Below are 55,338 nucleotides of genomic sequence, written 5' to 3' on the forward strand. Positions count from 1 at the left end.
CGCAAGCTTATTTCTCTGTATCACGAACAATTAAGCTATGGAGCAGAAATTGTTGAGTTAACAGAGTTGTTCTTTAAGGAGCAAATTGAGTATAATCAAGAGGCAAAGGAAGTTTTAGCAGAGGAGCAAGTACCAGAAGTCATGGCATCTTTTGCTGGTCAGCTTGAACGGCTTGAGTCTTTCACACCTGATGAAATCAAGACTGCTATTAAAGCGGTACAAAAAGAAACAGGGCATAAAGGCAAGAAACTATTCATGCCAATTCGTGTGGCTGTCACAGGACAAACGCATGGCCCAGAACTTCCGCAAAGTATTGAACTACTAGGTAAAGAAACGGTATTAAACCGCATTAAGCAAATATAAGGAAATCGTTGCGAGGGAGAAGTACAATGTTTTCGTCCATCACAGAAAGAGTCTTCACCGGCTGAAAGAGACTTATGGGCAGACGTTGGAAATGCACCCTCAAGACCCTTGAGGAACACGTGTACGTTAGTATGCAAGGGCGGTACCCTCCGTTATGGGATTAAGTTGAGAAGGCTGCAAAATGAGGGCTTTCTAAACAGAGTGGAACCGCGTTTTCAAAACGTCTCTGTCATTTGGCAGAGGCGTTTTTTATTTGTCCAAAAAAGAGAGCAAGTCCTAAGAGAGATTGATGGGGAAGAACGGGGGGAGCATGTGTTTTTCAAAATGCTGAAAGAAGATATTGATACTGTGTTTGATCAAGATCCTGCTGCTAGAAGCTATATTGAAGTAGTGCTAACCTATTCAGGGCTTCATGCGATTTGGGCTCATCGTATCGCGCACGCATTTTATAAGCGTAAGCTGTACTTTCTTGCGCGGATCATTTCTCAGGTCAGCCGGTTTTTCACAGGGGTGGAAATTCACCCTGCGGCAACCATTGGCAGGCGCTTCTTCATTGACCACGGCATGGGAGTGGTGATTGGGGAAACATGTGAAATTGGAGACAACGTCACTGTTTTCCAAGGCGTGACACTAGGGGGAACAGGGAAAGAAAAGGGAAAGCGGCACCCGACCATTTTAGACGATGCCCTCATTGCGACAGGTGCAAAGGTGCTTGGTTCCATTACAGTCGGAAAAGGGGCCAAGATTGGTGCGGGGTCAGTTGTGTTAAAGGACGTACCAGACCATTCCACCGTTGTCGGTATACCTGGGCGAGTCGTCGTTCAAAATGGGAAGAAAATCAATCGTGATCTCAATCATCAAGATTTGCCAGATCCGATTTCCGATCGTTTCAAAGAATTGGAACGAGAAATGGAAAAGCTAAAAGGTGAGCTGGCTTCATTGAGCAGAAAGGAAGAACAATCATGACAATCAATATTTATAATACATTGACACGTAAGAAAGAAGAATTTGTCCCGCTTGAACCAGGAAAGGTCAAGATGTATGTGTGCGGACCAACCGTTTATAACTACATTCATATCGGGAATGCCAGACCTGCTATTGTTTATGACACTGTACGTAAGTATTTAGAATACAGCGGCTATGATGTGAACTTTGTATCAAACTTTACAGATGTGGATGATAAACTCATCAAAGCAGCCAATGAACTCGGAGAAGATGTTCCGACGATTGCTGACCGCTTTATCCAAGCCTACTTTGAAGACGTTAGTGCACTAGGCTGCAAAAAAGCTGACCTTCACCCGCGAGTGACGGAAAATATGGATGATATCATTGCATTTATTGCGACATTGATTGAAAAAGGCTACGCCTATGAAGCGGATGGCGACGTGTATTACAGCACACGCTCATTTGAAGGCTACGGAAAGCTTTCTCACCAGTCGATTGATGAACTGAAGACAGGTGCTCGTATTCGTGTAGGTGAGAAGAAACGAGATGCACTGGACTTTGCTTTATGGAAGGCTGCAAAGGATCAAGAAATCTCATGGGATAGCCCGTGGGGCGAAGGACGCCCAGGCTGGCACATCGAATGCTCGGCCATGGTTAAAAAATATTTAGGGGATACGATCGACATTCATGCTGGCGGACAGGATTTAACCTTCCCTCACCATGAAAATGAAATCGCTCAATCCGAGGCTTTGACAGGGAAACCTTTTGCGAAGTATTGGATGCATAACGGATATATTAATATTGAGAATGAAAAAATGTCAAAATCACTTGGAAACTTTGTGCTCGTGCATGACATTGTGAAAGAACAAGATCCTGATGTGCTACGCTTCTTTATGTTGTCGGTTCACTACCGTCATCCAATTAACTACTCAATGGATTTACTAGAGAGTACAAAGAGTGCGTTTAACCGACTCAAAACGTCGTATGCTAATTTACATCATCGCCTCGAGAGCAGCACGAATATCACAGAAGACAATGCTGAATGGCTGGCGAAGGTTGAGGAGCAGCGTGCGACATTTATTTCTGAAATGAATGATGACTTTAATACGGCAAATGCAATTTCTGTTTTATTCGAACTTGCGAAACAGGCGAATTATTATATGGAAAATGATCATACTTCGGAGGAAGTGATCAAGGCATTTATCGGCTTATTCCAAGAAATCACGTCTGTTCTTGGCTTCTCATTAGAAGAAAAGCACACGCTTGACGAAGAAGTAGAAGCGTTAATTGAAAAACGCAATGAGGCTAGAAGAAATCGTGACTTTGCGCTATCTGATCAAATTCGTGACCAGTTAAAGAGCATGAATATTGTATTGGAGGACACTCCTCAAGGTACTCGCTGGAAAAGAGGAGAATAGGTCATGTTGAATTTTGAAAAGCTGAAAGACGGTAAACAGTTGAACGGACTTGCGCTTGCTTATATGGGTGATGCCATTTTTGAAGTCTATGTGAGGCATCACCTCCTCCAAACGGGGGCGACAAAACCAAATGAGCTGCACAAACGAGCAAGCAAGATTGTTTCAGCTAAATCTCAGGCAGCTATTTTATTTACGCTTCAGCAACAAGGCTTTTTCACTGAAGCAGAAGAAGCAGTGCTGAAAAGAGGAAGAAATGCAAAATCAGGCACAGTGCCTAAAAACACAGACGTTCAAACGTATCGTTATAGTACGGCGCTTGAAGCGCTCATGGGTTATTTATTTATTGAAAAGCAGGACGAACGCTTAGAAGAGCTGATTAGTCAGGCGATTGAAATCGGAACGTCAGGGAGGAAGACAAATGAGTCAGCAACATGATTATGTGATTGGGAAAAATGCAGTGATTGAAACACTGAAGTCAGATCGGGAGTTATACAAGCTCTGGATGGCAGAAAACACTGTAAAAGGACAAGCCCAGCAGGTCATTGAACTCGCTAAAAAACAAAATATCACCATTCAGTATGTTCCGAGGAAAAAGCTTGATCAAATGGTAACAGGTCAGCACCAGGGAATCGTTGCACAAGTAGCAGCATATGAATATGCGGAATTGGACGATCTGTATCAAATCGCCGAAAAGCGGAATGAACAGCCGTTTTTTCTTATCTTAGATGAAATTGAAGACCCGCATAATTTAGGATCCATTATGCGTACAGCAGATGCTGTAGGTGCACACGGGATTGTCATTCCGAAAAGGAGAGCGGTCGGCTTAACGACAACCGTTGCCAAAGCATCTACTGGGGCGATTGAACATATTCCTGTTGCCAAGGTCACCAATCTTTCAAGAGCTCTTGATGAGATGAAAGAAAGAGGAATCTGGGTCGCGGGAACAGATGCGTCTGCCAAACAGGATTACAGACAATTTGATGGTACGATGCCGCTTGCTCTTGTGATTGGCAGTGAAGGAAAAGGGATTGGCCGATTGATCAAGGAAAAGTGTGATTTTCTGATTAAGCTGCCTATGGCCGGGAAGGTCACTTCGTTAAACGCATCAGTTGCCGCTAGTCTATTGATGTATGAAGTGTATCGAAAACGTTATCCGTTAGGAGAATAGAGATGGACATCCTCTTAGTCGATGGATACAACATGATAGGTGCATGGCCTCGGCTGCAGCACTTAAAGGAAAACAGCTTTGAAGAAGCCAGAGACGTGCTGATTCAAAATTTAGCAGAATATCAAGCATACACAGGGTATCGAGTCATTGTCGTATTCGATGCCCATATGGTCAAAGGAATCGAAAAAAAGCGGATCAACCACCGAGTAGAGGTCATCTTTACGAGAGAGAATGAAACAGCTGATGAGCGGATTGAAAAGCTGGCCCAGGATTTGAATAATGTTCGGACGCAAATTCATGTGGCGACCTCAGACTTCACAGAACAATGGGCAATTTTTGGACAAGGAGCTCTTCGGAAGTCGGCTCGAGAGCTTTTGAGAGAGATTGAAGTGATCGAACGAAAGATAGAGACGAGAGTCAAAAAGATTACTTCTGATAAACCAGTATCCAAGATTGAATTGTCAGAAGATGTATTGAAAACGTTTGAAAAATGGCGGCGTGGGAATCTGGAATAGCTTGACGATATTTCAACCATTAATGTATAATATTTCTATCTAGGTGCGGTCGGGGGGATCGAAGTGAATCTAAACAACAGCAAGGATAAATCCATCAGAGAGCAATTTTGCCAGTTGGAAGATGAACAAGTCATTGAAAGGGTTCATGTCGGAGATAGTGATGCGCTAGATTACTTAATAACGAAATACCGCAATTTTGTACGTGCAAAAGCAAGATCTTATTTCTTGATTGGAGCGGATCGAGAGGACATTGTCCAAGAGGGGATGATCGGACTTTATAAGTCTATCCGCGATTTCAGAGAGGACAAGCTTACTTCATTTAAGGCTTTTGCAGAATTATGTATTACCCGCCAAATTATCACCGCAATTAAAACAGCTACTCGCCAAAAACATATCCCGTTAAATTCCTATGTATCATTAGACAAGCCAATATATGATGAAGAATCAGACAGAACATTGTTGGACGTCATTTCCGGTGCTAAAGCGCTTAACCCAGAAGATTTAATCATTAGCAAAGAAGAATTTGATGATATTGAAATGAAAATGGGGGAACTACTAAGTGAGCTGGAAAGAAAGGTACTTGTGCTTTACCTTGATGGCAGATCCTATCAAGAGATTTCTGAAGATTTAAACCGTCATGTGAAATCAATTGATAACGCACTCCAAAGAGTAAAGAGAAAATTAGAGAAATATTTAGAGCTTCGCGAGATTAGTCTCTAATCAAACCTATATTGACAGCTTTTTCGACACTGTGATAAGGTACTAAGGAAATGATGTCGAGAAAATAGGTGTAAATATGAGGAAAAAGATTACTCTAGCCTGTAAAGACTGCGGAAGCCGCAATTATACGACAATGAAAAGTGATGCTTCAGCAGCTGAAAGATTAGAAGTTAAGAAATATTGCAAGACTTGTAATTCACATAAAACACATTTAGAAACGAAGTAAGATTTGCGTTCTTTAATCTGTGGAGGTCTTTTACATGCGTATTATCAGTTTCTTAAAAAGTGTCGGGAAAGAAATGAAAAAGGTCAGCTGGCCAAAGAAAAACGAAATGATTCGCTACACAATCACGGTTATTTTAACAGTCGTATTCTTTGCAATCTTTTTCTCTTTTCTTGATATAGGAATCTCACAATTAATCGAATTAATTCATTAATACTTGAATAATGGTCTGCTGAACGTGCTATAATAGATCATAATATGACTTGCCAAAAAACCCGTTTTACGGGTTTTTTCAATTGCTTGAAAATATTTACCGGTACTCGAGATTCGTCAAATAGACATTACGAAATGTGGGGAGGGAAGGACTGAATAGTCCTGAACGAAATGGAAAAGAATTGGTATGTTGTGCATACGTACTCTGGCTATGAAAACAAAGTAAAAGCAAACTTGGAAAAGCGTGTTGAATCAATGGGCATGCAGGATAAAATCTTCCGCGTTGTCGTACCAGAAGAAGAAGAAACAGATATTAAAAATGGTAAGAAAAAAGTCGTCAAAAAGAAAGTATTCCCTGGCTATGTCCTAGTGGAAATCGTGATGACTGACGACTCTTGGTATGTTGTTCGTAATACACCAGGTGTCACAGGATTCGTTGGATCAGCTGGATCAGGCTCAAAGCCGACAGCGCTGCTGCCAGGCGAAGCCGAAACCATTCTGAAGAGAATGGGTCTTGAAGAACGCAAAACAGAAATCGACTTTGAATTGAAAGAAACAGTCAAGGTAATCGACGGACCATTTGCTAACTTCACAGGCTCTATCGAAGAGATTGATTACGATAAAAGCAAAGTCAAAGTATTCGTTAATATGTTTGGTAGAGAAACACCCGTGGAACTTGAGTTCACGCAGATCGATAAATTGTAATTCAAAAGAGCTTGAAATGAGTGTATAGAAGTGGTAATATAGCAAAGGTACGTCTTGAGTTCGCTCAAGATCGCTAGCTAGTTATTTCGTCATTCATATAAAGAATGAAGTTGTTGAGTGGGAGGGGGATTCCCCTATTACCACATCACGGACTTTAAGGAGGTGTGTCTCGTGGCTAAAAAAGTAGTTAAAGTTGTTAAATTGCAAATTCCTGCTGGAAAAGCTAACCCAGCTCCACCAGTTGGACCTGCACTAGGTCAAGCCGGTGTTAATATCATGGGATTCTGTAAGGAGTTTAATGCTCGTACAGCTGACCAAGCTGGTCTTATCATTCCTGTTGAAATTTCGGTTTTTGAAGACCGTTCATTTACATTTATTACTAAAACTCCACCTGCTGCAGTTTTACTTAAAAAAGCAGCTGGTATTGAGTCTGGTTCTGGTGAACCTAACCGTAATAAAGTGGCAACTGTTAAGCGTGATAAAGTACGCGAAATCGCGGAAACAAAAATGCCTGACTTAAACGCTGCTAGCGTTGAATCAGCTATGCGCATGGTTGAAGGTACTGCACGCAGTATGGGTATTGTCATCGAAGATTAATTTATTGTCTTGTTGGGTTGCGAGTTTGGTTTTGACAAGTTCGCAACCCTTATTCGTGGGAGGTTATTCCGCTAAAACCACATAAGGAGGATTTTTATAATGGCTAAAAAAGGTAAAAAGTATGTAGAAGCTGCTAAGCTGATCGAACGTACTAAAGCGTATGATGTAGCTGAAGCTGTTTCTCTTACAAAAAAAGCAAATACAGCGAAATTTGATGCGACTGTAGAAGTTGCTTTTCGTTTGGGCGTAGACCCTCGTAAAAACGATCAACAAATCCGCGGTGCAGTTGTACTTCCTAACGGAACTGGTAAAACTCAACGCGTTCTTGTGTTCGCTAAAGGCGAAAAAGCAAAAGAAGCAGAAGCTGCTGGAGCAGACTACGTTGGAGATTCTGATTACATCACTAAAATCCAACAAGGCTGGTTCGAATTCGATGTAATCGTTGCAACACCTGACATGATGGGTGAAGTTGGTAAGATCGGTCGTGTACTTGGACCAAAAGGTCTTATGCCAAACCCTAAAACAGGAACTGTTACATTCGAAGTAGAAAAAGCAATCAATGAAATCAAAGCTGGTAAAGTAGAATACCGCGTTGATAAAGCTGGTAACATCCACGCGCCAATCGGAAAGGTTTCTTTCGAGGACGAAAAGCTTGTTGAGAACTTTGCAACAATCTATGATACAATCCTTAAAGCAAAACCTGCAGCGGCTAAAGGTGTATACGTGAAAAACGTTTCTGTTACAACTACTATGGGCCCTGGCGTGAAAGTGGATCCATCTTCTTTCTCTGCAAAATAAATCTTGACTTATCACAATCGTTTTGATAATATCAAAATGTTGTAAAATAGAATATGTCCATTTATACCGTAGACAGCAGGGGCCTTATGGCTTAATTAACCCGCCGAGGTGTATATGTCACAGTCTTACGTTAACGTATGCTTGTATATACAGCCTCCATGTCTTAATGGAGGCTTTTTATATGGAGAACCGTTCGTTAGGAACGTGATGGCCTGATCGGTATAAGTGTTACACAAAGAATGTACAGGAGGTGTAACCATGAGCAATGCAATCGATACTAAAAAAGTTGTCGTTGATGAAATTACTTCTAAATTTAAAGACAGTATGTCTACTGTAATTGTAGATTACCGTGGTCTTTCAGTTTCTGAAGTGACTGAACTTCGTAAACAGCTTCGTGATGCTGGCGTAGAATTCAAAGTTTACAAAAATACTTTGACTCGCCGTGCAGTTGAACAAGTTGAACTAACGGGTTTAAACGATTTCTTAACAGGTCCAAACGCTATCGCATTCAGTAACGAAGATGTTATCGCACCTGCGAAAATCATCAACGAATTTGCGAAAAGCCACGAAGCTTTAGAAATCAAAGCTGGTGTCATCGAAGGAAACGTAGCGACTGTAGAAGAAGTGAAGGCTCTTGCGGAACTTCCGTCTCGCGAAGGCTTACTTTCTATGTTGCTTAGCGTTCTTCAAGCTCCAGTTCGTAACCTTGCTCTTGCTACTAAAGCAGTTGCAGAACAAAAAGAAGAACAAGGCGCTTAATGCGTACTTAACGTAAAAAACTTAAAATGGAGGAATTACAAATGGCTTTAAATATCGAAGAAATCATTGCTTCAGTTAAAGAAGCAACTGTACTTGAGTTAAACGACTTAGTAAAAGCAATCGAAGAAGAATTTGGCGTAACTGCTGCTGCTCCTGTAGCTGTAGCTGCAGCTGGTGGTGCCGCTGCTGAAGAGAAAACTGATTTTGATCTAGTACTTGCTGGTGCTGGAGACCAAAAAATCAAAGTTATCAAAGTGGTTCGTGAAATCACTGGTCTTGGCTTGAAAGAAGCTAAAGAACTTGTTGACAACACTCCAAAACCACTTAAAGAAGGTATTGCTAAAGAAGAAGCTGAAGAACTTAAAGCTAAGCTTGAAGAAGTTGGCGCTTCTGTAGAAGTTAAGTAATCTTCGCCTAATCTTTTGGGAAAGCTCGCTTTTACTGGCGGGCTTTTTCTTTTCTATTCTCCTGAAACGATTGAATCCAGAGGAGGTCCATTCATCATGAGTGACCACTATTATACGGAAAAGCCATCAGTGAAAAGCAATAAACAGACATGGGACTTCACCTTGAGAAACCGTACCTTTACTTTTACAAGTGACAGTGGAGTGTTTTCTAAGAAAGAAGTCGACTTTGGTTCAAGGCTTTTAATTGAAGCTTTTGAAGAACCTGACGTGGATGGCGATGTCTTAGATGTCGGTTGCGGTTATGGACCGATTGGCTTATCGTTAGCAAACGAAATGACGAGCCGCACCATTCATATGATTGATGTGAACGAAAGAGCAGTCGAACTTTCAAAGGAAAACGCTAAACATAATCGCATTGATAATGTCCGCATCTATCAAAGTGATTTGTTCTCGAATGTTCATTCATCAGCTGCTTTTGCCTCTATACTGACCAATCCCCCAATACGGGCAGGGAAGAAAGTTGTACATGCGATCTTTGAAAAAAGTGCTGATCATTTATTGCCGGAAGGTGAGTTGTGGGTGGTTATTCAGAAAAAGCAGGGCGGACCATCTGCGATTGAAAAATTAGAACAGCTCTTTGGAGAAGTCGAGGTTGTATTGAAAAAAAAGGGCTACTATATTATCAAAGCTAAAAAAGTTTGACGCAGTTTCCTAGCTGTGTTAACATTATAAAATGCCAATGTGTATATTTTGCTTGATAGGCTTAAAAAACAACTATTTTGTATAAATTATGCATACTTGGGAAAACTAATAAAATCGGTATTTGTTTTTGGATGTGGTTTTCTTATTTTAGAAACCCTTTTTTCTTTTGTCTTGTAAAAGTATTTCTTTACTGACATTTGAAAGGCTGAAATACTTTTTACACATATAATACGCATGATTTGAGGGGTGAATCAGTTGACAGGTCAACTAGTTCAGTATGGACGACACCGCCAGCGCAGAAGCTACGCACGCATAAGCGAAGTGTTAGAATTACCAAATCTCATTGAAATTCAAACCTCTTCTTATCAGTGGTTTCTTGATGAGGGTCTTAGAGAGATGTTTCAAGATATATCCCCAATTGAGGATTTTACTGGTAACCTTTCTCTTGAATTCATTGATTACAGCCTAGGGGATCCTAAGTATCCTGTAGCAGAATCAAAAGAACGTGATGTAACTTACTCTGCTCCACTAAGAGTAAAAGTTCGTTTAATTAACAAAGAAACTGGAGAAGTAAAAGACCAAGATGTGTTCATGGGTGATTTCCCAATCATGACAGACACAGGTACTTTTATCATTAACGGTGCGGAACGTGTAATCGTTTCTCAGTTAGTGCGTTCTCCAAGTGTATATTTCAGTGGTAAAGTAGACAAAAACGGTAAAAAAGGTTTTACTGCGACTGTCATTCCAAACCGTGGCGCATGGTTAGAATACGAAACTGATGCGAAGGATGTAGTCTATGTACGCATCGATCGCACACGTAAGTTGCCGGTTACGGTTCTTTTGCGTGCTCTCGGCTTCAGCTCTGATCAAGAGATTCTTGACCTCATTGGCGAGAATGAATACTTACGCAACACGCTGGAAAAAGACAATACAGAGAATGCGGATAAAGCACTTCTCGAAATCTACGAGCGCCTCCGTCCTGGAGAGCCGCCAACTGTTGAAAATGCGAAAAGCCTGCTAGACTCTCGCTTCTTCGATCCGAAGAGATATGACCTAGCTAATGTTGGACGCTACAAGATTAATAAAAAGCTTCATATTAAAAATAGACTGTTCAATCAAAAATTGGCTGAAACGTTAGTTGACCCTGAAACAGGTGAAATTCTAGCAGAAAAAGGTCAAATTTTAGACAGAAGAGTTCTTGATAAAGTTCTTCCATACTTAGAAAACGGCATCGGATTTAGAAAGCTTTATCCAAATGGTGGCGTAGTAGAAGATGAAGTAGAACTTCAATCTATTAAGATTTATGCACCGTCTGATCAAGAAGGCGAGCAAGTGATCAACGTGATCGGGAATGCATACGTAGAGGAAGCTGTGAAAAACATCACGCCTTCTGACATCATTGCATCGATCAGTTACTTCTTCAACCTTCTTCATGGTGTAGGTGACACAGATGATATCGATCACCTTGGTAACCGTCGCCTGCGTTCTGTAGGTGAGCTTCTGCAAAACCAATTCCGTATTGGTTTAAGCAGAATGGAGCGTGTTGTTCGTGAAAGAATGTCGATCCAAGACACAAACACGATCACACCTCAGCAACTGATCAACATCCGTCCTGTGATCGCTTCTATCAAAGAGTTCTTTGGTAGCTCTCAGCTTTCTCAGTTCATGGATCAAACAAACCCGCTTGCTGAATTGACGCACAAACGTCGTCTGTCGGCGCTTGGACCGGGTGGTTTGACACGTGAGCGTGCAGGAATGGAAGTTCGTGACGTTCACTACTCTCACTATGGCCGTATGTGTCCGATTGAAACACCAGAGGGTCCAAACATCGGTTTGATCAACTCTCTATCTTCATTTGCAAAAGTGAATCGCTTCGGCTTTATTGAAACACCTTACCGCCGGGTTGACCCTGAAACAGGTAAAGTGACACCGAGAATCGATTACTTAACTGCTGATGAAGAGGATAACTACGTTGTAGCACAAGCGAATGCTATATTAGGTGAAGATGGTTCGTTTATCGATGATAATATCATTGCTCGTTTCAGAGGGGAAAACACAGTTGTTCCTCGAAACCGCGTTGACTACATGGACGTTTCGCCAAAGCAGGTTGTTTCTGCAGCGACAGCATGTATCCCATTCTTAGAAAACGATGACTCTAACCGTGCTCTAATGGGAGCGAACATGCAACGTCAGGCTGTGCCTTTGATGCAGCCGGAATCACCGATTGTTGGTACAGGTATGGAGTATGTATCAGGGAAAGACTCTGGTGCTGCTGTTATCTGCCGCTACCCTGGTGTTGTAGAACGTGTTGAAGCGAAAAATATTTGGGTTCGTCGCTATGAAGACGTTGACGGACAACAAGTCAAAGGAAATCTAGACAAATACAGCTTGCTGAAATTTGTCCGCTCTAACCAAGGGACTTGCTACAACCAGCGTCCAATCGTAAGTGTTGGAGATGAAGTCGTAAAAGGAGAAATCCTTGCAGACGGTCCTTCAATGGAAAAAGGTGAATTGGCTCTAGGACGTAACGTCATGGTCGGCTTCATGACTTGGGACGGTTATAACTACGAGGATGCGATCATCATGAGTGAGCGCCTTGTAAAAGATGACGTCTACACGTCTATTCATATTGAAGAATATGAATCAGAAGCTCGTGATACAAAGCTTGGACCGGAAGAAATCACTCGTGATATTCCAAACGTTGGGGAAGATGCTTTACGCAACCTTGACGAGCGCGGAATCATCCGTATTGGTGCAGAAGTAAAAGACGGAGACCTTCTTGTAGGGAAAGTAACGCCTAAAGGTGTAACAGAACTAACAGCTGAAGAACGTCTATTACATGCAATCTTCGGTGAAAAGGCTCGTGAAGTGCGTGATACGTCTCTACGTGTTCCACACGGCGGCGGCGGAATTATCCACGACGTCAAAGTCTTTAACCGTGAAGATGGAGATGAATTACCTCCAGGTGTAAACCAGTTAGTCCGCGTATACATCGTTCAGAAGCGTAAAATTTCTGAAGGTGACAAAATGGCCGGACGACATGGTAACAAAGGGGTTATCTCTAAAATCCTTCCAGAAGAAGATATGCCGTATCTTCCAGATGGAACACCGATTGATATCATGTTAAACCCTCTAGGGGTACCATCTCGTATGAACATCGGTCAGGTACTTGAGCTTCATATGGGTATGGCTGCACGTTACCTTGGCATCCACATTGCGTCACCAGTATTTGATGGTGCGCGCGAGGAAGATGTTTGGGAAACGCTTGAAGAAGCAGGTATGTCCCGTGATGCAAAAACAGTCCTTTATGACGGTCGAACTGGTGAACCATTCGATAACCGTGTATCAGTCGGAATCATGTACATGATCAAACTGGCTCACATGGTTGACGATAAACTTCACGCTCGTTCAACTGGACCATACTCACTTGTTACGCAGCAGCCACTTGGCGGTAAAGCCCAGTTTGGTGGTCAGCGTTTCGGAGAGATGGAAGTATGGGCGCTTGAAGCTTACGGTGCAGCATACACACTTCAAGAGATCTTAACAGTTAAATCGGATGACGTTGTAGGTCGTGTGAAAACATACGAGGCCATCGTCAAAGGGGATAACGTCCCTGAACCAGGTGTCCCTGAATCATTCAAAGTGTTAATTAAAGAACTTCAAAGTTTAGGTATGGATGTCAAAATCCTATCTGGCGATGAAGAAGAGATAGAAATGAGAGATTTAGAAGACGATGAGGAAACGAAGAAAGCAGACGGATTAGCGTTATCTAATGACGAAGATGCTGCAGACCTCGCACCTGTCGATCTTGAACGTGACGCAGTCACAAAAGAATGAAACGATTAGAGCAAGTGACTAGGGTATAACCCGAAGATTAAAAGGGAGGTAGGCCCCTTGCTAGATGTGAACAATTTTGAGTATATGAACATCGGTCTCGCATCACCTGATAAAATCCGTTCTTGGTCTTTTGGTGAAGTGAAAAAGCCTGAAACGATTAACTATCGTACACTGAAACCTGAAAAAGATGGTCTCTTTTGTGAACGTATCTTCGGACCGCAAAAAGACTGGGAATGTCATTGTGGAAAGTATAAACGCGTTCGTTATAAGGGTGTTGTATGTGACCGTTGTGGTGTAGAAGTAACACGGGCAAAAGTCCGTCGTGAGAGAATGGGGCATATCGAACTGGCTGCCCCAGTTTCCCACATTTGGTATTTCAAAGGTATCCCAAGCCGTATGGGTCTTGTTCTTGATATGTCACCACGTGCGTTAGAAGAAGTGATTTACTTCGCTTCTTACGTTGTAACAGATCCGGGCAACACACCGCTTGAGAAGAAACAACTTCTTTCTGAGAAGGAATTCCGTGCTTATTTAGATAAATACGGTAATACGTTCCAAGCAGCTATGGGTGCAGAAGCAATCAATAAACTTCTTCAAGATATCGATCTTGTAAAAGAAGTAGATACACTGAAAGAAGAGCTGAAAACTGCTCAAGGACAGCGTCGTACACGTGCGATTAAACGCCTTGAAGTGCTAGAAGCCTTCCGTAACTCAGGAAACAAACCATCATGGATGATTCTTGATGTACTTCCGGTTATTCCGCCAGAATTACGTCCAATGGTCCAGCTTGATGGTGGACGTTTTGCTACTTCTGACTTAAACGACCTTTATCGTCGTGTTATCAACCGTAACAATCGTCTGAAACGTTTATTAGATCTTGGTGCGCCAAGCATCATCGTTCAGAACGAGAAGCGTATGCTTCAAGAAGCTGTCGATGCCTTGATTGATAATGGACGTAGAGGCCGACCAGTAACAGGACCAGGAAATAGACCATTGAAATCTCTTTCTCATATGCTGAAAGGGAAACAAGGACGTTTCCGTCAAAACTTGCTCGGTAAACGTGTTGACTATTCTGGACGTTCCGTTATCGTCGTAGGACCACATTTGAAAATGTATCAGTGTGGACTTCCGAAAGAAATGGCTCTTGAATTATTCAAACCATTCGTGATGAAGGAGCTTGTTGAAAAAGGTTTAGCTCACAACATCAAGAGTGCGAAGCGTAAAATTGAGCGCGTGCAGCCGGAAGTATGGGATGTTTTAGAATCAGTTATTCGTGAGCACCCAGTCTTACTAAACCGTGCACCGACTCTTCACAGACTTGGTATTCAAGCGTTTGAACCTACACTTGTGGAAGGACGCGCAATTCGTCTGCATCCACTTGTATGTACAGCCTACAACGCTGACTTTGACGGTGACCAAATGGCGGTTCACGTACCATTATCTGCTGAGGCTCAAGCTGAAGCTCGTATCTTAATGCTTGCTGCTCAAAACATTTTGAACCCGAAAGATGGAAAACCTGTTGTTACGCCATCTCAGGATATGGTGCTTGGTAACTACTACCTTACACTTGAGCGTAAAGGTGCTATCGGAGAAGGTATGGTCTTCAAAGATACTGACGAAGCCCTTCTAGCTTATCAAAATGGGTATGTGCATCTTCATACACGTGTAGCTGTTGCAGCTAGCTCGTTGAAGAATGTGACATTCACTGATGAACAGCGTTCTAAATTGTTGATTACAACAGTCGGAAAACTGATCTTTAACGAAATCTTACCGGAATCATTCCCTTACATGAATGAGCCGACAAAGAGCAATATTGAAGAAAAAACGCCTGACCGCTTCTTCCTTGAAAAAGGTGAGGATGTCAAAGCTGCGATCGAGAAACAAGAAATCAATGCGCCGTTCAAAAAAGGTATTTTAGGTAAAATCATTGCGGAAATCTTTAAGAGATTCCATATCACTGAGACATCTAAAATGCTTGATCGCATGAAAAATCTTGGTTTCAAATACTCTACTAAAGCGGGTATTACGGTTGGTGTGTCTGACATCGTCGTATTAGATGATAAGCAGAAGATCCTCGAAGAAGCACAAGCAAAAGTAGATAACGTCTTGAAGCAATTCAGACGTGGTTTGATTACTGAAGAAGAGCGTTACGAGAGAGTCATTTCGATCTGGAGTTCTTCTAAAGATGTCATCCAAGGTAAACTGATGAAGTCCCTTGATGAAGTCAACCCAATCTACATGATGAGTGACTCTGGAGCGCGTGGTAACGCATCTAACTTCACTCAGCTGGCTGGTATGCGTGGTCTGATGGCCAACCCGGCTGGACGTATCATTGAACTTCCGATTAAATCTAGTTTCCGTGAAGGTTTAACCGTATTGGAATACTTTATTTCCACTCACGGAGCGCGTAAAGGTCTTGCCGATACAGCCCTTAAAACAGCTGACTCAGGTTACCTTACGCGTCGTCTCGTCGATGTTGCACAGGATGTTATCATCCGTGAAACAGATTGCGGTACAGACCGTGGTATCTTGGCGAAGTCCATTAGAGAAGGAAATGAAATTATTGAGAAGCTTGAAGAACGTCTGATCGGACGTTTTGCAAGAAAACCAATTGTTCATCCTGAAACGGGCGAAGTCATTGTGGACGAAAACGAACTAATTGATGAAGATAAAGCACTTGAAGTAGTTGAAGCAGGAATTGAGGAAGTATGGATCCGTTCTGCATTTACATGTAACACGCCTCATGGTGTATGTAAACGATGCTACGGCCGTAACCTTGCAACTGGTACTGACGTTGAAGTCGGTGAAGCAGTTGGAATCATCGCTGCTCAATCAATCGGTGAGCCAGGAACACAGCTTACAATGCGTACGTTCCACACCGGTGGGGTAGCAGGAGACGATATCACACAAGGTTTACCTCGTATCCAAGAGCTATTTGAAGCGCGTAATCCGAAAGGGCAAGCGACCATTTCTGAAATTGATGGTGTCGTTGCTGAAATTAACGATGTTCGTGACAAGCAGCAGGAAATTGTGGTTCAAGGCGACGTTGAAACTCGTTCTTACACAGCTCCTTACAATGCGCGTCTGAAAGTTGTTGAAGGTGACAAAGTCACTCGTGGTCAAGTACTGACAGAAGGTTCGATCGATCCGAAAGAACTTCTTAAAGTGACTGACATGACAGCTGTTCAAGAATATCTGCTTCATGAAGTACAAAAAGTATATCGTATGCAAGGGGTAGAAATCGGAGATAAGCACGTTGAGGTAATGGTTCGCCAAATGCTTCGTAAAGTGCGTGTCGCTGATGCAGGGGATACAGATGTATTACCAGGCACACTTCTGGATGTACATCAATTCACTGAAGCGAACAAAAAAGTACTATTCGAAGGCAAACGTCCTGCAACAGGCCGTCCAGTTCTTCTTGGTATTACAAAAGCATCGCTTGAAACAGACTCATTCTTGTCTGCGGCATCCTTCCAAGAAACGACTCGTGTCCTAACAGATGCGGCGATCAAAGGAAAACGTGATGAACTGCTTGGCTTGAAAGAGAATGTTATCATCGGTAAACTTGTTCCAGCTGGAACAGGAATGCCAAACTACCGTAAAGTTAAGCCGGTTTCACAAGTGCAGCCGTCTGACGATATGGTTCCTGTAGAGTAATCTTTCTCGTGAGATTCCTATAAAATCATCAAAAAATGGTGAAGGATGTCAAGATAATCTGTCATATGATATTGACATCCTTCTGCCATGATGATAATATAACCAAGGTGCTCAAAATAAAACCTGTTACTTTGGAGGATATTCGATGTCTTATGATAAAGTATCACAGGCTCAATCCATTATTATTGGTACGAAGCAAACAGTAAAAGCTCTGAAACGAGATTCAGTAAAGGAAATCGTCGTAGCGAAAGATGCTGATCCTGCTTTAACAGCTAGTGTAATAAAACTAGCGCAAGAGAAGGGTGTAGACATTTTAGTGGTAGATTCCATGAAAAAGCTCGGCAAAGCCTGCGGAATTGAAGTTGGGGCAGCAGCTGTTGCCATTATGTTATAGCGTACTTGTTTTGTTTTTGCATGTGTAAATGCAAAAGCATTGTTTTTTGCCTTTTGATGAACCACCTGGGTATGTGGGTTATAAAAAAAGCAACGAAGGGAGGAATAACAACATGCCTACAATTAATCAGCTAATACGCAAAGGACGCGTGAGTAAAGTTGAAAACTCAAAGTCTCCTGCACTTAACAAAGGATACAACAGTTTCAAAAAAGAGCACACTAACGTAACATCTCCACAGAAGCGCGGGGTTTGTACTCGTGTCGGTACAATGACACCGAAAAAACCAAACTCAGCACTACGTAAATATGCTCGTGTACGTTTGTCTAACCTGATTGAGGTAACAGCTTACATTCCTGGTATCGGACATAATCTACAAGAGCACAGTGTAGTACTTATCCGTGGCGGACGTGTAAAAGACTTACCGGGTGTACGTTACCACATCGTTCGTGGTGCGCTTGATACTGCCGGAGTTGACGGTCGTATGCAAGGACGTTCTAAATACGGAACAAAACGCCCTAAACAAAGCAAATAATACAAACAAACATAAGGGTTTTTAGAAGTTGATATCAGATCAGTGGAGTCAGGCAACTGACAATGATATTGAGATGAGAGACAGATAGAAATCCTTTTAAATGAGAAGGGAGGCTATCAGATGCCACGTAAAGGTCCTGTAGCAAAAAGAGACGTATTGCCAGATCCAATTTACAATTCTAAACTTGTATCTCGTTTGATCAACAAAATGATGATCGACGGTAAAAGAGGAAAGTCACAAACAATTCTCTACAAGTCATTTGATATCATCAAAGAACGTACTGGTAATGAAGCGATGGAGGTTTTCGAACAAGCCTTGAAAAACATCATGCCAGTTCTTGAAGTTAAAGCACGTCGTGTAGGTGGAGCCAACTACCAAGTTCCTGTAGAAGTTCGCCCAGACCGTCGTACTACTTTAGGTCTTCGCTGGTTAGTAAACTACGCTCGTCTTCGTGGAGAAAAAACGATGGAAGAGCGTCTTGCTAACGAAATCCTTGACGCAGCTAACAACACTGGTGCTGCTGTTAAGAAACGTGAAGATACACACAAAATGGCAGAAGCGAACAAAGCATTCGCTCACTACCGCTGGTAGGATTTATACCAAACTAAAAAAACTATTCCCTAATAAGGAAGGAGAAATTACCCAATGGCAAGAGAGTTCTCCTTAGACAAAACTCGTAATATTGGTATCATGGCTCACATCGATGCCGGTAAAACGACAACGACTGAGCGTATCTTATACTACACTGGTCGTATCCATAAAATTGGCGAAACTCACGAAGGAGCTTCCCAAATGGACTGGATGGAGCAGGAGCAAGAACGTGGTATTACAATCACTTCTGCTGCTACTACAGCACAATGGAAAGGTTACCGTGTAAACATCATCGATACACCAGGACACGTAGATTTCACAGTTGAAGTTGAACGTTCTTTACGTGTACTTGATGGTGCGGTTACTGTTCTAGATGCACAATCAGGTGTAGAGCCACAAACTGAAACGGTTTGGCGCCAAGCAACAACTTACGGAGTACCTCGTATCGTATTCATTAACAAAATGGATAAAACAGGTGCGGACTTCCTTTACTCTGTAGGCACATTAAGAGATCGTCTTCAAGCGAACGCTCATGCAATTCAATTGCCGATCGGCGCTGAAGATCAATTCGAAGGAATCATCGACCTTGTAGAAAACGTAGCATACTTCTACGAAGATGACCTTGGAACTCGCTCTGATGCACAAGAAATCCCTGCTGAGTATAAAGACAAAGCTGAAGAGCTTCGCAACAGCCTAATTGAAGCTGTCGCTGAGCTTGACGAAGAGCTTATGGAAAAATACCTTGAGGGTGAAGAAATTACAATTCCTGAATTGAAAGCTGCAATCCGTAAAGGAACGTTGAATGTTGAATTCTATCCAGTTCTTGTTGGATCTGCTTTCAAAAACAAAGGTGTTCAGCTTGTACTTGACGCTGTGCTTGATTACCTTCCTGCACCAACTGATGTTGCTGCAATCAAAGGTACCTTGCCAGATTCAAATGAAGAGGTTGTACGTGAGTCTACTGATGACGCACCATTCGCAGCCCTTGCTTTTAAAGTAATGACTGACCCTTATGTTGGGAAACTAACTTTCTTCCGTGTATACTCTGGAACACTTGATTCTGGTTCTTACGTGAAGAACTCTTCTAAGAACAAGCGTGAGCGTGTTGGACGTATCCTTCAAATGCACGCAAACAGCCGTGAAGAAATTTCTACTGTATATGCAGGGGATATCGCAGCAGCTGTAGGTCTTAAAGATACATCAACTGGTGACACTCTTTGTGACGAGAAAAGTCTTGTTATCCTTGAGTCTATGGAATTCCCAGAGCCAGTTATCGATGTAGCAATCGAGCCTAAGTCTAAGGCTGACCAAGATAAAATGGGTATCGCTTTAGCTAAACTAGCTGAAGAGGATCCAACTTTCCGTACACAAACAAACACTGAAACTGGTCAAACGATCATCTCTGGTATGGGTGAGCTTCACCTTGATATCATTGTTGACCGTATGAAGCGTGAGTTCAAGGTTGAAGCTAACGTAGGAGCTCCTCAAGTTGCGTACCGTGAAACATTCCGTTCTGGTGCAAAAGTTGAAGGTAAATTCGTACGTCAGTCTGGTGGACGCGGTCAGTTCGGACACGTTTGGATCGAATTCGAACCAAACGAAGAAGGCGCAGGCTTCGAATTCCAAAATGCAATCGTCGGTGGGGTTGTTCCTCGTGAATACATTCCAGCTATTCAAGCAGGTCTTGAAGATTCACTTGAAAATGGTGTATTAGCTGGATTCCCATTAATCGACATCAAAGCAAAATTATTTGATGGATCTTACCACGATGTTGACTCTAACGAAATGGCGTTTAAAATTGCTGCATCTATGGCATTGAAAAATGCTGTCAGCAAATGTAACCCAGTTCTACTTGAGCCAATGATGAAAGTGGAAGTCGTTATCCCTGAAGAATACATGGGAGACATCATGGGTGATATCACATCTCGTCGTGGACGTGTAGAAGGTATGGAAGCTCGCGGTAACGCTCAAGTTGTTCGCGCAATGGTTCCACTTTCTGAAATGTTCGGATATGCAACTGCACTCCGTTCTAATACACAAGGACGCGGTACTTTCACTATGCACATGGATCACTACGAAGAAGTGCCTAAGAGCATCAGTGAAGAAATCATCAAAAAAAATAAAGGTGAATAATTGATTTTGCCTTTAAACTAAAGTATAACTACTATTGAAGATCAGAAAGTGAGAGGTAACTCTTCACTTTCTATCACTCTATACCAAATACAATGAACCTTTAAGGAGGATTTTTAGAATGGCTAAAGAAAAATTCGACCGTTCCAAATCGCATGCTAACATTGGTACAATTGGACACGTTGACCATGGTAAAACAACTCTAACTGCTGCTATCTCAACAGTTCTTCATAAGAAATCTGGTAAAGGTACGGCTATGGCTTATGACCAAATCGATGGTGCTCCAGAAGAGCGCGAGCGTGGAATCACAATCTCAACAGCACACGTTGAGTATGAAACTGAAACTCGTCACTATGCACACGTAGACTGCCCAGGACACGCTGACTATGTTAAAAACATGATCACTGGTGCTGCTCAAATGGACGGCGCGATCTTAGTAGTATCTGCTGCTGATGGTCCAATGCCACAAACACGTGAGCACATCCTACTTTCTCGTAACGTAGGTGTACCATACATCGTAGTATTCCTTAACAAATGTGACATGGTTGACGATGAAGAGTTACTTGAACTTGTTGAAATGGAAGTTCGTGACCTTCTTTCTGACTATGACTTCCCTGGTGACGATGTACCTGTTATCAAAGGTTCTGCTCTTAAAGCTCTTGAAGGTGATGCTGATTACGAAGCAAAAATCTTTGAACTTATGGATGCAGTTGATGAGTACATCCCAACTCCAGAGCGTGACACTGAGAAGCCATTCATGATGCCAGTTGAGGACGTATTCTCAATCACTGGTCGTGGAACAGTTGCTACTGGTCGTGTTGAGCGTGGACAAGTTAAAGTCGGTGACGAAGTTGAAATCATCGGTCTTCAAGAAGAAAACGGTAAAACAACTGTTACAGGTGTTGAAATGTTCCGTAAGCTTCTTGACTATGCTGAAGCTGGTGACAACATCGGTGCACTACTTCGTGGTGTATCTCGTGAAGATATCCAACGTGGTCAAGTACTTGCTAAACCAGGTACAATCACTCCACATAGCCGTTTCAAAGCTGAAGTTTATGTACTTTCTAAAGAAGAGGGTGGACGTCATACTCCATTCTTCGCTAACTACCGTCCGCAGTTCTACTTCCGTACAACTGACGTAACTGGTATCGTACATCTTCCAGAAGGTACTGAAATGGTAATGCCTGGCGATAACACTGAGATGGAAGTTGAACTTATCTCTACTATCGCTATCGAAGAAGGAACTCGTTTCTCTATCCGTGAGGGTGGACGTACTGTAGGTTCTGGCGTCGTTTCAACTATCATTAAGTAATAAAACATATAAAAGAGACTCCTTGCAAAAGGGTCTCTTTTTTTGCTTTTCCAGATCAGAACGGCTACTATAAGCTATAGAATCTAATTGGAACCGAGAGGATCACTGGAATGACGAAGATATATTTGAAGAAATGGTTAATCGGCGGGGTTGACCAATGGATTATGATCAAAGAAGATCACACAAATGAAGCGAAGCCTGTTCTTTTATTTTTACACGGTGGGCCCGGCTCCGCTCAAATCAGCTATATCGACTCGTTTCATGAGGAACTTAATCAAGATTTTACAGTAGTTCATTGGGATCAGCGAGGTGCAGGACTTTCCTATCAAAAGAATCTTCCCGATACTTCCATGACCATTCAGCAATTTATTGAAGATACGATTGAACTGACAGAGAAAGTCCTTTCATATCTAGGTCAATCAAAATTGTACATCGCAGGATATTCATGGGGATCATTAATCGCCATACAAGCAGTACATAAGCGTCCAGATCTATATCATGCTTATTATGGAATTAGTCAGGTAGTAGATGTATTAAAAGAAGATATTGTGTCGTACGAGCTCCTTTTGGAGAAATACCATCGGAATCGGATGTTTACTTGGTGCCTGCGATTACTGACGCCTCCTCCGTGGAAACGAATATCAGCTCATGCTCTGTTCTCTCTCTATAAAGAGGTCGGAAGCGTAGGTCTCACACATAGGTGGAGGCCGCTTATTCAAATGCTGCGCGGATTTCTTTTTAGTAAGGAATATCAGCTGAAAGATAAGTGGAAGTTCCTTAAAGGACAGAAGTTTAGTCAGGACATGCTATGGGATGAATTGATGAATGAGAGCATTGAATACCGAGTTTCTACTATATTAATACCTTGCTACTTTATCATTGGCGCATATGACATGATTACACCAGCTGCTGTATCAAAACCATATGTTGATCAATTAACAGCACCAATCAAAGAATGGTTCACCTTTAAAGAATCTGCACATTCCCCGCATCTAGAAGAACCAGAAGAATTTATCCGTACCATAAAAAAGACTGCTGTACATCATCTTCAGGGAAAGCTTGATTTATAGGCTGAACCCCTGTATAATATGAAAAGTGTGCAAATCATAAATTTATCCGATTTATTATTGCAACACGCAGGCCAATTTGGTACAATAGTGCATGTTGGTCTTTGACTGCGATGAAGTGAGAGGTTGCTGACACACCCGGCCGCTTTGCCATGGCAAGGTGATCAGGTTTTTCTCACGGAGAACTGTCTAACGTAAGTAGGCGAAAAGGAGGGAAAATAATGGCAAAACAAAAAATTCGTATTCGTTTAAAAGCATATGATCATAGAATTCTTGATCAATCTGCTGAGAAGATTGTTGAAACGGCTAAGCGTTCTGGTGCTAGTGTATCTGGTCCAATCCCGCTTCCAACTGAAAAATCAGTTTACACAATCCTTCGTGCGGTGCATAAGTACAAAGATTCTCGTGAGCAATTTGAGATGCGTACTCACAAACGTCTAATCGACATCGTGAATCCAACTCCACAAACAGTTGATGCACTTATGCGTTTAGATTTACCATCTGGTGTAGATATCGAAATCAAACTTTAATTCAAATAGAAAACACATATTATAGGAGGTGTGACTAATGACCAAAGGAATCTTAGGTAGAAAAATTGGTATGACGCAAGTATTCGCAGAAAACGGTGATCTTATCCCTGTAACTGTTGTTGAGGCTGCTGCTAACGTTGTTCTTCAAAAGAAGACTACTGACACGGATGGCTATGAAGCAATCCAAATCGGTTTTGACGACAAACGTGAAAAGCTTTCTAACAAACCAGAGAAGGGCCACGTTGCTAAAGCGGAAACTGCTCCTAAGCGCTTCGTAAAAGAATTACGCGGTGCGGAGTTAGATGCGTATGAAGTTGGTCAGGAAGTCAAAGTTGATATTTTCGCAAATGGAGATATCGTAGATGTAACAGGAACATCAAAAGGTAAAGGATTCCAAGGGGCTATCAAGCGCCACGGACAATCACGCGGACCAATGACTCACGGTTCACGTTACCACCGTCGTCCTGGTTCAATGGGACCTGTTGATCCAAACCGAGTATTCAAAGGTAAACTTCTTCCAGGTCGTATGGGCGGAGAGCAAATCACTGTCCAAAACCTTGAGATCGTTAAAGTTGATGCAGAACGCAATCTTCTATTGATCAAAGGAAATGTACCAGGAGCTAAAAAATCTCTAGTAACTGTAAAGAGTGCAGTTAAATCTAAATAACTCTCTTAGGAAAGGAGGAAACAAGTCATGCCAAAAGTAGCATTATTTAACCAAAACGGTTCTACTAACGGTGAAATCGAATTAAACGCTTCTGTGTTTGGAATCGAGCCAAACGAAAGCGTAGTATTCGATGCTATTCTTATGCAAAGAGCTTCCTTACGTCAAGGAACTCATAAAGTAAAAACTCGTTCTGAAGTACGTGGCGGAGGTCGTAAGCCTTGGAGACAGAAGGGTACAGGTCGTGCTCGTCAAGGTTCTATTCGTTCACCACAATGGCGCGGAGGCGGTATCGTATTCGGTCCAACACCACGCAGTTATTCATATAAATTACCTAAAAAAGTTCGCCGCTTGGCTATCAAGTCAGTATTGTCTTCTAAAGTAATCGACAACAACATCATCGTTCTTGAAGATTTGACTCTTGATGCAGTGAAAACGAAAGAATTCGCAGGCATCCTTAAAGGATTATCTGTTGAGAAGAAAGCGTTGATCGTCACTGCGGATGCAAACGAAACAGTTGCTTTATCTGCTCGTAACATCCCTGGAGTAACAGTTGTTGAAGCTAACGGTATCAACGTTCTTGACGTTGTCAACCACGACAAACTTCTGATCACTAAAGCAGCGGTTGAAAAAGTAGAGGAGGGACTTGCATAATGAAAGATCCTCGTGATGTTCTAAAGCGCCCTATCATTACTGAACGTTCTGCTGATCTAATGACAGAGAAGAAGTACACGTTCGAAGTTGATGTCAGAGCTAACAAAACAGAAGTGAAAGACGCTGTTGAAGAAATCTTTGGAGTGAAAGTTGAGAAAGTCAACGTTCAAAACTACAAAGGAAAATCTAAACGCGTTGGACGCTACACTGGTATGACTAGCCGTCGCAGAAAAGCGATCGTGAAATTAACTGCTGACAGCAAAGAAATCGAAATTTTTGAAGCGTAAATCTTAAAAAGAAGGAGGGAAATTCAAAATGGCGATTAAAAAGTATAAACCAACCAGTAATGGTCGTCGTGGCATGACTACTTCAGATTTTGCTGAAATCACGACTGACAAACCAGAAAAATCGTTGCTTGCACCGCTTCACAGAAAAGGCGGACGTAACAACCAAGGTAGATTGACTGTTCGTCATCAAGGTGGCGGTCATAAACGTCAATACCGTATCATCGACTTTAAGCGTGATAAAGACGGTATACCTGGACGCGTTGCTACAATCGAGTATGATCCAAACCGTTCAGCGAACATCGCTCTTGTAAACTATGCAGATGGTGAGAAACGTTACATTCTTGCTCCGAAAGGAATCCAAGTTGGTACTGAAGTTACTTCTGGACCAGAAGCTGACATCAAACCAGGTAATGCTCTTCCACTTATCAACATCCCAGTTGGTACAGTTGTGCATAACATTGAATTAAAACCAGGTAAAGGTGGACAATTAGTTCGTTCTGCTGGTACTTCTGCTCAAGTTCTTGGTAAAGAAGGTAAATACGTTCTTGTACGTTTGAACTCAGGAGAAGTTCGCATGATTCTTTCTGCTTGCCGTGCGACTATCGGTCAAGTTGGAAACGAGCAACACGAATTAATTAACATCGGTAAAGCTGGACGTTCTCGCTGGAAAGGCGTACGCCCAACAGTTCGTGGTTCTGTAATGAACCCTAACGATCACCCACACGGTGGTGGTGAAGGACGCGCTCCAATCGGACGTAAATCACCAATGTCTCCATGGGGTAAACCGACTCTTGGATTCAAGACTCGTAAGAAAACCAACAAGTCTGATAAATTCATTGTACGTCGTCGTAAAAACAAGTAACGGGGTTGTCTACGGTTCATTTAGGACCGTAGTTCAATCACGAAGGGAGGTTCCACAATGGCTCGCAGCTTAAAAAAAGGACCATTTGTTGATGATCATTTGATGGCTAAAGTCGAGAAATTGAATGAAACTGACAAAAAGCAAGTCGTAAAAACTTGGTCTCGTCGTTCTACAATTTTCCCACAATTCATCGGTCACACAATCGCTGTCTATGACGGACGCAAACATGTACCTGTTTTCATTTCTGAAGATATGGTAGGTCACAAATTGGGCGAATTCGCACCAAGCCGTACTTACAAAGGTCATGCTAGTGACGATAAAAAAACAAGACGCTAATGAGAGGAGGCTTTTAAATGCAAGCTAAAGCTGTCGCAAGAACAGTCCGTATTGCTCCTCGTAAAGCACGTCTAGTAATGGACCTGATCCGAGGTAAGCAAGTAGGAGAAGCAGTTTCTATCTTAAACCTTACACCTAAGGCTGCTTCACCAATTATTGAAAAAGTATTAAAATCTGCTATCGCAAACGCTGAGCACAACTACGAGTTGGACGCTAACAGCCTAGTGATTACTCAAGCATTCGTTGACGAAGGTCCAACACTTAAGAGATTCCGTCCACGTGCTATGGGTCGTGCGAGCGCAATTAACAAACGTACTAGCCACATTACAATCGTTGTATCAGAAAAGAAGGAGGGATAATCCGTGGGTCAAAAGGTAAATCCAGTAGGTCTTCGTATTGGCGTCATTCGTGATTGGGAATCTAAATGGTTCGCAGGAAAAGATTACGCTGACTTCTTACATGAAGACTTGAAAATCCGTGAATTCATCAGCAAGCGTTTGTCTGACGCGTCTGTTTCTAAAGTAGAAATCGAACGTGCTGCAAACCGCGTAAATATCACAATCCACACGGCTAAACCAGGTATGGTAATTGGTAAAGGCGGATCTGAAGTTGAAGCACTTCGTAAAGCTCTTAACAGCCTAACTGGCAAACGTGTACACATCAACATTCTTGAAATCAAGAGAGCAGATCTTGATGCTCAGCTAGTTGCTGAAAACATCGCTCGTCAACTTGAAAATCGTATTTCATTCCGTCGTGCACAAAAACAAACAATCCAACGCACAATGCGTGCTGGAGCACAAGGAATCAAAACAATGGTTTCTGGTCGTCTTGGCGGTGCAGATATTGCTCGTTCTGAATATTACAGTGAAGGTACTGTTCCGTTGCACACACTTCGTGCTGACATCGACTATGCTACTGCTGAAGCTGACACTACTTATGGTAAGCTTGGCGTAAAAGTATGGATCTATCGTGGAGAAGTCCTTCCAACTAAGAAGAATACTGCGGAAGGAGGAAAATAATATGTTATTGCCAAAACGCGTGAAGTATCGCAGAGAACATCGTGGGAAAATGCGTGGTCGTGCAAAAGGTGGCACTGAAGTACATTTCGGTGAGTACGGTATCCAAGCTCTTGAAGCTTCTTGGATCACGAACCGTCAAATCGAAGCTGCTCGTATTGCTATGACTCGTTACATGAAACGTGGCGGTAAAGTTTGGATTAAAATTTTCCCTTCTAAGCCATACACAGCTAAACCTCTAGAAGTCCGCATGGGTTCCGGTAAAGGTGCTCCAGAAGGATGGGTAGCTGTAGTAAAACCGGGCAAAGTTTTATTTGAAATTTCTGGTGTGTCTGAAGAAGTTGCTCGTGAAGCTCTTCGTCTTGCATCTCACAAATTGCCAATTAAAACGAAGTTCGTAAAACGTGAAGAAATTGGTGGTGAATCAAATGAAAGCTAATGAAATTCGTGACCTTACCACTGCTGAAATTGAACAAAAAGTAAAGTCTCTTAAAGAAGAACTTTTCAATCTTCGTTTCCAATTAGCGACTGGGCAGCTTGAAAACACTGCTCGCATTCGTGAAGTGCGTAAATCAATCGCACGCATGAAAACTGTGATTCGTCAAAGAGAAATCGCTGCTAATAAATAATAATTAGAGGGGAGGCCCCGCAAACATGAGCGAACGTAACCAACGTAAAGTGTATCAAGGTCGTGTTGTTTCTGACAAAATGGATAAAACCATCACTGTTGTAGTTGAAACATACAAAAAGCATTCACTTTATGGCAAACGTGTAAGATACTCTAAGAAGTTCAAAGCACATGATGAAAACAACCAAGCAAAAATCGGAGACATCGTAAAGGTCATGGAAACTCGTCCTTTATCTGCGACTAAACGCTTTCGTCTAGTTGAAGTTGTCGAAGAAGCCGTTATTATCTAATAAAGTTCGGATTTCTTTTTCCGAAAGGAGGTAACATTAATGATTCAACAGGAGACTCGTTTAAAAGTAGCTGACAACTCTGGCGCACGCGAAGTACTAACGATTAAAGTTCTTGGTGGCTCTGGACGTAAGACGGCTAACATCGGTGATGTCATTGTTTGTACGGTTAAACAAGCAACACCAGGAGGCGTTGTCAAAAAAGGTGAAGTTGTGAAAGCAGTTATCGTTCGTACAAAGAGCGGAGCTCGCAGAAACGATGGATCTTACATCAGTTTCGATGAAAATGCATGTGTCATTATCCGTGACGACAAGAGCCCGCGTGGAACTCGTATCTTCGGACCAGTAGCACGTGAACTTCGTGAAAACAACTATATGAAAATTGTTTCTCTAGCACCAGAAGTACTTTAATGAATACAATCCGCGACTCAAGGAGGTGCGATTAAATGCATGTTAAAAAGGGCGATAAAGTAGTGGTTATCTCTGGTAAAGATAAAGGTAAACAAGGAGTCATCCTTGCTGCTTTCCCTAAGAATGACCGTGTTTTAGTAGAAGGTATTAACCTTGTGAAAAAACACTCTAAACCAACCCAAGCTAACCCTCAAGGCGGAATTTCTGAACAAGAAGCGCCGATCCACGTATCAAACGTAATGCCGCTTGATCCTAAAACGGGTGAAGTGACACGTGTTGGGTATAAAGTTGAGGACGGAAAGAAAGTCCGTGTAGCGAAAAAGTCTGGGCAAGTTCTAGATAAATAGTAAATAAGGAAGGGAGGTCTTTCTCATGAACCGCCTTAAAGAAAAGTATGTAAAAGAAATTACACCTGCATTAGTTTCTAAGTTTGAATACAAATCAGTAATGCAAGTGCCAAAAATCGAAAAAATCGTGATCAACATGGGTGTTGGTGACGCTGTTCAAAACGCTAAAGCAATCGATACTGCTGTTGAAGAATTAACGTTTATCGCTGGTCAAAAACCTGTCGTTACTCGTGCGAAGAAGTCTATTGCTGGATTCCGTCTACGTGAAGGAATGCCAATCGGTGCGAAAGTAACACTTCGCGGAGAGCGCATGTACGATTTCCTTGATAAACTTATTTCTGTATCTTTACCACGTGTACGTGACTTCCGCGGGATTTCTAAGAAATCTTTCGACGGTCGTGGAAACTACACGCTTGGTATTAAAGAACAGTTAATCTTCCCAGAAATTGATTACGATAAAGTAACAAAAGTCCGTGGTATGGATATCGTTATCGTTACGACTGCCAATACGGACGAAGAAGCACGTGAGTTATTAACTCAAGTAGGTATGCCGTTCCAGAAATAATCAATGAAAGGGAGGCGAAATCGTGGCTAAAAAGTCTATGATTGCGAAACAACAACGCAAACAAAAGTTTAAAGTTCAAGAGTATACGCGCTGCGAACGTTGTGGACGTCCACATTCAGTAATTCGCAAGTTTAAACTTTGCCGTATTTGTTTCCGCGAACTTGCATATAAAGGACAAATTCCTGGCGTTAAAAAAGCCAGCTGGTAATCCCCATAAATGGGAAGGAGGTTATTAAATAATGGTTATGACAGATCCGATTGCAGATTTGCTGACTCGTATTCGCAATGCGAACATGGTACGTCATGAGAAGCTAGAAGTACCGGCTTCAAAAATCAAAAGAGAAATTGCTGAAATCTTAAAGCGTGAAGGTTTTATCCGTGACGTTGAATATGTTGAAGACAGCAAACAAGGAATTATCCGTATGTTCCTTAAATATGGCCAAAACAACGAGCGTGTTATCACTGGTCTAAAAAGAATCAGTAAACCTGGTTTACGTGTATATGCGAAATCAAATGAAGTACCACGTGTACTTAACGGACTTGGAATCGCAATTATTTCTACATCACAAGGTGTTTTATCGGACAAAGAAGCCCGTGCTAAACAAGCTGGTGGAGAAGTACTTGCTTACGTATGGTAAAAAAAGTTTAAGATGAATGGAGGTGCTTGGTATGTCTCGTATAGGTAAAAAACTAATCGAGATCCCTTCAGGAGTTACTGTGACAAACAACGATAACACAGTGACAGTAAAGGGACCAAAAGGTGAACTAACTCGTACATTTCACCCTGATATGGAAATTAAAATTGAGGACAGCGTCTTAACTGTAAGCCGTCCGTCTGATCATAAAGAACACCGTGCTTTACATGGTACAACACGTAGCTTAATTGCAAACATGGTTGAAGGTGTATCTAAAGGTTTCGAAAGAGGTTTAGAACTTATCGGTGTCGGTTACCGTGCAGCTAAATCTGGAAACAAACTTGTTCTTAACGTTGGATACTCTCATCCAGTTGAAATCGTTCCTGAGGCTGGAGTTGAAGTCGAAGTTCCATCTCAAACGAAAGTAGTCATTAAAGGTATCGATAAAGAGCGTGTGGGAGCTCTAGCTTCTAACATCCGCGCTGTCCGTTCTCCAGAGCCTTACAAAGGTAAAGGAATTCGTTACGAAGGTGAATTCGTTCGCCGTAAAGAAGGAAAAACTGGTAAGTAAGATCGCTTAATGTGAAGAAAGGAGTGACTCGGATGATTACGAAAACTAGCAAAAACGCTACTCGTCTTAAAAGACACGCTCGTGTTCGTGCGAAACTTTCAGGTACTGCTGAAAGACCTCGCCTTAACGTTTTCCGTTCTAACAAGAACATCTACGCTCAAGTAATTGATGATGTTAACGGTGTAACACTTGTAAGTGCTTCTACTCTTGATAAAGAGTTAAAGATCGAGAATAGTTCTGACGCTGCAGCTGCTACTAAAGTTGGCGAACTTGTTGCAAAACGTGCTGTTGAAAAAGGAATCTCTAACGTGGTATTTGACCGCGGAGGATACTTATATCATGGACGTGTAAAAGCTCTAGCTGAAGCTGCTCGTGAGGCTGGACTTAAATTTTAATAAAAGAAGGAGGGACACATCCGAATGAGTCGTATTGACCAAAGCAAATTAGAGTTAGAAGAACGCTTAGTTACGGTTAACCGCGTAGCGAAAGTTGTTAAAGGTGGACGTCGTTTCCGTTTTGCAGCTTTAGTTGTTGTCGGTGACAAAAACGGTCATGTAGGTTTCGGTACTGGTAAAGCACAAGAAGTACCAGAAGCGATCCGCAAAGCTGTTGAAGATGCGAAAAAGAATTTAATTGAAGTACCAATGGTTGGAACTACAATTCCACATGAAATCATCGGTCGATTCGGTGCAGGAAACGTTCTATTGAAGCCTGCTTCAGAAGGTACAGGAGTTATCGCTGGAGGCCCAGTGCGTGCGGTTCTTGAGCTTGCTGGTCTAGCTGATATCCTTTCTAAATCTCTAGGTTCTAATACACCGATCAACATGATCCGCGCAACACTTCAGGGTTTAAGTGAACTTAAACGTGCTGAAGACGTTGCGAAGCTTCGTGGAAAATCTGTAGAAGACCTGTTAGGATAAGGAGGGAACATTAATGGCAAATAAATTAGAAATTACCCTCAAACGCAGTGTAATCGGTCGCCCAGAAGATCAGCGTGTCACTGTTCGTACTCTTGGTCTTAAGAAAACAAACCAAACAGTCGTACATGAAGACAATGCAGCGATCCGCGGCATGATTAACAAGGTGTCTCATTTAGTTTCTGTTAAAGAACAATAAAACATTTTTAATCGATAAGGAGGTGCCCAAATGAAACTTCATGAATTGAAGCCTTCAGAAGGTTCACGTAAAGTACGCAACCGTGTTGGTCGTGGTATTGGATCAGGTAACGGTAAAACTTCTGGTAAAGGTCATAAAGGTCAAAACGCTCGTTCTGGCGGCGGTGTACGCCCTGGTTTCGAAGGTGGTCAAATGCCTTTATTCCAACGTCTTCCAAAACGTGGTTTTACAAACATCAACCGTAAAGATTACGCGGTTATCAACTTAGACAGATTAAACAGTTTTGACGAAGGAACGGAAGTAACTCCTGAACTTCTTCTAGAGACTGGTGCAATAAGCAAGTTAAAAGCAGGAGTAAAAATTCTTGGCAACGGTAAATTAGAAAAAAAATTAACTGTAAAAGCCAATAAATTCTCTGCTTCTGCGAAAGAAGCTATTGAAGCTGCTGGCGGTACAGCCGAGGTGATCTAACTTGTTTAAGACAATCTCCAATTTTATGCGCGTGAAAGATATACGGAATAAGATTATATTCACTCTTTTAATGTTAATCGTCTTTCGTATAGGTGCTTTCATCCCTGTGCCTAATGTGAACGCCGAAGTTCTCCAGGCACAGGATCAAATGAGTGTTTTCGGGATCCTCAACACGTTTGGGGGCGGGGCACTTTTCCAATTCTCCATTCTTGCAATGGGGATTATGCCGTATATCACTGCTTCGATCATCATTCAGCTCTTGCAGATGGATGTTGTTCCGAAGTTTACTGAGTGGTCAAAGCAAGGAGAGGTTGGCCGCCGAAAATTAGCACAATTCACAAGGTATTTTACAATTGTTCTAGGTTTTATCCAGGCGTTAGGAATGTCATATGGATTCAACAATATGGCAGGAGGCATGCTGATTGAAAACCCAGGTGTTTCAACGTACCTCTTAATTGCGGTCGTACTCACTGCGGGAACAGCATTTTTAATGTGGCTGGGAGAGCAGATTACTGCTCACGGTGTTGGTAACGGTATTTCGATTATTATCTTTGCCGGTATCATCGCAGGTATCCCTCAAACATTAAAACAAGTGTACGCTCAGCAATTTGTGGGTGGAGATGGACAGCTGTTCATGCAAATCCTGAAAATTGCCCTTATTGTTATTGCTATCCTTGTCATTGTTATCGGTGTTATTTACATTCAAATGGCAGTGAGAAAGATTGCGATTCAATATTCAAAAGGAACTGGCCGTGCACAAATGTCTGCTAGTCAAGCAACGCACCTTCCATTGAAAGTGAATCCAGCAGGGGTGATTCCAGTCATCTTTGCCGTTTCTTTCATTATTACTCCGCAGACGGTTGCATCGTTCTTCGGAACCAATAATGTGACAACTTGGATAACCAACAACTTTGACTATACTAAGCCAATCGGTATGACGATTTATGTAGCACTGATTGTTGCTTTCACATATTTTTATGCCTTTGTCCAAGTGAATCCTGAACAAATGGCTGAAAATCTGCAAAAGCAGGGTGGCTATATCCCGGGAGTTCGTCCAGGGAAAATGACTCAAGATAGAATTACGAGCATTTTGTACCGACTCACGTTTGTGGGCGCCATTTTCTTAGCCGTGATTTCAATACTTCCTATCTTTTTCATTCAATTCGCTGGATTACCTTCCGCTGCACAAATTGGCGGCACAAGTCTTCTCATTGTTGTAGGTGTTGCACTTGAAACAATGAAACAGCTTGAAAGCCAATTAGTGAAACGAAACTACCGTGGATTTATGAAATAAAACAGAGGGCTGGGCTTCTGCCCAACCTCTCTAAGTAAGGAAGGGGAAATCCGAAATGAACTTAGTCTTAATGGGGCTTCCGGGTGCTGGTAAAGGCACTCAGGCAGAACGAATTGTTGATGATTATGGGATCCCTCATATCTCAACAGGAGATATGTTCCGCGCTGCTATGAAAGAGGAGACACAACTTGGGCTCGAAGCAAAATCCTTTATCGATAAAGGAGAGCTTGTTCCTGATGAGGTCACAATCGGTATTGTTAGAGAAAGACTTGGCAAAAATGATTGTGAACAAGGTTTTCTTCTGGACGGATTTCCGCGAACAGTCGCTCAGGCTGAAGCTTTAGAAGAAATTCTAAAGGACCTTGGCAGAACGATTGATTATGTCATTAATATTAAAGTCGATAAAGATGCTTTGATGGAGCGTCTGACTGGCCGAAGAATTTGCAAAAATTGCGGAGCGACATATCATTTAGTATTCAATCCACCTGCGAAAGAAAATGTTTGCGATAAGTGTGGAGGCGAACTTTATCAACGTGCAGATGATAATGCAGAAACCGTTTCGACTAGACTTGAAGTAAACTTAAAGCAGACTGAACCTTTACTGAACTTCTATTCAGAAAAAGGATATCTTGCAAACATTGATGGTGCGAAGCACATTAACGATGTATATGCAGATATCAAGAACCTGCTTGGGGGATTAAATAAATGATTATCTGTAAAACTCCTCGCGAGCTTGAGATTATGAGAGAAGCTGGACGCATTGTCGCACTGACTCATGAAGAGCTGAAGAAACACATAAAACCAGGTATTTCGACAAAAGAATTGGATCAAATTGCCGAACGTTTTATTACAAAGCAGGGTGCAATCCCATCTTTTAAAGGGTATAATGGTTTTCGCGGGAGCATTTGCGTTTCGGTGAATGAAGAACTCGTTCACGGTATTCCTGGTAAACGGGTTTTACGTGATGGCGACATCATTAGTATCGATATTGGCGCAAAGTTAAATGGCTATCATGGTGACTCTGCTTGGACTTATCCAGTTGGGGTAATCAGTGATGAAGACCGCAAACTACTGGAAGTCACAGAGGAATCTCTATATAAAGGCTTACAGGAAGCAAAGCCAGGCGAACGTCTGTCGAACATTTCCCATGCCATACAAACGTATGTAGAAAACGAGAATTTCTCAGTTGTTAGAGAATATGTTGGACATGGGGTCGGACAGGATCTTCATGAGGACCCTCAAATTCCTCATTATGGTCCGCCCAACAAAGGCCCGCGGCTAAAACCTGGAATGGTGTTGGCCATCGAACCGATGGTGAACGCAGGCAGCCGATATGTGAAAACATTGGCTGATAACTGGACGGTTGTAACGGTTGATGGGAAAAAGTGTGCTCACTTTGAGCATACGATTGCGATTACAGATACAGGTTTTGATATACTGACTAAGATTTAGGTCTTCACTGAAGCCTTTCAGGCCCAAATCGGGCAGGTTGTCTGTATAGTCCAAAGGAAAGAACAAGATCAGTATACAGGTGTCATCGGCATGTTCGGTGGCTGCCATGTACTAATCGCAGACGGAGAAAAGCGTAAATTTCATTCTCCTAAGAAAAAATATCAATCATATAACCTTTTATGGTTGCGTATCTCCGGAAGTTCAGAACAGTATATTCAAAACAGGTCGGGTGATAGATGGACAATTGAGATGATCTCATTTGGACATTTGTCAGAGAGCAAGTTACTGATTTGAAGAAGGGAGAACACTTGAATGGCGAAAGACGATGTAATTGAAGTGGAAGGTACTGTAGCAGAAACTTTGCCAAATGCAATGTTCAAAGTTGAACTAGAGAATGGTCATACAGTTTTGGCTCATGTATCAGGAAAAATCCGTATGCACTTCATTCGCATTTTACCTGGAGACAAAGTTACGGTAGAATTATCTCCATATGACTTAACTCGTGGTAGAATTACGTACCGTTACAAATAAAGCAACTCCGGAAGAAGGAGGTTGGAAACACATGAAAGTGAGACCATCTGTTAAACCTATCTGTGAAAAATGTAAAGTTATTCGCAGAAAAGGAAAAGTAATGGTGATCTGTGAAAACCCAAAACATAAACAAAAACAAGGCTAATAACAAGGAGGTGCCCAAATCATGGCTCGTATTGCTGGTGTAGATATTCCACGTGATAAACGTGTTGTCATTTCTTTAACATATGTTTTTGGAATTGGTCGTACGACTGCGCAACAAGTCCTTAAAGAAGCAGGTGTTTCTGAAGACACTCGCGTTCGCGATCTAACTGAAGACGAACTTGGTAAAATCCGTGATATCATTGACAAACTTAAAGTAGAAGGTGACCTTCGTCGTGAAGTTTCACTTAACATTAAGCGTCTAATTGAAATCGGAAGCTACCGCGGAATCCGTCATCGTAGAGGACTTCCTGTTCGTGGACAAAACACAAAAAACAACGCGCGTACTCGTAAAGGTCCGCGTCGTACTGTAGCTAACAAGAAAAAATAAGTAAAGGAGGTAGTTAAAGAATGGCTGCTGCTCGTAAACAAAATACGCGTAAACGTCGCGTGAAAAAGAATATTGAAGCTGGAATCGCTCATATCCGTTCCACTTTCAACAACACGATTGTAACGATTACTGATGTTCATGGAAACGCAATTTCTTGGTCAAGTGCTGGTGCATTAGGATTCAGAGGTTCTCGTAAATCTACTCCTTTCGCTGCACAAATGGCTGCTGAAACTGCTGCTAAAGGTTCTATCGAACATGGTCTTAAAACACTTGAAGTAACTGTTAAAGGTCCTGGTTCTGGTCGTGAAGCTGCAATTCGTGCACTTCAAGCTGCAGGTCTTGAAGTTACTGCAATCAGAGACGTAACTCCAGTTCCTCATAACGGATGCCGTCCACCAAAACGTCGCCGCGTGTAATTTGTTTGTATAGATTTTGTGTCCCTGTCAATAATGGGTTATGATACAGTTATTTATGAGACGAATACACGACTCGTTGCCTGAGCACATACGGGACTAAACAATGAGGAATTTCGGATGGAATCTCATATGATTCTATTCGAGGTTTCGACGTTTTGAAGGAGGGTTTTATTAGATGATCGAAATTGAAAAACCAAAAATCGAAACGGTTGAAATCAGCGACGATGCCAAGTATGGCAAGTTTGTCGTAGAGCCACTTGAGCGTGGATATGGTACCACTTTAGGGAACTCCCTTCGTCGTATCCTTTTATCCTCACTTCCTGGTGCAGCTGTAACATCGATCCAGATAGATGGTGTCTTACACGAATTCTCAACGATCGAAGGCGTGGTTGAAGATGTTACAACGATTATCTTAAACATTAAAAAGCTTGCACTCAAAATCTACTCTGAAGAAGAGAAGACGCTTGAAATTGATGTACAAGATGAAGGTACTGTAACAGCTGCTGATATTACACACGACAGCGATATTGAAATCTTAAATCCAGATCTCCACATCGCAACTCTTGGCAAGAATGCGAGCTTCCGTGTTCGCTTAACTGCACAAAGAGGTCGCGGGTATAATCCTGCTGATGCAAACAAAAGAGACGATCAGCCAATCGGTGTGATTCCGATCGACTCAATCTATACACCTGTATCTCGTGTGACTTATCAAGTGGAGAACACCCGTGTTGGGCAAATCACAAACTATGATAAATTAACACTAGATGTATGGACTGATGGAAGCACAGGACCGAAAGAAGCGATCGCTCTAGGTTCTAAGATTTTAACTGAACACCTGAATATTTTCGTTGGGTTAACTGACGAAGCTCAGCATGCTGAAATCATGGTTGAGAAAGAAGAAGACCAAAAAGAAAAAGTGCTTGAAATGACAATTGAAGAGCTTGATCTTTCTGTTCGTTCTTACAACTGTTTGAAGCGTGCGGGTATTAACACTGTTCAAGAGCTTGCTAACAAGACAGAAGAGGATATGATGAAAGTTCGTAACCTTGGACGTAAATCTCTTGAAGAAGTGAAAGCGAAACTAGAAGAACTTGGACTGGGTCTTCGTAAAGACGATTGACTAGTTTCATTGTGAACTAGGATTTTCGTGTGTTTTTTATTCATACAGCATCTCTAACTAAGGAGGGGACATCACATGGCATACAGAAAGCTAGGACGCACTAGTGCACAACGTAAAGCAATGCTTCGTGACCTAACGACTGATTTGATCATCAACGAACGCATCGAAACAACTGAAACACGTGCGAAAGAACTTCGCTCTGTAGTTGAAAAAATGATCACTCTTGGCAAACGCGGAGATCTTCATGCTCGCCGTCAAGCTGCAGCTTACATTCGTAATGAAGTAGCTAATGCTGAAACAAACCAAGATGCACTTCAAAAATTATTCGCTGACGTTGCAACTCGCTACGAAGATCGCCAAGGTGGATACACTCGTATCATGAAGCTTGGACCTCGTCGCGGCGATGGCGCACCAATGGCTGTCATTGAATTAGTTTAATCACATAGCGTGTATCTAAGAAAGGGCGGGACAGTTCATAACTGGATCTATGCCCTTTTTTAGATACTACGGCTTTTTAGCAATAAGCAAAGAAGAGATTGAGCTGAGAGGAGGTCCGGTAGAGATGGGGAAGACATTAATTGACGTAAAGGACATTGTATTTCGTTATCACAAGGATGCGGACAAGCCCGCTTTAGATCAAGTGTCATTGCATGTGAACCAAAATGAATGGCTCGCCATTGTTGGCCATAACGGTTCAGGTAAATCCACACTTGCCCGTGTACTGAATGGGCTCATTTTACCGGATGCTGGAACGGTCAAGGTTGGAGAGATTGAGCTCAAAGAAGAGAGTGTTTGGGATGTTCGCAAAAAGGTCGGAATGGTCTTTCAAAACCCAGATAACCAATTCGTTGGCTCAACGGTTCGTGATGATGTGGCTTTTGGTTTAGAAAATAACGGGGTTGAGCGGGAATTGATGATAGAACGTGTAGATTGGGCTGTTAAACAGGTCAATATGCAGGAGTTTCTTGATCAAGAGCCGCACCATCTATCAGGCGGGCAAAAGCAGAGAGTTGCCATTGCAGGTGTTCTTGCCGCAAGCCCTGACATCATGATCCTGGATGAAGCAACATCGATGCTTGATCCGATCGGCCGTGAAGAAGTGTTAGAGACTGTTAGACTATTGAAGGAACAAGGAACGGTCACAGTCATTTCCATCACACATGATTTAGACGAGGCCGCCAAGGCAGACCGGGTCATTGTCATGAATGGCGGGAAAAAATTTGCCGAGGGAACCCCAGAGGAAGTATTTGAACTAGATGAACAGCTGGTTCAGATTGGACTTGATCTGCCATTCTCCTATCGGTTGAGCAAACAATTGAAGCAGCAAGGTGTACCGCTTGCAAATGCCCATTTGACACAAGAAGGATTGGTGAAAGAGCTATGGACATTACGATCAAAGAACTAGAGCATCGTTATCAAATGAAAACGCCGTTTGAGCGTCTCGCTTTGTATGATGTCAATGCTTCCATCCAAGAGGGCAGTTATGTCGCTGTCATTGGTCATACAGGCTCTGGCAAGTCCACATTGCTGCAGCACTTAAATGGATTGCTCAAACCAACGAAGGGGAGCATTGCGCTTGGAGATACCGTCTTACAAGCCAATAAAAAGCAGAAGGATTTAAAATCCCTCCGGAAAAAAGTAGGCATCGTGTTTCAGTTTCCTGAGCATCAGCTCTTTGAAGAAACGATCCTAAAGGATATCTGCTTTGGTCCGATGAATTTTGGCGTTCCTCAGGAGAAGGCAGAAGCGAAGGCAAAGGAAATGCTGAAGCTGGTTGGTCTTCCTGAATCTCTATTATCTCGATCTCCCTTTGAACTAAGCGGCGGTCAAATGAGACGTGTGGCGATTGCAGGTGTTCTAGCGATGGAGCCAGAAGTGCTTGTGCTGGATGAACCGACTGCAGGGTTAGATCCACGCGGACGGAAGGAAATCATGGACATGTTCTATGAGCTTCATCAAAAGGCAAACCTTACCACGATTCTGGTTACACACAGTATGGAGGACGCCGCTCATTATGCGGATCAAATGATTGTGATGCATAAAGGAACAGTGAAGGCGACAGGTACGCCGAGAGAATTGTTTGCTAATCGTACAGACATGTCTTCGTTTGGTCTCGACCTCCCAGAAACGATTAAATTCCAGCAGACTGTAGAAGAAAAGCTGGGCATTACGTTTCCGAGGCCGCTTCTGACCATGGATGAAATGGCAGAAGCCTTAACAGCTCTTTATCAGGAGGACACGACATCATGATGGATAGTATGATTATCGGCAAATATGTGCCAGGTTCATCCTTTGTCCATCGTCTTGATCCAAGGACAAAGCTGTTATCAATTTTCTTTTTTGTCTTTATTGTCTTTTTTGCTAATAATTACATCACTTACGGGCTTTTAGGTGTCTTTACCCTCCTTGTGGTGATGGTTTCTCAGGTGCCGCTATACTTTATTCTCAAGGGAATGAAGCCGATCCTATGGATTGTCCTGTTTACCTTCATTCTGCATATCTTCATGACAAAGGATGGCGCCTTGCTATTTCACTTTGGTTTTTTAAATATTTATGAAGAAGGTCTAAAGCAGGGGATTTTCATTTCACTCCGTTTTGTCTATCTCATCATGATGACGACACTTCTGACGTTAACCACAACGCCTATAGAAGTGACAGACGGCATGGAAAAGCTGCTTCACCCATTCCGTAAAATCAAACTGCCTGTTCACGAGCTTGCTCTCATGATGTCCATCTCTCTTCGGTTTATTCCAACTTTACTAGAAGAGACGGATAAAATCATGAAGGCACAAATGGCAAGAGGTGTTGATTTTACAAGCGGACCTCTTAAAGATCGCATGAAAGCAATTGTTCCTTTGCTTGTTCCGCTTTTCGTCAGTGCGTTTAAGCGTGCAGAGGAACTGGCGACAGCAATGGAAGCGAGAGGCTACCGCGGTGGAGAAGGGCGGACGAAATACCGTCAGCTTGTCTGGGGCATGAAAGACACGTTCACGCTGCTCCTATTCATCCTGTTAACAGCACTCCTTGTGCTTCTGAGAAATTAGGTGATTCCTAGATGAAGGTCAAATGTACCGTATCCTACGATGGGACACATTTTAAAGGCTATCAGGTGCAGCCTGGGCAGCGGACTGTTCAGACGGAGATCGAGTCGGCTCTTGCAAGAATGCATAAACAGGATGAACTGATTCCGATTGTGGCTTCTGGCCGGACGGACAGCGGCGTCCATGCGAAGGGACAGGTCATCCATTTCGACACGCCGCTCTCGATTCCGATGGAAAGATGGCCTTTTGCCCTCAACAGTCTCCTGCCGGATGATATCCGGGTTCTAAAGGCTGAGGAAGTGGATGAGTCGTTTCATGCACGTTTTAGTGTCGTTTCGAAGGAGTACCGTTATAAGGTCTCAACGGAAACGCACCAAAATGTGTTCACGAGACAGTATGCCTGCCACTTTCCTTACCGGCTGGATGCAGGCAAAATGAGAGAAGCCGCTGGGCACCTCATTGGCACACATGATTTCACAAGCTTTTGTGCGGCCAATACAGAGGTTCAGGACAAGGTGAGGGAGATTTACACCCTTGAGTGGAAAAACGTCTCAGACGGGCTTGAAATGCGTGTGAGAGGAAATGGCTTTTTATACAACATGGTGCGAATTATCGCTGGAACGTTACTTGAAATCGGATCTGGTAAATTTCACCCTGAGGAGATAAAAGCCATGCTTGCCGCCCGAAATCGCGAAGCGGCAGGCAAGACTGCGCCTAGTCACGGACTGTATTTATGGGAAGTTTTCTATGACAACTAAACCAGGTGTAACATGTTCTTGACACAGGAAGCAGAAAGTTATAAGATATCATATGGTATGTATTTCAACCCCACAAATAAGCCCCGGAAGACTTATCTTGTGTTTTGAAATAGAACGTAGCATTTGATTCAAGGAAAAATCATTGATTTATTTAGGAGGGAAACTCATGCGTACAACACCAATGGCGAACGCAAGCACAATTGAGCGCAAATGGCTAGTTGTTGATGCGGCAGGCAAGACTCTAGGTCGTCTTTCTACTGAAGTAGCATCACTTTTGCGCGGTAAGCACAAACCAACTTATACACCACACGTTGATACAGGTGATCACGTCATCATCATCAATGCTGAGAAAATTGAATTAACAGGTAAGAAATTGACGGACAAAATTTACTACCGTCACACAATGCACCCAGGTGGTTTGAAACAAAGAACTGCTCTTGAGATGCGTACAAACTACCCTGAAAAAATGTTGGAGCTTGCTATCAAAGGGATGCTTCCAAAGGGTCCATTAGGCCGTCAAATGTTCAAAAAATTAAATGTGTACCGTGGTTCTGAGCATCCACATCAAGCACAACAACCTGAAGTTTACGAACTTCGCGGTTAATTATAAGGGAGGTTAACAATTTGGCACAGGTTCAATATTACGGTACAGGTCGTCGTAAAAGTTCTGTAGCGCGCGTTCGCTTAGTTCCAGGTGAAGGCCGTATCGTCGTTAATAATCGTGAAATTACTGAATACATTCCATTCGCTGCTTTAATCGAAGACGTGAAACAGCCTTTGAACATCACAGAAACAGCTAACAGCTACGATGTTCTTGTAACTGTTCACGGTGGTGGATTCTCTGGTCAAGCTGGAGCAATTCGTCACGGTATCTCTCGTGCTCTTCTAGAAGTAGATCCTGAGTACCGTACATCACTTAAACGTGCTGGACTTCTTACTCGTGACCCTCGTATGAAAGAGCGTAAGAAATACGGTCTTAAAGGCGCACGTAGAGCTCCTCAGTTCTCAAAACGTTAATCAATTTTATATTGTATGGACGTTTTACAAAGGTTTGTTACAGACAAACCATATATTAAAAGCATCAGCATCCTGCTGGTGCTTTTTTTGTGCTTTTTATTTAATAAATAATGACTGGTCACTTCCTTTTGGATACGTATAAAATATGAGTATAGAAAGTTTTCTGTTTAAAAGAAGATTATTTATGGAGGTTGTCCTATGAATCTAACGACAGAAAGGTGTCTCATTCGACCATTTACTGATGATGATTGGCAGGATGTTTATGCATATACATCTGATCCGGCAGTGATGAAGTATATTCCGGAAGATGTATTTTCTAAAGAAGATGCGAAGGAATTTATCAAAAATAATCGTCATGAAAATGCTAAGTATGTCGCTGTCCTATTAAAAGAAGATCATACATGCATTGGGCATCTCGCGTTTCATCCGTACTTTGGTGAGCACACATATGAAATTGGGTGGGTCTTCAATCCTGCATATCAAAACAAAGGCTATGCATCAGAAGCGGCTTATGCTGTACTAAATTATGGCTTTCACACAATGAATTTACATCGAATCATTGCCACTTGTCAGCCTGAAAATGTGCCATCGTGGAGAGTGATGGAGAAAATGGGGATGAGAAGAGAAGGATATTTTAAAAAGTGTATACCACAAGGAAACGAGTGGTGGGATGAGTTTTACTATGCCATTTTACAAGATGAATGGTTCATGAAGAAGACTTGATAAGTTTTCATGATATGAAGTAATTCGGCATTCCAAATATCCCTTCGCTTTCGCTATTGATATAATCAGGTCAAATAAGCAGAAGAGGGGCGCGGGCATGAGGATCTTTGATGCACATTTTCATATCATTGATTTTGATTTTCCCATTCAAGAAAACCAAGGATATACACCGTATAGTTATGTGGTGAATGATTATAGGAGAGAGACGGCTGATTTTGGGATTTTAGGTGGAGCAATCGTGTCAGGGTCATTTCAAGGCTTTGACCAAGGCTATTTGTTGAAGGTGCTGGATGAAATGGGGCCGTCTTTTTGCGGTGTGACTCAATTACCTTTTACAGCAACTGATGATGAGATTGTTCATTTGGATCAACATGGGGTAAAAGCTTTACGTTTTAACGTGAAGCGGGGTGGTTCGGAGAATATTTCGAAGCTCGATTATTTTGCGAGAAGGGTGTATGAGCTGGCGGGATGGCATAGTGAGATTTACATAGACGCTAAGCATCTCCCTGACATCTCATCAACACTTGAAAAGCTGCCGGCCGTTTCAATTGATCATTTAGGCTTATCGGAAGAAGGCTTGCCGCATTTGCTAAAGCTGGTTGAAAAAGGGGTTCGTGTGAAAGCAACAGGTTTTGGACGTGTCGATTTAAACGTTGAACATGCATTGACTTCTATCTATCAAACGAACCCTGATGCACTGATGTTTGGTACAGACCTTCCATCCACAAGGGCAAAGCGTCCATTTGAATACGGTGATGTTGAGTTGATTCAACAGCTTTTTGATGAAAAAGCTGCTGATCACATCTTATATAAGAACGCACATCATTGGTATGTTGGTCAATAAGTTCCACTTCATTTCAAAGGAGGTGTGTTCATTGGATTTAAGCCAACTGACGTTCAGAGAAGCCACTCTGAAAGATCTCGACAAGATCGTCTTCATGCTCGCTGATGATATGTTAGGTCAAAAAAGAGAGCGCTACACTCAACCATTATTAGAAAGCTATATCAAAGCCTTTCACTCAATAGATGCTGATCCAAATATTGAACTCATGGTTGCGTGTGATCAGGAAGAAGCTGTAGGTGTTCTCCAATTGACCATGACGCCATTTCTTACACATCAAGGAGGATGGAGAGCATCAATAGAAGGAGTTCGTACGGCTTCTACTCATAGAGGAAAAGGAGTCGGCAAGCTGCTCATAAAATGGGCCATTCAACGCGCCAGCGACAGTGGATGTCATATGGTTCAGCTAACAACAGACAAACAGAGGCCAGATGCACACCGTTTTTATGAAAAATTAGGATTTGAAGCTACGCATGATGGGATGAAACTGCATCTGCCCCATCAATAAGAACATCAAGAAGTGGAGGGATTCACGAACCTCTGCTTTTTTGCGCCTTTATTTGAAATATTTGTTATATTGAATATGTAAATCCTCTGTTATTTGGAAAGGAGAAACATGTTACTCAAAATCGGTCTCGTTGTTATTGGTGTAGCCATACTTTACGTGGTAGTTCAAATCTTGCTGTATAAAAGAGATATGAAGAAAACGAAGGAAGATCTTTTGACATTTGTCGCAAAAAACAAAAAGGACGTATCAGTGACAATCATTGAAAATGATGATGTGGTGTTAGATTGGAATGGTGATCAAAAAACACCACTTGCAAGTACGGTGAAATTAATGGTTTTATTTCATTTTGTCAAATCTATCTCCAGTGGCGGCATCAAGCTAGATGAAAAAGTGGCATTGTCTGATATAGAGCGGTTTTATATTGATAGAACAGACGGAGGTGCTCACACGTACTGGCTCGAGGTCAACGATTTTTCTGAGCATGCGACTTTATTAGATATCGCCAAAGGGATGATGCAAGTCAGTTCGAATGCTTGTACCGATTATTTAATTGACCGGCTCGGCTTAGAAAAGATCAATGATCGGATGAAACAAGCAGGTCTTACAGAACATGATGAACTCATGCCGGTCACCCCAAAGCTTTTGTGGTCATCCTATGTTTCTGATCTTCGGCGGGATGCATTAAAGCAAATGAGCGGTGTAACTGATGAGCAATACAAATCTCTGATGATTGAGATTTTTAATATCATGAAAAATGACCCAGAGCAAAAAAAGGCGTTAGAAGAAAAAATGATGAAAAAGAACTTATTAAGCTTGCGTATTCAATCATTACTGACGCAAAAGATGACAAAGTCTACAACTAATCAATATGCACATTTTATGAAACGTCTGCAGGATGAGCTGTTAACAACAGAAGAAAAGCGTCTTTTTAGCCAAATTGTGCTGGGAGAAACATTGAAGACGGAAAAAGATCAATATATTTGGTATAAAGGCGGATCGACTTTGTTTGTTTTCACAGCTGCTTTATATCGAAAAACGGAAACATCATCCATATCCATTTCTCTATTTATCAATGATCCGAAAGCGAATCATTCTCACTGGGTTGGGGAAGTATTCAATGAATTTATGCTTACTGCAGCAGTGGATCAAAACTTTCGACAACGATTGATTCAAGCTTTTACTAAATAATCATCAAAAAAACAGAGGGAGACACCCCTCTGTTTTATTAATTCTGCATGGGAAACGCTTTGTATACATCTTGGCGTTTTTCTTTTGACTTCACAACTCCATCAACCAGTTCCTTCTGCCAAAGCGCTGCATCGTCTTGGTACTCTTTAAATGAGTGAGGCAGCTTTTTTTCTAGCTCTTTTCTTTGAAACGTGACGGATGATTTGTCGTTAGAGTTCATTTTGAGTGTCACTTGCTCTACGTTATCGACAAGGATAAAAAGTGCGAGTGCGTTGTATAAATACGTTTTCTCAATTGTCTCCTTTTGATCAAACCAGTATGCGTCAAATTGTTCTTCTGTGTATCCGGCATTTTCTTTTACTCCGTACGTGACGTCTAATGCTTTCCCATCAACGATTTCAAATTCTCGAATCATGCCTCCAGGAAGCTCTGATAAGATGTCACGAATGGCTGAGTTGTTACCTAGATACGTGCTTTTATGCTTGGAAAGCTGTTTTAAGGATATGTCTTCTATTCCTTTCATGTCGCTCTTCTGCTCGGTCGCTTGACTGCTGCATGCAGATAGGATGACTGTTAATAGCAGCAGGATATACATCCACTTCTTCATTGATTTTGCCCCTTTTCCATTCTTTCTATATAAGTGTTTATTTTATCACAATTTTCCATTACGATAGATCATTGATTTCCATTTACTGAACTGCATGTTTTGTTCAAACCAACGAACAATACAAAGAAAAAAGGAGTTCAGTCCATGGCAGAAGTGCTTTCATTTTATCAACTGAAAACAAAACGAGATGTCACGCTTGAAAAGAAGCTTTTGCGTACATTGTCTCTTCAACAAGTGACGGTCGCTTCCGAGAAATTCACAAAGAAGCTGTTTCCATTTGCAGATGATCCAGCAGGTATTATGAGTGATGGCTGCATCGATTTCGCCATTGAAGCTTTTTTAGCTGGTGGGAGATACGGTGAGTCGAGCAAGTACGGTGAATCATTTGATGATATAAAGAAGAGGTCAGTTCATGAAGAAGATGAACTAGTTGAGGAGCTAGCAGGGTGTTTGCAATCGTGGGGGAATATGTTCCGAATGGAGCGGAAGATGTCGTGCCTGTATCCATTTGCGAAGGATTTTTTAAGCATGTGGTGGCAGGAAGGCTTTCGAGAATCAGAAAAAAGGCATAAGCTTCGGCTGCACTAAGCATATTTCCAGCCCTTGTCCCATATCTATAAAATAATGGTGTATGGGAGGGACAGGGATGAAAAGAAAGCTGAAATGGACAGGGTTTTTAATCGGGTTTATTGTCCTCTTATTCTTATTCAGGTTTCAATTTCTAAATGATGATTCGTGGAAATCGTGGAATTTGCCTCTAAGCGGGAAGATCATCTATCTAGATCCGGGTCATGGTGGTCCAGATGGCGGGGCCGTAGGAGGAGAGCTGCTTGAAAAAGAGATTGCACTGGATGTATCCATGAAGATACGTGACTATTTACAGGAGCAGGGAGCGCTTGTTCTTATGACCCGAGAGGATGATTCTGATTTATCATCAAAGAATACAAAGGGATATGCCCGGAAGAAAGCGGAGGATTTGAGGAACCGCGTAAAAGTCATTAATGAGTCTGAAGCGGATTTCTACTTAAGTATTCATTTAAATGCGATCCCATCGAACAAATGGAGCGGAGCGCAGACGTTTTTTTACGGAAAGTATGAAGAGAATGAAAAGGCAGCGAAGTTCATCCAAGATGAATTACGCAGGAATCTTGAAAACACAGATCGAAAGGCGAAACGGATCAATGGCATTTATTTAATGCAAAATGTCACAAAGCCAGGAGCCCTTGTGGAAATTGGCTTTCTCTCCAACCCGAAAGAGGCAGGACAGCTGGCAACACCTAAATATCAGGATCAAATTGCTGCCTCCATTTATAAAGGCATTCTCAGATATTTAACAGAGCAAAAAGAGCCGCCTGAATAAGGGGCTTTTTCCTTTTGATCGCAGGCAAACAGGACAGACATTGTAAGGATATGTATGATATACTTGGATTGTAAACGAATTCAATAAAGGGTGAGGTTCTGCTATGATCGGACAAGACGATGTGAGAAAATTAATTGGGAAGATGGACGAACCTTTCCTTCATATACCGCTTGGTGAGCTGGATGCCATCAAGGAAATTAGCCTAAAGCCTGAAAAAGAGCATGTGAGCTTAAAGGTGGCCATTGCCAAAACGGGTACTGCTGAGCAGATGAAGCTGCAGCAAGACATCGTACAAGCCTTGAAATCAGCTGGCGCTAACACAGTAGGGCTACGTTTTGAAGAATTGCCTCAGGAAACACTTGAAAGGTTTATGCCTTCACAAGATGAGGAAGAAAATTTGCTCAACTCTAAAAATCCGCCTGAGTTCTTAGCGATTGCGAGTGGAAAGGGCGGCGTTGGTAAATCCACCGTGTCTGTTAACCTTGCTGTAGCACTGGCTCGTCTAGGGAAAAAAGTCGGACTGATTGATGCAGATATTTATGGCTTTAGTGTACCGGATATGATGGGAATCACCGTCAGACCAACTGTTAAAGGGGAAAAAATTATTCCTGTGGAACGCTTTGGTGTCAAAGTGATTTCAATGGGCTTTTTTGTTGAAGAAAATGCACCGGTCATTTGGAGAGGACCGATGCTTGGTAAAATGCTGAATAACTTCTTCCACGAAGTCGAGTGGGGAGAATTAGATTACTTACTATTAGACCTTCCGCCTGGAACGGGAGATGTGGCGCTTGATATTCATACAATGCTTCCAAGCTGTAAAGAAATCATTGTCACAACACCGCATCCAACAGCTGCTTTCGTTGCTGCTAGAGCGGGCGCAATGGCACTGCAAACAGATCACGAGGTGCTGGGTGTCGTTGAGAATATGAGCTATTATGAAAGCAAAAAAACAGGTGAGAAAGAATATGTCTTTGGAAAAGGAGGCGGGGATAAGCTGGCGGAAGAGCTGCGAGTATCGGTCCTTGGTCAAATTCCTCTAAGGCAGCCTGATTGGAATGAAGATGATTTTGCTCCATCCGTCTATGATGCGAGCCATCCAACAGGAGAAGTGTATCAACACATTGCGAATAAAGTCATTGAACAATTAGCAGTAAAAGCATAATGAAAGCCCGAGTGGATGTAGTTCCACTCGGGTGATGTTTAACTGCCGCTTTCTTCGCTGCCTTTTGAACCAGTATCACTGCTGCTTTCAGATGCTGCTTTTTTGAGCTCATCTTCGAATTTCTTCTTATAAAGAGGACTGCTTAATGTTTCTGTAATGACTTTTTCTAAGTGCTTTCTGAACTCTTTGCTTTTCACCAGTTCACCGTATTTCTTTTCCATTTCGGGATCCTTGAGAATATCCATCATCAATTGCTGATAGTCAGGGTCCTTCATTAACTGTTTTAACATCTTTTCATGCTGTTGCTGCATGGATTTAGCGAAAGTCTCGGCAAATTTAGAATCCTCAAAGACCTTCTTCCAGAACTCTTTGCCTTTATCAGAAGTTAGTGTTTTCTCTATCGTTTGTTTCACAGTTTGTTCATCCATTACCAAAGCTTCATTCATTGCCTCGTCATTTAATAACTGTTGAATGGCCTTTTTACCGTCATCTGTCTTCAATATATCGACGACCATTTTCTTTGTTTCGTCATAGTCCATATTAGATGAGGATTGGGTTTTGGGAGCACAAGCTGTTAGAGATAAAAGAAGAAAACAGCTCATTATACGCAAGATGCCTTTTGACATACTGTGGCTCCTTTCGTTACATGTCTTACTTTTAATATGAATGTTTCACGTAAATTTATACATAACAAAAATAGGGGTTGGATCAATTCAATGAAAAGTCGGGATTTAGTTCGTTTTTTCTTCTCTGTGCTAGCTGTTGGAGCGGTCATTACAAGCGTAGTAGGCTTTGCGCTGGAGTGGGGGAAATATCAGAAGCTTTTTATATCGTTTGAAATTCTAGAGATCGCATCTGTATTGTTTTGGTTCATTGGTGTGGGGATGATTTTTAGTGTCATTAGCCAGATGGGGTTTGTTGTCTTTTTGACGGTGCACCGGTTTGCGCTAGAGATATTCCGGTCTCATTCTTTATGGAATACCATTCAATTGTTTCTAGTGATCTTTGTGCTGTTTGATTTAGCTTACTTGCGGTTTTTGTTTTTCGGGGAGAATGAATCATTTCTTCCATACCTATGGCTGCCCGTCTTTATCGGTGTGTTCGCATTGATCGTGGCTTACTTTAAACAGCAGCAGTCCTCTAAGAAAACATTTGTTTCCGCAATGTTTCTCATGGTCGTCATCACGTCGTTAGAATGGTTCCCGGCGCTCAGAGTCAATGAAGAGGACTGGCTGTATTTGATGCTATTTCCGCTATTAGGCTGTAATGCGTTTCAGTTATTAGCTATGCCGCGTTTTTCAAAGGCGAAAGCTACTTAACTTCCGATGACTTTGTTTTGGTATTGGAGATCAGTTCGCCAACCGTCACATTTTTTAAATTCTTTTCTTTGATTTGTTTCAAAATAGCTGGTAAGGCTTGAGCGGTTTGGGTTGCTGAATCTGAGGCGTGCAGAAGAACAATGTCTCCGCTTTTCATTCGATCATTTACATTCTGAACAATCTGGTCGACGCCCGGATTCAGCCAATCCTGTGAATTGACGCTGTAATGGACAACTGTATAACCGTACTGTGTGGCAATTTTCAATGCTTTTTCGTTAAATTGCCCAGTTGGCGGTCTTAATAGTTGAATGTCATCTAGTCCAAGCTTTTGAAATGAATTTTGTGCCCGGACAAGATCTCGCTTGATTTCACTGTCTTCAAGCTGGCTATAATTTTTATAAGCATAGCCAAGGCTGCCGATTTGGTGACCGTCCTCTCTAATTTGTTTGACGATATCAGGATGACGCTCGGCCCAAGAAGCAGACAGAAAGAAAGTAGCGTTCTTTATATCGTACTCTCGAAGGACATTTAAAATAGGGACTGCCTTCTCATCTCCCCAGCCAATATTAAAAGTGAGGGAGACATGTTTTGAGGAAGTCTCGCCTTTATAAATGGCTCGGGGTCCGTGTTCTGTTTTAAATACCGACAGCGGCGGTGCCTTTTGTACATAAAAAAAGGTTGCAGCTGCAAGGGCTGCTACAAGAATAATGACAATTTGCTTCAGCCGTTTAATAGGCAACACATATAGTCGACTCAATTCAAACACTCCTGCCTTGTCCAAGATTGTTACTTGATTGTATGCAGGACAAGGGTTTGAGATGCACAATAAAACTATTTTAAAAAAAGTTTTGAAAAGGCGTTGACCGATAGAATATTTTCGTGATATATTATTAATCGTCGCTGACACACAGTGACAAACACAAAACGCTTCGGGAAATAAACTTGAAAAAAGTTGTTGACATAAGATGAAGCGAAATGTTATATTATTAAAGCCGCTAAGAACGGCGAAGATGATCTTTGAAAACTAAACAAGACAAAACGTACCTGTTAATTCGAGTTTTTATAAAAAAATCCTATGAAACATCATAGGTAGTCAGTCAAACTGGCGAAAAACAAAACTTCGGTTTTGTACTTTTTCGGAGAGTTTGATCCTGGCTCAGGACGAACGCTGGCGGCGTGCCTAATACATGCAAGTCGAGCGGACAGAAGGGAGCTTGCTCCCGGATGTTAGCGGCGGACGGGTGAGTAACACGTGGGTAACCTGCCTGTAAGACTGGGATAACTCCGGGAAACCGGAGCTAATACCGGATAGTTCCTTGAACCGCATGGTTCAAGGATGAAAGACGGTTTCGGCTGTCACTTACAGATGGACCCGCGGCGCATTAGCTAGTTGGTGGGGTAATGGCTCACCAAGGCGACGATGCGTAGCCGACCTGAGAGGGTGATCGGCCACACTGGGACTGAGACACGGCCCAGACTCCTACGGGAGGCAGCAGTAGGGAATCTTCCGCAATGGACGAAAGTCTGACGGAGCAACGCCGCGTGAGTGATGAAGGTTTTCGGATCGTAAAGCTCTGTTGTTAGGGAAGAACAAGTGCGAGAGTAACTGCTCGCACCTTGACGGTACCTAACCAGAAAGCCACGGCTAACTACGTGCCAGCAGCCGCGGTAATACGTAGGTGGCAAGCGTTGTCCGGAATTATTGGGCGTAAAGGGCTCGCAGGCGGTTTCTTAAGTCTGATGTGAAAGCCCCCGGCTCAACCGGGGAGGGTCATTGGAAACTGGGAAACTTGAGTGCAGAAGAGGAGAGTGGAATTCCACGTGTAGCGGTGAAATGCGTAGAGATGTGGAGGAACACCAGTGGCGAAGGCGACTCTCTGGTCTGTAACTGACGCTGAGGAGCGAAAGCGTGGGGAGCGAACAGGATTAGATACCCTGGTAGTCCACGCCGTAAACGATGAGTGCTAAGTGTTAGGGGGTTTCCGCCCCTTAGTGCTGCAGCTAACGCATTAAGCACTCCGCCTGGGGAGTACGGTCGCAAGACTGAAACTCAAAGGAATTGACGGGGGCCCGCACAAGCGGTGGAGCATGTGGTTTAATTCGAAGCAACGCGAAGAACCTTACCAGGTCTTGACATCCTCTGACAACCCTAGAGATAGGGCTTTCCCTTCGGGGACAGAGTGACAGGTGGTGCATGGTTGTCGTCAGCTCGTGTCGTGAGATGTTGGGTTAAGTCCCGCAACGAGCGCAACCCTTGATCTTAGTTGCCAGCATTTAGTTGGGCACTCTAAGGTGACTGCCGGTGACAAACCGGAGGAAGGTGGGGATGACGTCAAATCATCATGCCCCTTATGACCTGGGCTACACACGTGCTACAATGGACAGAACAAAGGGCTGCGAGACCGCAAGGTTTAGCCAATCCCATAAATCTGTTCTCAGTTCGGATCGCAGTCTGCAACTCGACTGCGTGAAGCTGGAATCGCTAGTAATCGCGGATCAGCATGCCGCGGTGAATACGTTCCCGGGCCTTGTACACACCGCCCGTCACACCACGAGAGTTTGCAACACCCGAAGTCGGTGAGGTAACCTTTATGGAGCCAGCCGCCGAAGGTGGGGCAGATGATTGGGGTGAAGTCGTAACAAGGTAGCCGTATCGGAAGGTGCGGCTGGATCACCTCCTTTCTAAGGATATATGGAGCAGCGTACGTTTTCGTCTTGTTTAGTTTTGAAGGATCATTCCTTCAAGATATGTCTCTAGCGAGACAGGATTGTTCTTTGAAAACTAGATAACAATAAGTAATACATTCACATTGAATGCAATGCAAAGTTCATCACACATAGTGATTCTTTCTAAAGTAAGAAATGGTTAAGTTAGAAAGGGCGCACGGTGGATGCCTTGGCACTAGGAGCCGATGAAGGACGGGACGAACACCGATATGCTTCGGGGAGCTGTAAGCAAGCTTTGATCCGGAGATTTCCGAATGGGGAAACCCACTGCTCGTAATGGAGTAGTATCCATACTTGAATACATAGAGTATGAGAAGGCATACCCGGGGAACTGAAACATCTAAGTACCCGGAGGAAGAGAAAGCAAATGCGATTCCCTGAGTAGCGGCGAGCGAAACGGGAACAGCCCAAACCAAGAGGCTTGCCTCTTGGGGTTGTAGGACACTCTATACGGAGTTACAAAGGAACGATATAAGCGAAGAGGTCTGGAAAGGCCCGCCAAAGAAGGTAACAGCCCTGTAACTGAAATGTTGTTCTCTCCAGAGTGGATCCTGAGTACGGCGGAACACGTGAAATTCCGTCGGAATCCGGGAGGACCATCTCCCAAGGCTAAATACTCCCTAGTGACCGATAGTGAACCAGTACCGTGAGGGAAAGGTGAAAAGCACCCCGGAAGGGGAGTGAAATAGATCCTGAAACCGTGTGCCTACAAGTAGTCAGAGCCCGTTAATGGGTGATGGCGTGCCTTTTGTAGAATGAACCGGCGAGTTACGATCCCGTGCAAGGTTAAGCAGAAGATGCGGAGCCGCAGCGAAAGCGAGTCTGAATAGGGCGCATGAGTACGTGGTCGTAGACCCGAAACCAGGTGATCTACCCATGTCCAGGGTGAAGTTCAGGTAACACTGAATGGAGGCCCGAACCCACGCACGTTGAAAAGTGCGGGGATGAGGTGTGGGTAGGGGTGAAATGCCAATCGAACCTGGAGATAGCTGGTTCTCTCCGAAATAGCTTTAGGGCTAGCCTCAAGGTAAGAGTCTCGGAGGTAGAGCACTGATTGGACTAGGGGCCCCTACCGGGTTACCGAATTCAGTCAAACTCCGAATGCCGATGACTTATCCTTGGGAGTCAGACTGCGAGTGATAAGATCCGTAGTCGAAAGGGAAACAGCCCAGACCGCCAGCTAAGGTCCCAAAGTATACGTTAAGTGGAAAAGGATGTGGAGTTGCTTAGACAACCAGGATGTTGGCTTAGAAGCAGCCACCATTTAAAGAGTGCGTAATAGCTCACTGGTCGAGTGACTCTGCGCCGAAAATGTACCGGGGCTAAACGTATCACCGAAGCTGCGGACTGTTCTGACGAACAGTGGTAGGAGAGCGTTCTAAGTGCTGTGAAGTCAGACCGGAAGGACTGGTGGAGCGCTTAGAAGTGAGAATGCCGGTATGAGTAGCGAAAGACGGGTGAGAATCCCGTCCACCGAATGCCTAAGGTTTCCTGAGGAAGGCTCGTCCGCTCAGGGTTAGTCGGGACCTAAGCCGAGGCCGAAAGGCGTAGGCGATGGACAACAGGTTGATATTCCTGTACCACCTCCTCACCATTTGAGCAATGGGGGGACGCAGGAGGATAGGGTAAGCGCGGTATTGGATATCCGCGTCCAAGCAGTTAGGCTGGGAAATAGGCAAATCCGTTTCCCGTAAAGGCTGAGCTGTGATGGCGAGCGAAATTTAGTAGCGAAGTTCCTGATTCCACACTGCCAAGAAAAGCCTCTAGCGAGGTGAGAGGTGCCCGTACCGCAAACCGACACAGGTAGGCGAGGAGAGAATCCTAAGGTGATCGAGAGAACTCTCGTTAAGGAACTCGGCAAAATGACCCCGTAACTTCGGGAGAAGGGGTGCTTCTTAGGGTGTTAAAGCCCCGAGAAGCCGCAGTGAATAGGCCCAGGCGACTGTTTAGCAAAAACACAGGTCTCTGCGAAGCCGTAAGGCGAAGTATAGGGGCTGACGCCTGCCCGGTGCTGGAAGGTTAAGAGGAGCGCTTAGCGTAAGCGAAGGTGCGAATTGAAGCCCCAGTAAACGGCGGCCGTAACTATAACGGTCCTAAGGTAGCGAAATTCCTTGTCGGGTAAGTTCCGACCCGCACGAAAGGCGCAACGATCTGGGCACTGTCTCAACGAGAGACTCGGTGAAATTATAGTACCTGTGAAGATGCAGGTTACCCGCGACAGGACGGAAAGACCCCGTGGAGCTTTACTGCAGCCTGATATTGAATGTTGGTACAGCTTGTACAGGATAGGTAGGAGCCTTGGAAACCGG

At 42.9% G+C, this 55,338-nt stretch carries 70 protein-coding genes, 2 rRNA genes, 1 pseudogene and 2 other annotated features (2 of these 75 only partly in view); of the genes and pseudogenes, 70 read left to right on the forward strand and 3 right to left on the reverse strand.

Annotated elements, in window-relative coordinates; all coding sequences use genetic code 11:
• The 64 genes and pseudogenes from gltX to GKC25_RS00930 form a co-directional block, all read left to right on the forward strand.
• Positions 1-363 carry the 3' portion of a glutamate--tRNA ligase gene (gene gltX, locus GKC25_RS00615; RefSeq protein WP_034665641.1) on the forward strand. The gene continues 1,089 nt to the left of window position 1, outside the view, so only the last 363 of its 1,452 coding nucleotides appear in the window; the start codon falls outside the window, past its left edge; its stop codon occupies positions 361-363.
• Positions 363-594 (forward strand) — a binding site (T-box leader). Its footprint overlaps the gene before it by 1 nt.
• An 81-nt stretch (positions 595-675) precedes the next feature.
• Positions 676-1,329: a serine O-acetyltransferase gene (cysE, locus tag GKC25_RS00620; protein WP_012008691.1), complete on the forward strand. Its 654-nt coding sequence runs from the start codon at positions 676-678 to the stop codon at positions 1,327-1,329.
• Positions 1,326-2,726: a cysteine--tRNA ligase gene (cysS, locus tag GKC25_RS00625; RefSeq protein WP_003217177.1), complete on the forward strand. Its 1,401-nt coding sequence runs from the start codon at positions 1,326-1,328 to the stop codon at positions 2,724-2,726. The genes cysE and cysS overlap by 4 nt, the downstream gene beginning before the upstream one ends.
• Before the next feature lie 3 nt (positions 2,727-2,729).
• Positions 2,730-3,161 (forward strand): Mini-ribonuclease 3, encoded by a 432-nt coding sequence (locus GKC25_RS00630; protein WP_034665636.1) that lies wholly within the window; start codon positions 2,730-2,732, stop codon positions 3,159-3,161.
• On the forward strand, positions 3,145-3,894 hold the full coding sequence (rlmB, locus tag GKC25_RS00635) for a 23S rRNA (guanosine(2251)-2'-O)-methyltransferase RlmB (protein WP_034665632.1): 750 nt from the start codon (positions 3,145-3,147) through the stop codon (positions 3,892-3,894). The genes GKC25_RS00630 and rlmB overlap by 17 nt, the downstream gene beginning before the upstream one ends.
• A 2-nt stretch (positions 3,895-3,896) precedes the next feature.
• Complete coding sequence (gene rae1 / locus GKC25_RS00640) at positions 3,897-4,409, forward strand: ribosome-dependent mRNA decay endonuclease Rae1/YacP (protein WP_034665628.1); 513 nt, start codon at positions 3,897-3,899, stop codon at positions 4,407-4,409.
• Positions 4,410-4,472: 63 nt separating this feature from the next.
• Positions 4,473-5,129: an RNA polymerase sporulation sigma factor SigH gene (gene sigH, locus GKC25_RS00645; RefSeq protein ID WP_003217132.1), complete on the forward strand. Its 657-nt coding sequence runs from the start codon at positions 4,473-4,475 to the stop codon at positions 5,127-5,129.
• Positions 5,130-5,205: 76 nt separating this feature from the next.
• Positions 5,206-5,355: a 50S ribosomal protein L33 gene (rpmG, locus tag GKC25_RS00650; protein ID WP_012008694.1), complete on the forward strand. Its 150-nt coding sequence runs from the start codon at positions 5,206-5,208 to the stop codon at positions 5,353-5,355.
• A 34-nt stretch (positions 5,356-5,389) separates the two neighbouring features.
• Positions 5,390-5,566, forward strand: coding sequence for a preprotein translocase subunit SecE (gene secE, locus GKC25_RS00655; protein WP_003216942.1), 177 nt, complete (start codon positions 5,390-5,392; stop codon positions 5,564-5,566).
• A gap of 170 nt (positions 5,567-5,736) precedes the next feature.
• Complete coding sequence (gene nusG / locus GKC25_RS00660; protein ID WP_003217197.1) at positions 5,737-6,270, forward strand: transcription termination/antitermination protein NusG; 534 nt, start codon at positions 5,737-5,739, stop codon at positions 6,268-6,270.
• A gap of 171 nt (positions 6,271-6,441) precedes the next feature.
• Positions 6,442-6,867: a 50S ribosomal protein L11 gene (rplK, locus tag GKC25_RS00665; RefSeq protein WP_003216956.1), complete on the forward strand. Its 426-nt coding sequence runs from the start codon at positions 6,442-6,444 to the stop codon at positions 6,865-6,867.
• A gap of 99 nt (positions 6,868-6,966) precedes the next feature.
• A complete protein-coding gene (gene rplA / locus GKC25_RS00670) occupies positions 6,967-7,665 on the forward strand; it encodes a 50S ribosomal protein L1 (RefSeq protein WP_034665623.1) in 699 nt (232 codons plus the stop codon).
• Between the two features lie 48 nt (positions 7,666-7,713).
• Positions 7,714-7,854, forward strand: a sequence feature (ribosomal protein L10 leader region).
• A gap of 69 nt (positions 7,855-7,923) precedes the next feature.
• Positions 7,924-8,424, forward strand: coding sequence for a 50S ribosomal protein L10 (gene rplJ / locus GKC25_RS00675; RefSeq protein ID WP_034665618.1), 501 nt, complete (start codon positions 7,924-7,926; stop codon positions 8,422-8,424).
• 41 nt (positions 8,425-8,465) lie between these two features.
• Positions 8,466-8,831: a 50S ribosomal protein L7/L12 gene (gene rplL, locus GKC25_RS00680; RefSeq protein ID WP_003216952.1), complete on the forward strand. Its 366-nt coding sequence runs from the start codon at positions 8,466-8,468 to the stop codon at positions 8,829-8,831.
• A 96-nt stretch (positions 8,832-8,927) separates the two neighbouring features.
• Complete coding sequence (locus GKC25_RS00685; RefSeq protein WP_044139657.1) at positions 8,928-9,533, forward strand: class I SAM-dependent methyltransferase; 606 nt, start codon at positions 8,928-8,930, stop codon at positions 9,531-9,533.
• A gap of 255 nt (positions 9,534-9,788) precedes the next feature.
• The gene (gene rpoB / locus GKC25_RS00690; RefSeq protein WP_003217223.1) at positions 9,789-13,370 is read left to right on the forward strand and encodes a DNA-directed RNA polymerase subunit beta; all 3,582 of its coding nucleotides are present in this window, start codon (positions 9,789-9,791) and stop codon (positions 13,368-13,370) included.
• A gap of 57 nt (positions 13,371-13,427) precedes the next feature.
• Positions 13,428-17,027, forward strand: a complete 3,600-nt coding sequence (rpoC, locus tag GKC25_RS00695; protein WP_034665614.1) for a DNA-directed RNA polymerase subunit beta' — start codon at positions 13,428-13,430, stop codon at positions 17,025-17,027.
• A gap of 145 nt (positions 17,028-17,172) precedes the next feature.
• On the forward strand, positions 17,173-17,421 hold the full coding sequence (locus GKC25_RS00700) for a 50S ribosomal protein L7ae-like protein (protein WP_034665612.1): 249 nt from the start codon (positions 17,173-17,175) through the stop codon (positions 17,419-17,421).
• A 112-nt stretch (positions 17,422-17,533) separates the two neighbouring features.
• On the forward strand, positions 17,534-17,953 hold the full coding sequence (rpsL, locus tag GKC25_RS00705) for a 30S ribosomal protein S12 (protein WP_003216962.1): 420 nt from the start codon (positions 17,534-17,536) through the stop codon (positions 17,951-17,953).
• A 120-nt stretch (positions 17,954-18,073) separates the two neighbouring features.
• Positions 18,074-18,544, forward strand: a complete 471-nt coding sequence (rpsG, locus tag GKC25_RS00710) for a 30S ribosomal protein S7 (protein WP_003216884.1) — start codon at positions 18,074-18,076, stop codon at positions 18,542-18,544.
• Between the two features lie 54 nt (positions 18,545-18,598).
• Positions 18,599-20,677: an elongation factor G gene (gene fusA / locus GKC25_RS00715; protein ID WP_034665610.1), complete on the forward strand. Its 2,079-nt coding sequence runs from the start codon at positions 18,599-18,601 to the stop codon at positions 20,675-20,677.
• Positions 20,678-20,795: 118 nt separating this feature from the next.
• The gene (tuf, locus tag GKC25_RS00720) at positions 20,796-21,986 is read left to right on the forward strand and encodes an elongation factor Tu (protein WP_034283892.1); all 1,191 of its coding nucleotides are present in this window, start codon (positions 20,796-20,798) and stop codon (positions 21,984-21,986) included.
• 110 nt (positions 21,987-22,096) lie between these two features.
• The gene (locus GKC25_RS00725) at positions 22,097-23,056 is read left to right on the forward strand and encodes an alpha/beta fold hydrolase (protein ID WP_187704282.1); all 960 of its coding nucleotides are present in this window, start codon (positions 22,097-22,099) and stop codon (positions 23,054-23,056) included.
• Positions 23,057-23,274: 218 nt separating this feature from the next.
• Positions 23,275-23,583 carry a 30S ribosomal protein S10 gene (gene rpsJ, locus GKC25_RS00730; protein WP_003156464.1) on the forward strand — a complete coding sequence of 103 codons (309 nt, stop codon included), beginning with the start codon at positions 23,275-23,277 and terminating at the stop codon, positions 23,581-23,583.
• A gap of 37 nt (positions 23,584-23,620) precedes the next feature.
• Positions 23,621-24,250 carry a 50S ribosomal protein L3 gene (rplC, locus tag GKC25_RS00735; RefSeq protein ID WP_012008703.1) on the forward strand — a complete coding sequence of 210 codons (630 nt, stop codon included), beginning with the start codon at positions 23,621-23,623 and terminating at the stop codon, positions 24,248-24,250.
• 27 nt (positions 24,251-24,277) lie between these two features.
• Positions 24,278-24,901, forward strand: coding sequence for a 50S ribosomal protein L4 (gene rplD, locus GKC25_RS00740; RefSeq protein ID WP_007496312.1), 624 nt, complete (start codon positions 24,278-24,280; stop codon positions 24,899-24,901).
• Positions 24,901-25,188 (forward strand): 50S ribosomal protein L23, encoded by a 288-nt coding sequence (gene rplW, locus GKC25_RS00745; RefSeq protein ID WP_003217016.1) that lies wholly within the window; start codon positions 24,901-24,903, stop codon positions 25,186-25,188. The genes rplD and rplW overlap by 1 nt, the downstream gene beginning before the upstream one ends.
• Before the next feature lie 28 nt (positions 25,189-25,216).
• The gene (gene rplB / locus GKC25_RS00750) at positions 25,217-26,050 is read left to right on the forward strand and encodes a 50S ribosomal protein L2 (protein ID WP_007496314.1); all 834 of its coding nucleotides are present in this window, start codon (positions 25,217-25,219) and stop codon (positions 26,048-26,050) included.
• A 57-nt stretch (positions 26,051-26,107) separates the two neighbouring features.
• Positions 26,108-26,386 carry a 30S ribosomal protein S19 gene (gene rpsS, locus GKC25_RS00755; protein ID WP_003216920.1) on the forward strand — a complete coding sequence of 93 codons (279 nt, stop codon included), beginning with the start codon at positions 26,108-26,110 and terminating at the stop codon, positions 26,384-26,386.
• Positions 26,387-26,403: 17 nt separating this feature from the next.
• Entirely contained in the window at positions 26,404-26,745 is a 342-nt protein-coding gene (rplV, locus tag GKC25_RS00760; protein ID WP_007496316.1) for a 50S ribosomal protein L22, read from the forward strand.
• 3 nt (positions 26,746-26,748) lie between these two features.
• Positions 26,749-27,405 (forward strand): 30S ribosomal protein S3, encoded by a 657-nt coding sequence (gene rpsC, locus GKC25_RS00765; protein WP_003217241.1) that lies wholly within the window; start codon positions 26,749-26,751, stop codon positions 27,403-27,405.
• Position 27,406: 1 nt separating this feature from the next.
• Entirely contained in the window at positions 27,407-27,841 is a 435-nt protein-coding gene (rplP, locus tag GKC25_RS00770; RefSeq protein ID WP_003156478.1) for a 50S ribosomal protein L16, read from the forward strand.
• On the forward strand, positions 27,831-28,031 hold the full coding sequence (gene rpmC, locus GKC25_RS00775; protein ID WP_003217155.1) for a 50S ribosomal protein L29: 201 nt from the start codon (positions 27,831-27,833) through the stop codon (positions 28,029-28,031). The genes rplP and rpmC overlap by 11 nt, the downstream gene beginning before the upstream one ends.
• A gap of 25 nt (positions 28,032-28,056) precedes the next feature.
• Complete coding sequence (rpsQ, locus tag GKC25_RS00780) at positions 28,057-28,320, forward strand: 30S ribosomal protein S17 (RefSeq protein WP_003216906.1); 264 nt, start codon at positions 28,057-28,059, stop codon at positions 28,318-28,320.
• 39 nt (positions 28,321-28,359) lie between these two features.
• Positions 28,360-28,728 carry a 50S ribosomal protein L14 gene (gene rplN / locus GKC25_RS00785; RefSeq protein WP_003216882.1) on the forward strand — a complete coding sequence of 123 codons (369 nt, stop codon included), beginning with the start codon at positions 28,360-28,362 and terminating at the stop codon, positions 28,726-28,728.
• A 35-nt stretch (positions 28,729-28,763) separates the two neighbouring features.
• Positions 28,764-29,075, forward strand: a complete 312-nt coding sequence (gene rplX, locus GKC25_RS00790; RefSeq protein ID WP_003217151.1) for a 50S ribosomal protein L24 — start codon at positions 28,764-28,766, stop codon at positions 29,073-29,075.
• Between the two features lie 25 nt (positions 29,076-29,100).
• Positions 29,101-29,640: a 50S ribosomal protein L5 gene (gene rplE / locus GKC25_RS00795; protein ID WP_003217159.1), complete on the forward strand. Its 540-nt coding sequence runs from the start codon at positions 29,101-29,103 to the stop codon at positions 29,638-29,640.
• Positions 29,641-29,662: 22 nt separating this feature from the next.
• Positions 29,663-29,848 (forward strand): 30S ribosomal protein S14, encoded by a 186-nt coding sequence (gene rpsN / locus GKC25_RS00800; protein WP_008356542.1) that lies wholly within the window; start codon positions 29,663-29,665, stop codon positions 29,846-29,848.
• Positions 29,849-29,879: 31 nt separating this feature from the next.
• The gene (rpsH, locus tag GKC25_RS00805; protein WP_003217040.1) at positions 29,880-30,278 is read left to right on the forward strand and encodes a 30S ribosomal protein S8; all 399 of its coding nucleotides are present in this window, start codon (positions 29,880-29,882) and stop codon (positions 30,276-30,278) included.
• A 31-nt stretch (positions 30,279-30,309) separates the two neighbouring features.
• Positions 30,310-30,846 carry a 50S ribosomal protein L6 gene (gene rplF / locus GKC25_RS00810; RefSeq protein ID WP_003217186.1) on the forward strand — a complete coding sequence of 179 codons (537 nt, stop codon included), beginning with the start codon at positions 30,310-30,312 and terminating at the stop codon, positions 30,844-30,846.
• A 32-nt stretch (positions 30,847-30,878) separates the two neighbouring features.
• Positions 30,879-31,241, forward strand: coding sequence for a 50S ribosomal protein L18 (rplR, locus tag GKC25_RS00815; RefSeq protein ID WP_003216951.1), 363 nt, complete (start codon positions 30,879-30,881; stop codon positions 31,239-31,241).
• Positions 31,242-31,265: 24 nt separating this feature from the next.
• A complete protein-coding gene (rpsE, locus tag GKC25_RS00820) occupies positions 31,266-31,766 on the forward strand; it encodes a 30S ribosomal protein S5 (protein WP_003217179.1) in 501 nt (166 codons plus the stop codon).
• Positions 31,767-31,779: 13 nt separating this feature from the next.
• Positions 31,780-31,962, forward strand: coding sequence for a 50S ribosomal protein L30 (gene rpmD / locus GKC25_RS00825; protein WP_003217067.1), 183 nt, complete (start codon positions 31,780-31,782; stop codon positions 31,960-31,962).
• A 30-nt stretch (positions 31,963-31,992) separates the two neighbouring features.
• On the forward strand, positions 31,993-32,433 hold the full coding sequence (gene rplO / locus GKC25_RS00830) for a 50S ribosomal protein L15 (RefSeq protein ID WP_003216888.1): 441 nt from the start codon (positions 31,993-31,995) through the stop codon (positions 32,431-32,433).
• A 1-nt stretch (position 32,434) separates the two neighbouring features.
• On the forward strand, positions 32,435-33,727 hold the full coding sequence (gene secY, locus GKC25_RS00835) for a preprotein translocase subunit SecY (RefSeq protein ID WP_012008710.1): 1,293 nt from the start codon (positions 32,435-32,437) through the stop codon (positions 33,725-33,727).
• A gap of 55 nt (positions 33,728-33,782) precedes the next feature.
• The gene (locus tag GKC25_RS00840; protein ID WP_034665602.1) at positions 33,783-34,436 is read left to right on the forward strand and encodes an adenylate kinase; all 654 of its coding nucleotides are present in this window, start codon (positions 33,783-33,785) and stop codon (positions 34,434-34,436) included.
• Positions 34,433-35,179: a type I methionyl aminopeptidase gene (gene map, locus GKC25_RS00845; protein WP_003217210.1), complete on the forward strand. Its 747-nt coding sequence runs from the start codon at positions 34,433-34,435 to the stop codon at positions 35,177-35,179. Before GKC25_RS00840 ends, map begins: the two co-directional genes overlap by 4 nt.
• Before the next feature lie 27 nt (positions 35,180-35,206).
• Positions 35,207-35,514, forward strand: a pseudogene (locus tag GKC25_RS00850) (KOW domain-containing RNA-binding protein).
• Positions 35,492-35,710: a translation initiation factor IF-1 gene (gene infA, locus GKC25_RS00855; RefSeq protein ID WP_003217190.1), complete on the forward strand. Its 219-nt coding sequence runs from the start codon at positions 35,492-35,494 to the stop codon at positions 35,708-35,710. Before GKC25_RS00850 ends, infA begins: the two are co-directional and overlap by 23 nt.
• 31 nt (positions 35,711-35,741) lie before the next feature.
• Positions 35,742-35,855 (forward strand): 50S ribosomal protein L36, encoded by a 114-nt coding sequence (gene rpmJ, locus GKC25_RS00860; RefSeq protein WP_003156543.1) that lies wholly within the window; start codon positions 35,742-35,744, stop codon positions 35,853-35,855.
• Positions 35,856-35,876: 21 nt separating this feature from the next.
• The gene (gene rpsM / locus GKC25_RS00865; protein ID WP_003217023.1) at positions 35,877-36,242 is read left to right on the forward strand and encodes a 30S ribosomal protein S13; all 366 of its coding nucleotides are present in this window, start codon (positions 35,877-35,879) and stop codon (positions 36,240-36,242) included.
• Between the two features lie 20 nt (positions 36,243-36,262).
• Positions 36,263-36,658 (forward strand): 30S ribosomal protein S11, encoded by a 396-nt coding sequence (gene rpsK / locus GKC25_RS00870; RefSeq protein WP_003217231.1) that lies wholly within the window; start codon positions 36,263-36,265, stop codon positions 36,656-36,658.
• Positions 36,659-36,833: 175 nt separating this feature from the next.
• Positions 36,834-37,778: a DNA-directed RNA polymerase subunit alpha gene (locus GKC25_RS00875; protein WP_003217009.1), complete on the forward strand. Its 945-nt coding sequence runs from the start codon at positions 36,834-36,836 to the stop codon at positions 37,776-37,778.
• Between the two features lie 75 nt (positions 37,779-37,853).
• A complete protein-coding gene (gene rplQ / locus GKC25_RS00880) occupies positions 37,854-38,216 on the forward strand; it encodes a 50S ribosomal protein L17 (protein ID WP_003216944.1) in 363 nt (120 codons plus the stop codon).
• 124 nt (positions 38,217-38,340) lie between these two features.
• The gene (locus GKC25_RS00885; RefSeq protein WP_095286189.1) at positions 38,341-39,183 is read left to right on the forward strand and encodes an energy-coupling factor ABC transporter ATP-binding protein; all 843 of its coding nucleotides are present in this window, start codon (positions 38,341-38,343) and stop codon (positions 39,181-39,183) included.
• Positions 39,159-40,028, forward strand: a complete 870-nt coding sequence (locus tag GKC25_RS00890; RefSeq protein WP_044139648.1) for an energy-coupling factor ABC transporter ATP-binding protein — start codon at positions 39,159-39,161, stop codon at positions 40,026-40,028. The genes GKC25_RS00885 and GKC25_RS00890 overlap by 25 nt, the downstream gene beginning before the upstream one ends.
• Complete coding sequence (locus GKC25_RS00895) at positions 40,025-40,822, forward strand: energy-coupling factor transporter transmembrane component T family protein (RefSeq protein WP_044139647.1); 798 nt, start codon at positions 40,025-40,027, stop codon at positions 40,820-40,822. The genes GKC25_RS00890 and GKC25_RS00895 overlap by 4 nt, the downstream gene beginning before the upstream one ends.
• A gap of 11 nt (positions 40,823-40,833) precedes the next feature.
• A complete protein-coding gene (truA, locus tag GKC25_RS00900; RefSeq protein ID WP_034665588.1) occupies positions 40,834-41,577 on the forward strand; it encodes a tRNA pseudouridine(38-40) synthase TruA in 744 nt (247 codons plus the stop codon).
• Between the two features lie 166 nt (positions 41,578-41,743).
• Positions 41,744-42,181 carry a 50S ribosomal protein L13 gene (gene rplM / locus GKC25_RS00905; protein WP_003217042.1) on the forward strand — a complete coding sequence of 146 codons (438 nt, stop codon included), beginning with the start codon at positions 41,744-41,746 and terminating at the stop codon, positions 42,179-42,181.
• Positions 42,182-42,201: 20 nt separating this feature from the next.
• Positions 42,202-42,594, forward strand: coding sequence for a 30S ribosomal protein S9 (gene rpsI / locus GKC25_RS00910; protein ID WP_003217273.1), 393 nt, complete (start codon positions 42,202-42,204; stop codon positions 42,592-42,594).
• A 198-nt stretch (positions 42,595-42,792) separates the two neighbouring features.
• Positions 42,793-43,317, forward strand: coding sequence for a GNAT family N-acetyltransferase (locus GKC25_RS00915; RefSeq protein WP_034665585.1), 525 nt, complete (start codon positions 42,793-42,795; stop codon positions 43,315-43,317).
• 97 nt (positions 43,318-43,414) lie between these two features.
• The gene (locus GKC25_RS00920) at positions 43,415-44,161 is read left to right on the forward strand and encodes an amidohydrolase family protein (protein WP_034665582.1); all 747 of its coding nucleotides are present in this window, start codon (positions 43,415-43,417) and stop codon (positions 44,159-44,161) included.
• Complete coding sequence (locus GKC25_RS00925) at positions 44,148-44,666, forward strand: GNAT family N-acetyltransferase (protein ID WP_045210289.1); 519 nt, start codon at positions 44,148-44,150, stop codon at positions 44,664-44,666. The genes GKC25_RS00920 and GKC25_RS00925 overlap by 14 nt, the downstream gene beginning before the upstream one ends.
• Before the next feature lie 108 nt (positions 44,667-44,774).
• Positions 44,775-45,854 (forward strand): class A beta-lactamase-related serine hydrolase, encoded by a 1,080-nt coding sequence (locus tag GKC25_RS00930; protein ID WP_262417073.1) that lies wholly within the window; start codon positions 44,775-44,777, stop codon positions 45,852-45,854.
• Between the two features lie 37 nt (positions 45,855-45,891).
• Here the strand turns inward: GKC25_RS00930 and GKC25_RS00935 are convergent, their stop codons facing one another.
• A complete protein-coding gene (locus GKC25_RS00935) occupies positions 45,892-46,461 on the reverse strand; it encodes a DUF4825 domain-containing protein (protein ID WP_187704283.1) in 570 nt (189 codons plus the stop codon).
• Positions 46,462-46,605: 144 nt separating this feature from the next.
• Here GKC25_RS00935 and GKC25_RS00940 point away from each other — a divergent pair, with 144 nt between their 5' ends.
• From GKC25_RS00940 to GKC25_RS00950, 3 genes are all read left to right on the forward strand, one after another.
• Positions 46,606-47,049, forward strand: coding sequence for a YbaK family protein (locus tag GKC25_RS00940; protein ID WP_050945810.1), 444 nt, complete (start codon positions 46,606-46,608; stop codon positions 47,047-47,049).
• A gap of 58 nt (positions 47,050-47,107) precedes the next feature.
• Positions 47,108-47,821 carry an N-acetylmuramoyl-L-alanine amidase CwlD gene (gene cwlD / locus GKC25_RS00945; protein ID WP_034665571.1) on the forward strand — a complete coding sequence of 238 codons (714 nt, stop codon included), beginning with the start codon at positions 47,108-47,110 and terminating at the stop codon, positions 47,819-47,821.
• A gap of 103 nt (positions 47,822-47,924) precedes the next feature.
• The gene (locus GKC25_RS00950) at positions 47,925-48,983 is read left to right on the forward strand and encodes an Mrp/NBP35 family ATP-binding protein (RefSeq protein ID WP_187704284.1); all 1,059 of its coding nucleotides are present in this window, start codon (positions 47,925-47,927) and stop codon (positions 48,981-48,983) included.
• A 38-nt stretch (positions 48,984-49,021) separates the two neighbouring features.
• On the opposite strand, the gene gerD is transcribed toward GKC25_RS00950, so the two are convergent.
• Positions 49,022-49,609, reverse strand: a complete 588-nt coding sequence (gene gerD / locus GKC25_RS00955) for a spore germination lipoprotein GerD (protein WP_187704285.1) — start codon at positions 49,607-49,609, stop codon at positions 49,022-49,024.
• Between the two features lie 90 nt (positions 49,610-49,699).
• Here gerD and kbaA point away from each other — a divergent pair, with 90 nt between their 5' ends.
• On the forward strand, positions 49,700-50,302 hold the full coding sequence (gene kbaA / locus GKC25_RS00960; RefSeq protein WP_003217204.1) for a KinB-signaling pathway activation protein: 603 nt from the start codon (positions 49,700-49,702) through the stop codon (positions 50,300-50,302).
• On the opposite strand, the gene pdaB is transcribed toward kbaA, so the two are convergent.
• Complete coding sequence (gene pdaB, locus GKC25_RS00965; protein WP_034665559.1) at positions 50,295-51,059, reverse strand: polysaccharide deacetylase family sporulation protein PdaB; 765 nt, start codon at positions 51,057-51,059, stop codon at positions 50,295-50,297. The genes kbaA and pdaB overlap by 8 nt on opposite strands.
• Before the next feature lie 376 nt (positions 51,060-51,435).
• Here pdaB and GKC25_RS00970 point away from each other — a divergent pair.
• Both GKC25_RS00970 and GKC25_RS00975 read left to right on the forward strand, forming a co-directional pair.
• Positions 51,436-52,984, forward strand: a 16S ribosomal RNA gene (locus GKC25_RS00970).
• Between the two features lie 182 nt (positions 52,985-53,166).
• Positions 53,167-55,338: ribosomal RNA gene (locus GKC25_RS00975) — 23S ribosomal RNA — on the forward strand (it continues 759 nt past the right edge of the window).
• Together the 16S and 23S rRNA genes form the textbook arrangement of a ribosomal RNA operon.

This window comes from Bacillus pumilus (assembly GCF_038738535.1).
Lineage (GTDB): Bacteria > Bacillota > Bacilli > Bacillales > Bacillaceae > Bacillus.

Coding starts and splice junctions, on each gene's coding strand:
- cysS (WP_003217177.1), top strand. CDS start 1,326: ATGACAATCAATATTTATAATACATTGACACGTAAGAAAGAAGAATTT.
- GKC25_RS00630 (WP_034665636.1), top strand. CDS start 2,730: ATGTTGAATTTTGAAAAGCTGAAAGACGGTAAACAGTTGAACGGACTT.
- rlmB (WP_034665632.1), top strand. CDS start 3,145: ATGAGTCAGCAACATGATTATGTGATTGGGAAAAATGCAGTGATTGAA.
- rae1 (WP_034665628.1), top strand. CDS start 3,897: ATGGACATCCTCTTAGTCGATGGATACAACATGATAGGTGCATGGCCT.
- rpmG (WP_012008694.1), top strand. CDS start 5,206: ATGAGGAAAAAGATTACTCTAGCCTGTAAAGACTGCGGAAGCCGCAAT.
- secE (WP_003216942.1), top strand. CDS start 5,390: ATGCGTATTATCAGTTTCTTAAAAAGTGTCGGGAAAGAAATGAAAAAG.
- nusG (WP_003217197.1), top strand. CDS start 5,737: ATGGAAAAGAATTGGTATGTTGTGCATACGTACTCTGGCTATGAAAAC.
- rplA (WP_034665623.1), top strand. CDS start 6,967: ATGGCTAAAAAAGGTAAAAAGTATGTAGAAGCTGCTAAGCTGATCGAA.
- rplJ (WP_034665618.1), top strand. CDS start 7,924: ATGAGCAATGCAATCGATACTAAAAAAGTTGTCGTTGATGAAATTACT.
- rplL (WP_003216952.1), top strand. CDS start 8,466: ATGGCTTTAAATATCGAAGAAATCATTGCTTCAGTTAAAGAAGCAACT.
- GKC25_RS00685 (WP_044139657.1), top strand. CDS start 8,928: ATGAGTGACCACTATTATACGGAAAAGCCATCAGTGAAAAGCAATAAA.
- GKC25_RS00700 (WP_034665612.1), top strand. CDS start 17,173: ATGTCTTATGATAAAGTATCACAGGCTCAATCCATTATTATTGGTACG.
- rpsL (WP_003216962.1), top strand. CDS start 17,534: ATGCCTACAATTAATCAGCTAATACGCAAAGGACGCGTGAGTAAAGTT.
- rpsG (WP_003216884.1), top strand. CDS start 18,074: ATGCCACGTAAAGGTCCTGTAGCAAAAAGAGACGTATTGCCAGATCCA.
- fusA (WP_034665610.1), top strand. CDS start 18,599: ATGGCAAGAGAGTTCTCCTTAGACAAAACTCGTAATATTGGTATCATG.
- tuf (WP_034283892.1), top strand. CDS start 20,796: ATGGCTAAAGAAAAATTCGACCGTTCCAAATCGCATGCTAACATTGGT.
- GKC25_RS00725 (WP_187704282.1), top strand. CDS start 22,097: ATGACGAAGATATATTTGAAGAAATGGTTAATCGGCGGGGTTGACCAA.
- rpsJ (WP_003156464.1), top strand. CDS start 23,275: ATGGCAAAACAAAAAATTCGTATTCGTTTAAAAGCATATGATCATAGA.
- rplC (WP_012008703.1), top strand. CDS start 23,621: ATGACCAAAGGAATCTTAGGTAGAAAAATTGGTATGACGCAAGTATTC.
- rplD (WP_007496312.1), top strand. CDS start 24,278: ATGCCAAAAGTAGCATTATTTAACCAAAACGGTTCTACTAACGGTGAA.
- rplW (WP_003217016.1), top strand. CDS start 24,901: ATGAAAGATCCTCGTGATGTTCTAAAGCGCCCTATCATTACTGAACGT.
- rplB (WP_007496314.1), top strand. CDS start 25,217: ATGGCGATTAAAAAGTATAAACCAACCAGTAATGGTCGTCGTGGCATG.
- rpsS (WP_003216920.1), top strand. CDS start 26,108: ATGGCTCGCAGCTTAAAAAAAGGACCATTTGTTGATGATCATTTGATG.
- rplV (WP_007496316.1), top strand. CDS start 26,404: ATGCAAGCTAAAGCTGTCGCAAGAACAGTCCGTATTGCTCCTCGTAAA.
- rplP (WP_003156478.1), top strand. CDS start 27,407: ATGTTATTGCCAAAACGCGTGAAGTATCGCAGAGAACATCGTGGGAAA.
- rpmC (WP_003217155.1), top strand. CDS start 27,831: ATGAAAGCTAATGAAATTCGTGACCTTACCACTGCTGAAATTGAACAA.
- rpsQ (WP_003216906.1), top strand. CDS start 28,057: ATGAGCGAACGTAACCAACGTAAAGTGTATCAAGGTCGTGTTGTTTCT.
- rplN (WP_003216882.1), top strand. CDS start 28,360: ATGATTCAACAGGAGACTCGTTTAAAAGTAGCTGACAACTCTGGCGCA.
- rplX (WP_003217151.1), top strand. CDS start 28,764: ATGCATGTTAAAAAGGGCGATAAAGTAGTGGTTATCTCTGGTAAAGAT.
- rplE (WP_003217159.1), top strand. CDS start 29,101: ATGAACCGCCTTAAAGAAAAGTATGTAAAAGAAATTACACCTGCATTA.
- rpsH (WP_003217040.1), top strand. CDS start 29,880: ATGGTTATGACAGATCCGATTGCAGATTTGCTGACTCGTATTCGCAAT.
- rplF (WP_003217186.1), top strand. CDS start 30,310: ATGTCTCGTATAGGTAAAAAACTAATCGAGATCCCTTCAGGAGTTACT.
- rplR (WP_003216951.1), top strand. CDS start 30,879: ATGATTACGAAAACTAGCAAAAACGCTACTCGTCTTAAAAGACACGCT.
- rpsE (WP_003217179.1), top strand. CDS start 31,266: ATGAGTCGTATTGACCAAAGCAAATTAGAGTTAGAAGAACGCTTAGTT.
- rpmD (WP_003217067.1), top strand. CDS start 31,780: ATGGCAAATAAATTAGAAATTACCCTCAAACGCAGTGTAATCGGTCGC.
- rplO (WP_003216888.1), top strand. CDS start 31,993: ATGAAACTTCATGAATTGAAGCCTTCAGAAGGTTCACGTAAAGTACGC.
- GKC25_RS00840 (WP_034665602.1), top strand. CDS start 33,783: ATGAACTTAGTCTTAATGGGGCTTCCGGGTGCTGGTAAAGGCACTCAG.
- map (WP_003217210.1), top strand. CDS start 34,433: ATGATTATCTGTAAAACTCCTCGCGAGCTTGAGATTATGAGAGAAGCT.
- infA (WP_003217190.1), top strand. CDS start 35,492: ATGGCGAAAGACGATGTAATTGAAGTGGAAGGTACTGTAGCAGAAACT.
- rpmJ (WP_003156543.1), top strand. CDS start 35,742: ATGAAAGTGAGACCATCTGTTAAACCTATCTGTGAAAAATGTAAAGTT.
- rpsM (WP_003217023.1), top strand. CDS start 35,877: ATGGCTCGTATTGCTGGTGTAGATATTCCACGTGATAAACGTGTTGTC.
- rpsK (WP_003217231.1), top strand. CDS start 36,263: ATGGCTGCTGCTCGTAAACAAAATACGCGTAAACGTCGCGTGAAAAAG.
- GKC25_RS00875 (WP_003217009.1), top strand. CDS start 36,834: ATGATCGAAATTGAAAAACCAAAAATCGAAACGGTTGAAATCAGCGAC.
- rplQ (WP_003216944.1), top strand. CDS start 37,854: ATGGCATACAGAAAGCTAGGACGCACTAGTGCACAACGTAAAGCAATG.
- GKC25_RS00885 (WP_095286189.1), top strand. CDS start 38,341: ATGGGGAAGACATTAATTGACGTAAAGGACATTGTATTTCGTTATCAC.
- GKC25_RS00890 (WP_044139648.1), top strand. CDS start 39,159: ATGGACATTACGATCAAAGAACTAGAGCATCGTTATCAAATGAAAACG.
- GKC25_RS00895 (WP_044139647.1), top strand. CDS start 40,025: ATGATGGATAGTATGATTATCGGCAAATATGTGCCAGGTTCATCCTTT.
- truA (WP_034665588.1), top strand. CDS start 40,834: ATGAAGGTCAAATGTACCGTATCCTACGATGGGACACATTTTAAAGGC.
- rplM (WP_003217042.1), top strand. CDS start 41,744: ATGCGTACAACACCAATGGCGAACGCAAGCACAATTGAGCGCAAATGG.
- GKC25_RS00915 (WP_034665585.1), top strand. CDS start 42,793: ATGAATCTAACGACAGAAAGGTGTCTCATTCGACCATTTACTGATGAT.
- GKC25_RS00920 (WP_034665582.1), top strand. CDS start 43,415: ATGAGGATCTTTGATGCACATTTTCATATCATTGATTTTGATTTTCCC.
- GKC25_RS00925 (WP_045210289.1), top strand. CDS start 44,148: ATGTTGGTCAATAAGTTCCACTTCATTTCAAAGGAGGTGTGTTCATTG.
- GKC25_RS00930 (WP_262417073.1), top strand. CDS start 44,775: ATGTTACTCAAAATCGGTCTCGTTGTTATTGGTGTAGCCATACTTTAC.
- GKC25_RS00935 (WP_187704283.1), bottom strand. CDS start 46,461: ATGAAGAAGTGGATGTATATCCTGCTGCTATTAACAGTCATCCTATCT.
- GKC25_RS00940 (WP_050945810.1), top strand. CDS start 46,606: ATGGCAGAAGTGCTTTCATTTTATCAACTGAAAACAAAACGAGATGTC.
- cwlD (WP_034665571.1), top strand. CDS start 47,108: ATGAAAAGAAAGCTGAAATGGACAGGGTTTTTAATCGGGTTTATTGTC.
- GKC25_RS00950 (WP_187704284.1), top strand. CDS start 47,925: ATGATCGGACAAGACGATGTGAGAAAATTAATTGGGAAGATGGACGAA.
- gerD (WP_187704285.1), bottom strand. CDS start 49,609: ATGTCAAAAGGCATCTTGCGTATAATGAGCTGTTTTCTTCTTTTATCT.
- kbaA (WP_003217204.1), top strand. CDS start 49,700: ATGAAAAGTCGGGATTTAGTTCGTTTTTTCTTCTCTGTGCTAGCTGTT.